General features: G+C 41.1%; 47 protein-coding genes (2 of these 47 cut by a window edge). 24 read left to right on the plus strand and 23 right to left on the minus strand.

All coding sequences use genetic code 11. The features are described from left to right. The 4 genes from AACW45_RS19140 to AACW45_RS19155 all read right to left on the minus strand — a co-directional run. Positions 1–2,737 carry the 5' portion of a two-partner secretion domain-containing protein gene (locus AACW45_RS19140; protein ID WP_190628535.1) on the minus strand. The gene continues 785 nt to the left of window position 1, outside the view, so only the first 2,737 of its 3,522 coding nucleotides appear in the window; it begins with the start codon at positions 2,735–2,737; its stop codon lies off the left edge, out of view. Between the two features lie 459 nt (positions 2,738–3,196). Beyond that, positions 3,197–3,442, minus strand: coding sequence for a hypothetical protein (locus AACW45_RS19145; RefSeq protein ID WP_190628537.1), 246 nt, complete (start codon positions 3,440–3,442; stop codon positions 3,197–3,199). 266 nt (positions 3,443–3,708) lie between these two features. Further along, the gene (locus tag AACW45_RS19150) at positions 3,709–3,906 is read right to left on the minus strand and encodes a hypothetical protein (protein WP_190628539.1); all 198 of its coding nucleotides are present in this window, start codon (positions 3,904–3,906) and stop codon (positions 3,709–3,711) included. 261 nt (positions 3,907–4,167) lie between these two features. After that, positions 4,168–4,323 (minus strand): hypothetical protein, encoded by a 156-nt coding sequence (locus AACW45_RS19155; RefSeq protein ID WP_190628541.1) that lies wholly within the window; start codon positions 4,321–4,323, stop codon positions 4,168–4,170. A 264-nt stretch (positions 4,324–4,587) separates the two neighbouring features. Here AACW45_RS19155 and AACW45_RS19160 point away from each other — a divergent pair, with 264 nt between their 5' ends. Continuing rightward, positions 4,588–5,481, plus strand: coding sequence for an alpha/beta fold hydrolase (locus AACW45_RS19160; protein WP_190628543.1), 894 nt, complete (start codon positions 4,588–4,590; stop codon positions 5,479–5,481). Between the two features lie 222 nt (positions 5,482–5,703). Here the strand turns inward: AACW45_RS19160 and AACW45_RS19165 are convergent, their stop codons facing one another. Then, entirely contained in the window at positions 5,704–5,859 is a 156-nt protein-coding gene (locus AACW45_RS19165; RefSeq protein WP_190628544.1) for a hypothetical protein, read from the minus strand. Between the two features lie 70 nt (positions 5,860–5,929). Between AACW45_RS19165 and AACW45_RS19170 the strand changes: the two genes are divergently transcribed. Beyond that, complete coding sequence (locus AACW45_RS19170; RefSeq protein ID WP_199330939.1) at positions 5,930–7,336, plus strand: RNA-guided endonuclease InsQ/TnpB family protein; 1,407 nt, start codon at positions 5,930–5,932, stop codon at positions 7,334–7,336. 231 nt (positions 7,337–7,567) lie between these two features. Here AACW45_RS19170 and AACW45_RS19175 read toward each other — a convergent pair whose 3' ends face one another. The 3 genes from AACW45_RS19175 to AACW45_RS19185 form a co-directional block, all read right to left on the minus strand. Next, complete coding sequence (locus AACW45_RS19175; RefSeq protein ID WP_190628546.1) at positions 7,568–8,185, minus strand: hypothetical protein; 618 nt, start codon at positions 8,183–8,185, stop codon at positions 7,568–7,570. After that, entirely contained in the window at positions 8,185–8,817 is a 633-nt protein-coding gene (locus tag AACW45_RS19180; protein WP_096646003.1) for a ParA family protein, read from the minus strand. The genes AACW45_RS19175 and AACW45_RS19180 overlap by 1 nt, the downstream gene beginning before the upstream one ends. 312 nt (positions 8,818–9,129) lie before the next feature. Next, on the minus strand, positions 9,130–10,473 hold the full coding sequence (locus AACW45_RS19185; RefSeq protein ID WP_190628548.1) for an NF038122 family metalloprotease: 1,344 nt from the start codon (positions 10,471–10,473) through the stop codon (positions 9,130–9,132). Between the two features lie 546 nt (positions 10,474–11,019). Here AACW45_RS19185 and AACW45_RS19190 point away from each other — a divergent pair. Further along, a complete protein-coding gene (locus AACW45_RS19190) occupies positions 11,020–12,399 on the plus strand; it encodes a cytochrome P450 (RefSeq protein ID WP_190628550.1) in 1,380 nt (459 codons plus the stop codon). A 331-nt stretch (positions 12,400–12,730) separates the two neighbouring features. Here the strand turns inward: AACW45_RS19190 and ccmS are convergent, their stop codons facing one another. Both ccmS and AACW45_RS19200 read right to left on the minus strand, forming a co-directional pair. Next, on the minus strand, positions 12,731–13,159 hold the full coding sequence (gene ccmS / locus AACW45_RS19195; protein WP_190628552.1) for a beta-carboxysome assembly chaperone CcmS: 429 nt from the start codon (positions 13,157–13,159) through the stop codon (positions 12,731–12,733). 72 nt (positions 13,160–13,231) lie between these two features. Further along, a complete protein-coding gene (locus AACW45_RS19200) occupies positions 13,232–15,040 on the minus strand; it encodes an ABC transporter transmembrane domain-containing protein (RefSeq protein ID WP_190628554.1) in 1,809 nt (602 codons plus the stop codon). A gap of 170 nt (positions 15,041–15,210) precedes the next feature. On the opposite strand from AACW45_RS19200, the gene AACW45_RS19205 reads away from it, so the two are divergent. The 7 genes from AACW45_RS19205 to purT all read left to right on the plus strand — a co-directional run bounded on the left by AACW45_RS19205 (position 15,211) and on the right by purT (position 21,274). Beyond that, a complete protein-coding gene (locus AACW45_RS19205; RefSeq protein ID WP_190628556.1) occupies positions 15,211–16,059 on the plus strand; it encodes a prohibitin family protein in 849 nt (282 codons plus the stop codon). 165 nt (positions 16,060–16,224) lie between these two features. After that, positions 16,225–16,641, plus strand: coding sequence for a DUF1824 family protein (locus AACW45_RS19210; protein WP_190538987.1), 417 nt, complete (start codon positions 16,225–16,227; stop codon positions 16,639–16,641). Between the two features lie 70 nt (positions 16,642–16,711). Then, a complete protein-coding gene (locus tag AACW45_RS19215) occupies positions 16,712–18,640 on the plus strand; it encodes an ABC-F family ATP-binding cassette domain-containing protein (RefSeq protein ID WP_190628558.1) in 1,929 nt (642 codons plus the stop codon). Positions 18,641–18,719: 79 nt separating this feature from the next. Continuing rightward, a complete protein-coding gene (locus AACW45_RS19220) occupies positions 18,720–19,061 on the plus strand; it encodes a type II toxin-antitoxin system RelE/ParE family toxin (protein ID WP_190628560.1) in 342 nt (113 codons plus the stop codon). Positions 19,062–19,065: 4 nt separating this feature from the next. Continuing rightward, positions 19,066–19,380, plus strand: coding sequence for a helix-turn-helix domain-containing protein (locus tag AACW45_RS19225; protein WP_190628562.1), 315 nt, complete (start codon positions 19,066–19,068; stop codon positions 19,378–19,380). A 199-nt stretch (positions 19,381–19,579) separates the two neighbouring features. Next, positions 19,580–20,077 carry a pentapeptide repeat-containing protein gene (locus tag AACW45_RS19230; protein ID WP_190628564.1) on the plus strand — a complete coding sequence of 166 codons (498 nt, stop codon included), beginning with the start codon at positions 19,580–19,582 and terminating at the stop codon, positions 20,075–20,077. 24 nt (positions 20,078–20,101) lie between these two features. Continuing rightward, positions 20,102–21,274: a formate-dependent phosphoribosylglycinamide formyltransferase gene (gene purT, locus AACW45_RS19235; RefSeq protein ID WP_190628566.1), complete on the plus strand. Its 1,173-nt coding sequence runs from the start codon at positions 20,102–20,104 to the stop codon at positions 21,272–21,274. A gap of 112 nt (positions 21,275–21,386) precedes the next feature. Here purT and AACW45_RS19240 read toward each other — a convergent pair whose 3' ends face one another. After that, complete coding sequence (locus tag AACW45_RS19240) at positions 21,387–21,758, minus strand: zinc ribbon domain-containing protein (RefSeq protein ID WP_190628568.1); 372 nt, start codon at positions 21,756–21,758, stop codon at positions 21,387–21,389. Between the two features lie 209 nt (positions 21,759–21,967). On the opposite strand from AACW45_RS19240, the gene AACW45_RS19245 reads away from it, so the two are divergent. Continuing rightward, the gene (locus AACW45_RS19245; RefSeq protein WP_190628570.1) at positions 21,968–22,291 is read left to right on the plus strand and encodes a hypothetical protein; all 324 of its coding nucleotides are present in this window, start codon (positions 21,968–21,970) and stop codon (positions 22,289–22,291) included. A 144-nt stretch (positions 22,292–22,435) separates the two neighbouring features. Here the strand turns inward: AACW45_RS19245 and AACW45_RS19250 are convergent, their stop codons facing one another. Together AACW45_RS19250 and AACW45_RS19255 are read right to left on the minus strand one after the other, a co-directional pair. Next, the gene (locus tag AACW45_RS19250) at positions 22,436–22,894 is read right to left on the minus strand and encodes a hypothetical protein (protein ID WP_190628573.1); all 459 of its coding nucleotides are present in this window, start codon (positions 22,892–22,894) and stop codon (positions 22,436–22,438) included. Positions 22,895–23,008: 114 nt separating this feature from the next. Next, positions 23,009–26,011 carry a valine--tRNA ligase gene (locus AACW45_RS19255; RefSeq protein WP_190628581.1) on the minus strand — a complete coding sequence of 1,001 codons (3,003 nt, stop codon included), beginning with the start codon at positions 26,009–26,011 and terminating at the stop codon, positions 23,009–23,011. A gap of 62 nt (positions 26,012–26,073) precedes the next feature. Here AACW45_RS19255 and AACW45_RS19260 point away from each other — a divergent pair, with 62 nt between their 5' ends. The 3 genes from AACW45_RS19260 to AACW45_RS19270 all read left to right on the plus strand — a co-directional run bounded on the left by AACW45_RS19260 (position 26,074) and on the right by AACW45_RS19270 (position 29,103). Continuing rightward, positions 26,074–26,514 carry a GxxExxY protein gene (locus tag AACW45_RS19260; protein WP_190628584.1) on the plus strand — a complete coding sequence of 147 codons (441 nt, stop codon included), beginning with the start codon at positions 26,074–26,076 and terminating at the stop codon, positions 26,512–26,514. 42 nt (positions 26,515–26,556) lie between these two features. Then, positions 26,557–27,819: an MFS transporter gene (locus AACW45_RS19265; protein ID WP_190628587.1), complete on the plus strand. Its 1,263-nt coding sequence runs from the start codon at positions 26,557–26,559 to the stop codon at positions 27,817–27,819. A 309-nt stretch (positions 27,820–28,128) separates the two neighbouring features. Further along, positions 28,129–29,103 (plus strand): N-acetylglucosamine kinase, encoded by a 975-nt coding sequence (locus AACW45_RS19270; RefSeq protein WP_190628589.1) that lies wholly within the window; start codon positions 28,129–28,131, stop codon positions 29,101–29,103. Between the two features lie 309 nt (positions 29,104–29,412). On the opposite strand, the gene AACW45_RS19275 is transcribed toward AACW45_RS19270, so the two are convergent. The 3 genes from AACW45_RS19275 to AACW45_RS19285 all read right to left on the minus strand — a co-directional run bounded on the left by AACW45_RS19275 (position 29,413) and on the right by AACW45_RS19285 (position 37,089). After that, positions 29,413–30,915, minus strand: coding sequence for a cellulase family glycosylhydrolase (locus AACW45_RS19275; protein ID WP_190628594.1), 1,503 nt, complete (start codon positions 30,913–30,915; stop codon positions 29,413–29,415). Between the two features lie 133 nt (positions 30,916–31,048). Next, positions 31,049–31,177: a hypothetical protein gene (locus AACW45_RS19280; protein WP_339381970.1), complete on the minus strand. Its 129-nt coding sequence runs from the start codon at positions 31,175–31,177 to the stop codon at positions 31,049–31,051. Between the two features lie 56 nt (positions 31,178–31,233). Then, a complete protein-coding gene (locus tag AACW45_RS19285; protein ID WP_190628597.1) occupies positions 31,234–37,089 on the minus strand; it encodes an RHS repeat-associated core domain-containing protein in 5,856 nt (1,951 codons plus the stop codon). 828 nt (positions 37,090–37,917) lie between these two features. On the opposite strand from AACW45_RS19285, the gene AACW45_RS38435 reads away from it, so the two are divergent. Further along, positions 37,918–39,435, plus strand: coding sequence for an ATP-binding protein (locus tag AACW45_RS38435; protein WP_373462030.1), 1,518 nt, complete (start codon positions 37,918–37,920; stop codon positions 39,433–39,435). 130 nt (positions 39,436–39,565) lie between these two features. Further along, the gene (gene srmL / locus AACW45_RS19295; protein ID WP_190628602.1) at positions 39,566–40,579 is read left to right on the plus strand and encodes a PheS-related mystery ligase SrmL; all 1,014 of its coding nucleotides are present in this window, start codon (positions 39,566–39,568) and stop codon (positions 40,577–40,579) included. Between the two features lie 242 nt (positions 40,580–40,821). On the opposite strand, the gene AACW45_RS19300 is transcribed toward srmL, so the two are convergent. Further along, positions 40,822–42,093 (minus strand): FGGY-family carbohydrate kinase, encoded by a 1,272-nt coding sequence (locus AACW45_RS19300; RefSeq protein WP_190628765.1) that lies wholly within the window; start codon positions 42,091–42,093, stop codon positions 40,822–40,824. A 188-nt stretch (positions 42,094–42,281) separates the two neighbouring features. Between AACW45_RS19300 and psaM the strand changes: the two genes are divergently transcribed. Then, positions 42,282–42,380 carry a photosystem I reaction center subunit XII gene (psaM, locus tag AACW45_RS19305; RefSeq protein ID WP_373462038.1) on the plus strand — a complete coding sequence of 33 codons (99 nt, stop codon included), beginning with the start codon at positions 42,282–42,284 and terminating at the stop codon, positions 42,378–42,380. Positions 42,381–42,749: 369 nt separating this feature from the next. Next, a complete protein-coding gene (locus AACW45_RS19310; protein WP_190628604.1) occupies positions 42,750–43,163 on the plus strand; it encodes a slr1601 family putative cell division protein in 414 nt (137 codons plus the stop codon). A gap of 162 nt (positions 43,164–43,325) precedes the next feature. Here the strand turns inward: AACW45_RS19310 and AACW45_RS19315 are convergent, their stop codons facing one another. Then, positions 43,326–44,027 carry a tetratricopeptide repeat protein gene (locus tag AACW45_RS19315; protein ID WP_190628607.1) on the minus strand — a complete coding sequence of 234 codons (702 nt, stop codon included), beginning with the start codon at positions 44,025–44,027 and terminating at the stop codon, positions 43,326–43,328. Positions 44,028–44,548: 521 nt separating this feature from the next. On the opposite strand from AACW45_RS19315, the gene AACW45_RS19320 reads away from it, so the two are divergent. Next, positions 44,549–45,013 carry a hypothetical protein gene (locus AACW45_RS19320; RefSeq protein WP_190628609.1) on the plus strand — a complete coding sequence of 155 codons (465 nt, stop codon included), beginning with the start codon at positions 44,549–44,551 and terminating at the stop codon, positions 45,011–45,013. A 452-nt stretch (positions 45,014–45,465) separates the two neighbouring features. Next, on the plus strand, positions 45,466–46,119 hold the full coding sequence (locus AACW45_RS19325) for a hypothetical protein (RefSeq protein WP_190628611.1): 654 nt from the start codon (positions 45,466–45,468) through the stop codon (positions 46,117–46,119). 72 nt (positions 46,120–46,191) lie between these two features. Here AACW45_RS19325 and AACW45_RS19330 read toward each other — a convergent pair whose 3' ends face one another. From AACW45_RS19330 to ebsA, 4 genes are all read right to left on the minus strand, one after another. Beyond that, entirely contained in the window at positions 46,192–46,683 is a 492-nt protein-coding gene (locus AACW45_RS19330) for a YajQ family cyclic di-GMP-binding protein (RefSeq protein WP_096645972.1), read from the minus strand. Positions 46,684–46,941: 258 nt separating this feature from the next. Continuing rightward, complete coding sequence (locus tag AACW45_RS19335) at positions 46,942–47,445, minus strand: DNA recombination-mediator protein A (protein WP_096645971.1); 504 nt, start codon at positions 47,443–47,445, stop codon at positions 46,942–46,944. Between the two features lie 232 nt (positions 47,446–47,677). Then, positions 47,678–48,772: a DRTGG domain-containing protein gene (locus AACW45_RS19340; protein ID WP_190628613.1), complete on the minus strand. Its 1,095-nt coding sequence runs from the start codon at positions 48,770–48,772 to the stop codon at positions 47,678–47,680. Positions 48,773–48,982: 210 nt separating this feature from the next. Continuing rightward, complete coding sequence (ebsA, locus tag AACW45_RS19345) at positions 48,983–49,357, minus strand: type IV pilus biogenesis protein EbsA (protein WP_190628616.1); 375 nt, start codon at positions 49,355–49,357, stop codon at positions 48,983–48,985. A gap of 352 nt (positions 49,358–49,709) precedes the next feature. On the opposite strand from ebsA, the gene AACW45_RS19350 reads away from it, so the two are divergent. Together AACW45_RS19350 and AACW45_RS19355 are read left to right on the plus strand one after the other, a co-directional pair. After that, entirely contained in the window at positions 49,710–49,892 is a 183-nt protein-coding gene (locus AACW45_RS19350) for a hypothetical protein (protein ID WP_190628618.1), read from the plus strand. A 163-nt stretch (positions 49,893–50,055) separates the two neighbouring features. Next, complete coding sequence (locus tag AACW45_RS19355) at positions 50,056–51,465, plus strand: glycosyltransferase (RefSeq protein WP_190628621.1); 1,410 nt, start codon at positions 50,056–50,058, stop codon at positions 51,463–51,465. A 148-nt stretch (positions 51,466–51,613) separates the two neighbouring features. On the opposite strand, the gene AACW45_RS19360 is transcribed toward AACW45_RS19355, so the two are convergent. Next, complete coding sequence (locus tag AACW45_RS19360; protein WP_190628623.1) at positions 51,614–53,563, minus strand: DNA polymerase III subunit gamma/tau; 1,950 nt, start codon at positions 53,561–53,563, stop codon at positions 51,614–51,616. Between the two features lie 599 nt (positions 53,564–54,162). On the opposite strand from AACW45_RS19360, the gene AACW45_RS19365 reads away from it, so the two are divergent. Both AACW45_RS19365 and AACW45_RS19370 read left to right on the plus strand, forming a co-directional pair. Then, positions 54,163–54,846: a hypothetical protein gene (locus tag AACW45_RS19365; RefSeq protein ID WP_190628766.1), complete on the plus strand. Its 684-nt coding sequence runs from the start codon at positions 54,163–54,165 to the stop codon at positions 54,844–54,846. Positions 54,847–55,071: 225 nt separating this feature from the next. Further along, a protein-coding gene (locus tag AACW45_RS19370) for a CHAT domain-containing protein (RefSeq protein ID WP_190628625.1) crosses the window boundary here: on the plus strand, positions 55,072–57,671 show its 5' portion. Its footprint extends 1,324 nt past the window's final position; only the first 2,600 of its 3,924 coding nucleotides appear in the window; it begins with the start codon at positions 55,072–55,074; the stop codon falls past the right edge of the window.

The raw sequence follows: 57,671 nt of genomic DNA on the forward strand, positions 1-57,671 counted from the left end.
CTTGATTTATTACCTTTAATAAATTACTTGTAACTTGAATATTGCCGCCATTACCTTGCGATCCGGCTTTAGCTTCGCTGAAAGCACCAGTAAATAAAGTATCAAGATAACCATCAAACAAAACAGAATTAGCAGCAATTTTAATTAATCCCGCATTGCCTGTACTTACTGTACTGGTATTCAAAGAAGCTCCAGTATTAAATGTCAGAGAATCAGCATTGATATTAATGCTACCGCCATCACCACTACCTTTAGTATCAGCAGATATTTGGCTACCATTGCGAGCAGTTAATGATGTTTGCACATTCAAAAAGATATTACCACCACCACCAGAAACTGTAGATGCGCTAATGCTGGCTAGATTTTCTGAGGAAGTATTATCAAGTAAAATCGCTCCTGCATCAATCTGAATATTGCCTGCTTTTCCTTGCCCTGGTGGTATATTTGTGTTGCGGCTATGGAAATTACTAGCACTGATAATACCTCCATTTTGAATAGTTAAATTATCAGTAGTAATATTTAAGTTTCCCCCATCACCATTGCCTTGGATTGCACTAGCAAATAAACCACTGCGTCCTGCTGCATTTACACCAATAACTTCTATATTATTGCCTGTTACTACTAAATTACCCGCCTTGCCAGAGCCAGCAGTACTAGTAGAAATTTGACCGCCATCTATCAGCCGCAATGTATCGGTATCTATTGTCAAATTTCCTCCCTTACCCGTGGCATTAGAGAGAACTGTGGTAAATAATAAACTCTGACCGCTAGTAGAACCACCAATGAGTTCTATATTATTTGCCTGAATATTTAAATCTCCAGCATTTCCAGAGCTAAAAGTACCCGTACCAATTTGCGCACCATTAATTAACCGTAAACTTTGAGTATCAATGCTTAAACTACCACCATTACCCGTTGCACCCGATTCCACATTCGCAAGTATCCCGCTAGGGAAACCTCCGGGTGAAGTACCGCTCATTTCTATTTGATTGGCTTGCAAATTGACAATTCCCGCATTTCCTGAACCAAAAGTTAATGCTGCTATTTGTGCGCCATCAGCAATACGTAAATTTTCGGTTTCAATCAACAATTTGCCACCATTACCTGCGGCTTTAGATTCTACATTTGCATATAATCCACTGGAACCAACACCAGCTGCACCCCGCAGTAGCTCTATATCTTTTGCCTTGACTGTTAAAATTCCTCCATCTTTGGCATTAAAGGTACTAACTGCTATCCTGGCACCATTAGCAACCTGTAAATTTTCCGTATTAATAGCGATATTCCCGCCGCTACCTTGGGCAATAGATTCGGCATTGGCAAAAATGCCGCTAGAAACCCCGCCTCGTGAAGTACCGGTTAATTGTACATTTGTGGCGTTTAATTCTATACTGCCAGCATTGCCCATACCAAAGGTGTTAGCAACTACCTGTGCGCCGTTAGTAACTAACAAGTTATCTGTTTGAATTACTAACTTACCACCATTACCAGTGGCTCCAGGAGCCACTGGTGTAAATAAACCGCTAGAACCAGATACACCTGAACCACCAGTCAATTCAATTTGTTGAGCGTTAACTGTTAGACTACCAGCCTTACCAGCACCAAAGGTACCACTAGAAATTTGAGCGCCACCAGCAACAAGCAAGCTTTTTGTATCAATTAATAAATTACCACCATTACCGGTTGCGCCAGGTGCGACATCGGTTGATAAATAAGTTACAAAGGGAAGACCCAATACAGAAGTACCACTGACTGCTACCGCTTCTGTTGCCTTAATTATCAGACTTCCTGGCAAACCATTACCTAAGGTATCTGCCAACATAGCAGAACCATCTTTGGCTTGGATGTTACGCCCCTGTACTTGGATAGTACCGCCATTACCGCTCACTTCTAAAGAAGCTGCTTGAGATAAGTTAATATCGCGAAAGCTATTGACATTTTCATAACTCAATTGCCAACCTGAGGTAATGGGGTTAAGGGTGACAAAACTGTCTGTACCTACACTTCCTAACTCAATTCGTCCCCCGTTTGCGGTGAGATTACCTCCTGTAACTTCAATATTCCCGCCTACCAAAGCCAAAGTTTTCTGTGGCTTTACCATAAGACCGGTGGGACGAGAATCTTTAATAACGGAAAAGTTATTTTTATTGAAACGGAGATTGTTTCCTGTGCCGTTGACATTGATTACGCCTGTATTATTGGGCCCGTATTGTAATCCTAGAGGAACGCTCACTGTTAATAAAGATGTGGTTTGCGGACTGCTAGCACTGAACTCACTACCATCAGCAAATCGGATATTATTGGCAGTGGAACCAATAAAAGAACCACCAATATCGAGAGCAGCATTAGCACCAAAAACAATCCCATTGGGATTAATGAGAAATAAATTAGCTGCGCCTTGGGCACGAATTAAACCATCAATTTCGGAGATAGAACTACCAGTAACACGGCTGATGATGTTTTGAATATCTGTAGGATTATTAAAAGCGGCTATTTGGTCTTTTAGCAGAGAAAACTGTTGAAAACTATGAAATAAGTTATTACCAGATCTAGTGCCACCATCAATAGTAAAAGTCCCAGCGTTAGGAGTGACAGTTGTATTATTTGGCAGGGTATTATCGGGAATAATTTGTGCTGAAGCGCTCAGTTTTGTATTTGCCAGCGACCAAAAAATAAGCGGTAAGCCCAGTAATATTTTCAGGTAGGAAATTTTGCCCTTTCTTTTCGTCACTGACATAGTTTTGCCATTCTCTTGCTAGAAGCTACTATCTTAGCTACTGAATAACTGAAATGTCTTCCCCGAACGCAAATATGAATAGTTGATTTATCAAAAATTTAATTGCTATTATCTTGCAATAAGCTCAGTAAAAGAAGCACTCCGATTTCTTCACGAAATTGGAGTGCGATAAAATGTGTTCAACTGATGTCGAACAAGGTATTTACTAGCTCTTTGTGTAACTACATTCTCAATCTCTACTAGCAGTACTATTACTATAATCTCAAGTAATGACTACTAATTTAGATTCCTGAATGCTTAATTCAATCAAATCTGACAGCTAATCTTTGTGCTGTTATGTTGATGCTTTTAACTATGATGGCTGGGGATTTTTTCGCTAATTTTGATTCTCCGTTAGCTCACTAATTTGAGTAGCTTATAATTCGGGAAATAGTATTTGGTCTATAAAATTTGGGAATATTATGGGTTACCATAAATTTCCGCATTAACAGTGCTAGTCACGTTAGAATCAGTGCAATTTTCACCCTGATAACCCTTCCAACCACCTCCTCCAGAGCCACCACCACCACCACCACTTCCATCACCCCAAGCACCTACTACTAATTCAGTTTCTCGATCGGTTAATTCAGTCAACTCTAATAGGGGGTTAATTTTAATATCTTGCTGAATTTTTTTGTGATTGTTTTTTGGAAATTTTATCTGCATATCTTGTAAAATTATTCAACGTCAATAGCTATTTTTTAACACAATTTCTGTGATGGCAAGAGTTGCTGAGATTTTTTGTGATAATTTTATGAAATTTTAACATTCATATATTCTTGTTTAATCTCTAACAAGTATTTTGTTTGCATTTGTTACTTATTCAAATCAAAGATTATCGTATGGGTATCAAGTGGAAGGAGCATAGATTAGGAAAGAAAATTACATTCTCTATACCCCAAAAGCTTGATATTTTACGTAGCAAGATTAGTTTATTTAAGATTCCAACCACCACCACCACTACCACCGCTACCACCACCACCGCTACCCCAAAACCTGGGTGGATGAGAAACACCACCTGTTACTATTTCTGCTTCAGAATTAGTAATGTCATTCACTAGTAATAGCTGGATATTATCTCTAGATTGTTGATGATTTTTAGGAGTTTTTTGGGTTAATTTTATCAGCATGTTTTGTTTTTGTAAGACTAAAAACTTAATAGTTATTGTTTACCACATTTTCTATTATGGCAATAGTCACGGAGATTATTTGTGGTAATTTTAATATTGCCAGTCATTTTGATAAAAATATATATTTTAACCGTACAATTACTTATTTTGCTAATTGTCGATAAGCATTATATTTTATAATGACCAAAATAGATTGATATTTATTAACAGTATTTTTTCGTAAGTATTAATATGAGCATGAGTTATCTATGAGTAACTGTATTAATTTAAGTAGGGCGGTGCGATTAAACATAACTGGCGATGGCTGTCATTCTTACAAAGTTCTGATTGCCGGAAGCCGGCGATCAGACTTTGCGCTTTGTCATTTGTGAGCCACTGCGTTGGACGGGTTCCCCGGCTTGAAGCAAGTGGCGTCATTGGTAAAGGTTTCAAGCCGGTTTACGTTTCGTAACATAGTTTTTTTCCACCGACTTACTTAAATTAGTAAATCTAATAAATATTTAAGAGGCATAATCAATTAATCTTCAGAGGATGTATGCAATATGTTATGCATTTCCCATGAATCAGGCTTTGATTTGAGGCGATGCTATTACCGAAGCGATGAGATAGTGATTATTCTAAGGTCACAGGTAATACAGGAGCGATCGCACTCTGGGGACACAACATGGTAAACTAAGGCTTATGTTTCCTAGTTTTCTACCTACAGCCGTTGGGCAACTCCAAGAACCAGCTGCGATCGCACTAGCGCAGAGTATCCAATCTCAAGCGATTGCTACTCCTTTAGCTACTCAACCAATCAATACTACCTATGTTCATCAAGGTAGCGGTGGTGTACCCATTCTCTTAATTCACGGCTTTGATAGTTCTGTTTTAGAATTCCGCCGATTACTACCGCTATTAGCCGCCAAAAATGAAACTTGGGCGGTGGATTTATTAGGCTTTGGTTTTACAGAAAGATTGGCTGATATTGAATATAGCCCTACTGCCATTAAAACCCATCTTTATTATTTTTGGAAAACTCTAATTAACCAACCTGTAATTTTGCTTGGCGCATCAATGGGGGGTGCTGCGGCGATTGATTTTACCCTGACTTATCCCGAAGCGGTGCAAAAACTTGTGTTAATGGATAGTGCAGGTTTACAGGGAGGTTCACCACTGAGTAAATTCATGCTTCCCCCTTTGGATTATTATGCCACAGAGTTTTTACGCAGTCCCAAAGTTCGCGATCGCGTTTCTCGCGCTGCTTATAAAGCCACACATCTAGCATCGAATGATAGTGTCGCTTGTGGCGCATTACATCTACAAATGCCAAGTTGGAGTCAAGCTTTAATTGCTTTTACTAAAAGCGGTGGTTATCGAGCTTTTAAAATACAAAAATTAGCAGAAATTAACCAACCTACATTAATTTTATGGGGTGACTCCGATAAAATTTTAGGTACTAAAGGCGCAAATAAATTTCACAGTGCCATACCTAATAGTAAGCTTTCATGGATTAAAGATTGCGGTCATATTCCCCACTTAGAACAGCCAGAACTCACTGCTGAATATATTTTAGAATTTTGCAGCCATCAATAATCAATTATTTAATCAGTTGAGAATGCCAAATTCAAAAACTTAAAATGTTGCAATATAATTTTATTGTGGGGTGGACATCTTGTCCGCCCAGGACGGGCGAGACGCCCATCCCACAAGAGTTTTACAAGAAACACAGGCTGAAAGCCCTTGAGTATGTGTATCGGAGCGTGGCGTAGATACACATACGTACTTTAGGCAAGGGATGAAAGCCGTTCAAGCCCTTTAGGGCTGAGTGCTGTTAGATTTTTGTGGTTCTGGAAGTGTATCAATCAAATCTTCAATGATTTGAGTAATGGTTTTATCTTTTTCTACAGCAAAGGCGCGTATTTTATCTAATCTACGTTGACTTATCCGAATATGTAATCCTTTTTTCACCATAGTAAATACACAATAGATACACATTCATGTTACTTTAAGTCTAGATAAATAAACAAGGAGGTGATTAAATTTGCTAACAAACTATGTATACAAACTCAGACCAAATATAACACAATCAACAAAAATGGGTAATTGGGTAGATATGCTCAGAAGTCACTATAATTGGTGTCTTAATGACAGATTAACCCAATACGCTCAACAATTCATCGTGGGTGAATATTGTGACATTAGAACGGCATCTGAGACTTGTCCGTTGACTTGTTTTGTTAGCAAAAATGGAGCAACAGGTGAACCCTGGAAAAAATCAGGAGATAACAAACGTCGCAGTGCTGGCATGATTCAGGATGCTGCATTACCAGAGTTAAAAAAAGCTAGGCCCTGGTATGCTAGTATCGATTCAACGGTATTGCAACAAAATGTAAAACGCTTAGATATTGCATACAAGAATTTCTTTGAGGGTAGAGGATTTCCGAAATTCAAAAATCGCTCTAACTTCACATCTTTTACTTACCAGATGGGTATTAAGGTGCAGAAAAATAAAATCTACCTACCCAAATTAGGATGGATGAGATTTCATAATTCTCGCTCAATACCCGATGGATTTACTATCAAAGCAGTCACAATCCGTAAGCGTCAGGATGGTTGGTATGCATCCATCAGAATAGAAGATAAAGCAGTACCAGACCACATTACTAGACCTATAACTGAAGTTAGCAAGATAATTGGTTGTGACTTAGGCATAACCAAGCTAGTGCATCTATCTGATGGCTACCAGATTGAGAATCCAAAATTTGCAACTAACAAGAAAACTAAGCGTAACCTGAAAATTAGACAAAGAAAAATAAATCGAAAAGTTCAAGGTAGCAATAATCGTCAAAAAGCCGCTAAAAAAGTAGGTAAAATTCACAAAAAAATTGCTGATAAACGTCAAGCCTATCAATGGTACGTAGCTAACAAAATTGTTTCTAGAAATGTTGATGCTATTGCCGTTGAAAATTTGAATGTTTCAGCAATGAAGAAAAGATGTCAACCAAAAATCGATGAGCAAACGGGAAGATTTTTAAATAACGGACAGTCAAGAAAGAAAGGTTTAAATCGAGCTATTTCTGATGCTAGCTGGAATGATTTGGTATTAAAAATCGAGTATCTTGCTGCGAAGCATGGAAAGGTTGTTATCAAAATCAATCCCAAACACACCAGCCAAAAATGTCAAAACTGTGGACATATTGACTCATTCAATCGTGATAGTGAAAAATTCATTTGTACGAATTGCGGATTTTTTGCACACGCTGACATTAACGCTGCTAAAAACATCAGAGATAGAGCTTTGAGCATAGTACTCAAGGACTTTGAGGAACTTGAGCCGAAAGGTTCTAAACGCCCGAAAAATCGTAAGGAGACGAGCCAGTGCCTTGCCGGGGTTCCCCCGGTTGAAGCAACTGGCGTATCAACACGCTCATCAGAGCAAACGTGTTGAGCCTGGGAACCCTAGTGATAGGGATATTAAGATAGAAATGTCTTAAGAATCCCCTCGCCTTTAGGCAGGGGAGTGTCAATAATACAGTATTTTAGCCTTACCACGCCAGTATAGTGCGTTGTATTGTGCTACAACGCACTATTCTAATACAAATTAGCTCACCTAAAAACAACGTAATTACGAATTACGTAGACGCGAAGCGGCTTCCCGAAGGGTATTACGAATTACGAATTAATCAAGCAACCACATTTGAGAAGAATTATCTTCTGGTTCGGCTGGTTGTGTAATAGCTAAATGTTCAGAAGTGCGGTAAGATTTTCTGTAATAGTCTTGACCATGGGTTTGTTTGACTGGTTTATAACTTTCCTTTGGTTGTTTTAAGGCATTAAGTTCTTCTGTAAGCTGAGAATTAGAGGCGCTAAGAGTTTCCTTTTCTTGCTTTAAAGTATTAATTTCTTCTATGAGCTTAGAATTAGACTCAGCTAAATGCAACGCGGCTTTTTTCGCTTCATCAAGCTCTTTAGAGAGGCGTTTTGCTGCTGTTTTTTGTTCCGATACAGATGATTGTAAATCTGCAACTTGTTTTTGCAGGGTAGTTTCCTGCTGCTGAGATTTTTCTAGAGATTCTTTTAACTCTTGGATAGTTGTTTCTAAATCAGCCTTGGTAGGAGTTGTGCGCCTAGCTGCTGTTCCTGTTTCTGGTGTTGGCGTAGGTGCTTCTTCGGCTGTAACATCTTCTTCTGTCACTGCTTGTGCAGTTACTTCAATCACTGATTCACCTTCAGGTGGTGTAAATTTTTGTGCTTCTTCTTGTAATAAATCGGAGACAGAGACACGTTTCTTAACCATTATTCCCTCCAATCGAGCTGTAATTCATTAGCTACACGGCGATAATCAGATTCTGCTTCCCGTGCGTTGTTTCCCCGCCATTGAGTAATTGGTACACCCTCAAGTGCAGCTCTTTCGTGAGCTTTATAAGTACGGATTAAGTTTTTACATACAGGAATTCCTAATCCCATGAGAGTTTTTTGCGCCTCAATGGCTTCCCCCAAACTCCGCGTATCAACTTTGGTTAGCAACACCTTATGGGGAACTCCCACAGGGATGACGGCTTTTCTAACAGTCTCAATCAAGACAGCGAGATCCATTGCTGCTGGGGGTGTAGGTAAAACCAGATAATCTGCGATCGCTACTACCGTCGCCAATGCTTCAGAGCGCAGCGCCGGAGGCGTATCCACTACTACTAAATCGTAACCTGTTAGCTTTGTTAAATTACTTAAAAGTTTTGGATTAGTTTCTTGAGCTAGATCAAACCCCATCCCATCCTGATTGCGCCCAAACCACCAGCTAGCAGATCCTTGAATATCTGCGTCAACCAGAATCACGTTTTGTTTGCGGGCAAAGTTTGCAGCTAGATTGACTGCGGTTGTCGTTTTACCGACACCTCCCTTGCCATTAAGTATAACGATAATTTTTGGCACTTCACATTCCCGACGCTGCTGTCATACCAGAATATAATGCTTTGTGCCTCAAAGACTCACTTTGCTCACACTTACTTACAATCGCCTAGGGAATGAGCAAGGGAAAGCAGGGAAAGAATAGCGATCGCTCCTCACCAATCAACAGACTTACACCGAAAAAATCTTACTTGTCAGAATTTTACTTATCTATCCAACTCAAGATTATACCAATTTTAAATAGTGTTTGCGGCACATCAGCACATTAATAATATTTTAGAGGACATAGCATTGCCATGCCTCTACCATCTGTCGCATTCTTTGTTCAAATCGGTATTAAATAGACTTGGAATAATTGCGAGGAAACTTTTTCAATTTCAATCCAGCAAAACCCAATAAACTCATTAATCCAAAAGTTACAGCAGGTTCAGGAACGGAAGTAACATCTGCTTGCTCAACGGAACTGATATCGGTAGGTATACTATCCCAAAGCATACCTTGTTGAAAAAATCCTTGTTGGGCTAGATAATTTGCTAAGTCTTGTGTTTGGTTTAAGCTAGTAGTGGTGGTAGTACCGCCCCAACGACTTTGATTCAACATATTGTTAATATCAGCATTACGATTAATACTGACTGCTGACTGTGCTTTAGTTATGGCTTGGGCTAGCATCTCACTATGGGATAAACTCACATTTTTTGTTTGCCAACCAATCACATCAAAAACTGTTTTATCTCGCACATCAATGTCACGATATGTACCCATACGTAAAGCAGGAGTCATCACGCCAATAGTGGTATCGTAATTCTTCCAATGGCTACCCTGAAATCCATCACCTTTTAAGTTATTTTTGTCGGTTCCAGTAGATAAATATCCGATGCTACTTGCACCACGATCAAGAGAAAAATATGTATCGTAACCATTACTAAGATCCGATACTTTGCTATTAGCACTGTAACTAGAATACCGGAACAAATCAAAGGGAGTAAATATTTTTTTGCGATTATTCATATCCCAGTAGTTGTTAGCATTAACACCATCTAAGCTACTGACAAAACCGAGAATATGACCAATTTCGTGGATAGCCACACTAGTCATGTCAAATTGTTGATTACCTACAGTGTTAATAACTTCACTAGCCGTCCAAGCATAGTTAGTGTTATCTAACTTATTCAACATAATTACGCCATCCAAAGCACTGTTATTTTTACTCATTAAACCTAATGCTTTGGCATTGGCTGTTGTTAAACTGAGCGTGCTATTAGAAATTGAACTAATATTTGTCGATAATGGATCTCGCACAACTGCATTCCAAGAGGTACCAGCAGATAAGTTATTTACAGCAGTATTATCGGAGGTTGAAGTCTTGTCATTATTCAGTGCATTCCGCAAGCTACTATAGCTGACATTATTCATAAAAGCTGGAAGAGCGCCACCTAGTACCCCACTAGGCAGTTGCGCAGAATTAGCAAAATCTATATGAATATTGATAGCAGCATCATCAGCTAAGTTTTGAGACCAGTAAATTCCAGCGAATTCAAAAGCCTTTTTTTGCTCTTGTGTCACATCATCATTATATGTGAAGTTAAATGTGACTGCTTGTGCAGGTAAAGTCAGGGAAATTAAGGCATTTGCAGCAATTACCAGAGACAGCATCTTAGATAAATGTGTATTTGCTGTCATATTTTTGAGATTATTTTTCACGGAAATGTTTGATTTTGTGCTAAGTTACTATGATGAGAAATAATATAGCTTCTACATTTATTATTTATATTTTATTTGAATAAGATACTGATAAAATCTTAGTCTTTTTATTGTTAAAATAGCTTCAAATATCACCATAAATAAATGAAATTACTTATAAAGAAATATTTATGCATAATATAGTATTTATATGAAAATACGGAGTTATGTTGAAAAAATAAACTAAGTCCATGGAATTATGACAGCAAACGCTCTTTAAACCCTAAGATTGAGAATAGACTGCAAATTCACTGCAAAAGTAGATTAGCCGCTAGGGTTGACTGTCAATTTACTAGGACTTACGCACCGAACACAAAAACCCTCACAAGGGTGGTCAAAAGTCAAAAGTCAATGGTCAAAATTCAGGTTTTTGGACTATGGACTATTGACCATTGACAAAAAGCATGAAAAATATCTGACACTGCGTAAGTCCTATTTACTAAAAACTTGTCACAATAAAATCCGACACTCACATTCTGTGTTGATATGACAATCACTAACAGCTTACCTGACGGGCCTAGAGTATCGCGGTTTCTGCGGCTGGTTAAATTTATTACTCAGCCAGTAAAATATGTAGAAGACTTTGCCAAAGTTTATGGCGATCGCTTTACTATTTGGGGTAGGAAAGATGTGCATATTATCTACTTCAGCGATCCGGAAGCCTTGGAACAGATTTTTACTGCCGATCCCAAGTATTTTAAGTCTGGGGAAGGCAACGGAGCTTTAAGGTTTTTACTAGGCGAGAACTCGTTAATTTTACTAGATGGCGATCGCCATCAGCGCCAACGTCAATTATTAACCCCGCCTTTTCATGGCGATAGAATGCGGGCTTACGGGCAAGATATTCGTACAATTACTGAGCAAGTAAGTAGCCAATGGCTAATTGATAAACCTTTCAATATCCGCAATTCAATGCAAGAAATCACCTTAAACGTGATTTTACGAGTAGTATTTGGCTTAGAAGAAGGAAAGCAATTTCAAGAACTTCAGCATTTACTCTCTGCTGTTTTAGATTTTCTCGGTTCTCCTTTATTATCTGGCGCTTTATTTTTCAGCTTCTTACGCAAAGATTTAGGTGCTTGGAGTCCTTGGGGTAAAGTATTGCGTTTATTAGCGCAAATCGATGAATTTATTTATGCTCTCATTGCGGAAAGACGCAATGATAATCAAGAAAATCGCCAAGATATCCTCAGTTTAATGATGGCTGCTCGTGATGCAGATGGGCAACCAATGTCTGATAGAGAATTACGTGATGAATTAATGACATTGTTAGTTACTGGACATGAAACTACAGCTTCTGTATTAACATGGGCTTTTTACTGGATTGACCGATTACCAGAAGTTCAAGAAAAGTTACTACGAGAACTAGATACTATTGATGTTAATGCAGATCCGAGTAGCATTGCTAAGTTACCCTATTTGACAGCCTTTTGTCAGGAAACGTTGCGGCTTTACCCTATTGTGATCAATGCTTCACCCAGAATTGTGAAATCCCCAATTGAAATTAAAGGTTATACAATTCCTGAAAAACATGTAATTATGCCTAGTATTTACTTAGCGCATCATCGCCCGGAAGTTTACCCCAATCCCAAACAATTCCAACCGGAACGCTTTTTAGAAAGACAATTTTCTCAATATGAATACTTACCTTTTGGTGGTGGTAATCGTCGCTGTATTGGTTTAACATTTGCCCAATATGAAATGAAAATTGTCTTAGCAACAATTCTGTCAAAATTTCAACTTTCGCTGGTGAATAAACGCCCTATAGAACCTGTACGGCGTGGTTTTACTATTGCTCCACCATCAGGAATGCGGATGATTGCAAAACTTCAAGTTAAGCTTGTAAATAAGCCAGTAGGGGTTTAATTCGTAATTCGTAATTCGTAATTCGTAATTCGTAATGAAAAATAAGGGTGCGTTAATCACTAATAACGCACCTTCAATGTTTTCATAATTACTTATTATTATTGAAATGAAAACTAGCGCCGAGAAAATCCTGCTTATTACTCAATACAGTTCATTTAGCGCCAAAAACTATAAACTGCGTAGGTTGGATTGAGGAACGTAGACGCGGAGCGGCTTCCCGCAGGGTAACCCAACATTTCCAGAGGTTTGTTGGGTTTTACTTCGTTTAACCCAACCTACAATTATCCTTAACTGAACCGTATTGACTTATTCCTCTGCGCATACTTTTGCGTTAAATGACAATCTCTTCCCGCATCCGTTGTTCCAACAATTCCAATAACCCATCAACATCCTTACCAACTTGCTCAAAACAAACAGGTGGTGAGGGTTCTGGCGCAAACTGAATTAACTTAATTTCCCCCTTACCAATACCAATCATAACCACTTCTACTTCTGGTTTATGATTCTCAACAATTCCTATAATTTCTTGCAGTCGATTCTCAACCCGACTATTTAATTTTTCTACCTCATCTTGAGGACAATATACAAAATGCGGCGTAGGTTGTAAATCAATCCCGATAGTACCTTGACTATTACCATTTTCTAACCACAATCCCCAAAACAGCGCCGCTAATTCTGGTTGATTTGCTTTCACAAATCTATCCAATTCTTTACGCCATTTACTATCGCCTGATTCCGCTTGGCTACTACCAAAAAACATATATAATTCGTTATTCGTAATTAATTAGCTTAGAGTCTGTTGACTGTTGACTATTGACTATTGACTATTGACTTACCGCAACCCACTTTGTACGCGCCAGAGACTAGCGTAAACGCTATCTTGCTGTAGCAGTTCGTCATGGGTTCCAGATTCTACTAGTTTTCCATGTTCCATGACATAAATGCAATTGGCATCGCGGATAGTAGAAAGACGATGAGCGATCGCAATTGTGGTTCTATTTACTGTAATCCGTTCGAGCGATCGCTGAATTGCGGCTTCTGTTTCATTATCTACCGCCGAGGTCGCCTCATCTAAAATCAAAATTGGGGGATTTTTTAACACTGCACGCGCGATCGCAATTCTCTGACGTTGTCCACCAGATAACTTTTGTCCTCTTTCCCCAACAATTGTCTCATAACCTTGAGGCAGGTGCATAATAAAGTCGTGAGCTTCTGCTACCTTCGCCGCCATAATAATTTCTTCTTCTGACGCTTCAAAGGTACCGTAAGCAATATTCTCGGCTACCGTGCCATGAAATAAAAATACATCTTGACTAACTAAACCAATACAACGGCGTAAATCTCGCAAGTTCAAATCTTGTAAGTCAATGCCATCTAGGGTAATGTTGCCAGTTTTGATTTCATACAGCCGTAACAAAAGTTTAACTAAAGTACTTTTACCCGAACCTGTAGAACCAACAATTGCGATCGTTTGTCCGGCGGGAATCTGCAAAGATAGATGTTTAATGACTGCTAATCTATCTTTGTAAGCAAAAGTCACATTTTTAAATTCCACCTCACCGCGCACCGTCTCCACAGGTAAAGCCATATTCCCCGGATGAATGGCGATTGGTGTATCTAGTAAATCCATGACGCGATTAGTAGAAGCCATTGCCCGTTGATATTGGTCAAAGGTTTCCCCTAATCTAGTTAAAGGCCATAGCAAGCGCTGAATTAAAAACACCAACACGCTGTAAGTACCTACAGACATAGTACCCGCCGCCGCCGCCATGCCACCATACAATAGTAAGGCTGTAAAACCTACCAAAATCAGCATCCGAATTAAAGGTACAAACGCCGCAGATAGTTGAATAGCTTTGGCGTTACTTTGCCTATAAGCATTACTGTCTTGTGCTACCCTAGAACTTTCATAATCTTCGGCGGTGAAACTTTTAATCGTCGTAATTCCGCTTAAATTATTCACCAATCGCCCATTCAGGTAACCCACCTTTTCCCGGATATTAGCGTAGCGTGGTGCTAGCAACTTTTGAAACGCAAATGAACCCCAGAGAATAAATGGCATCGGTGACATCGCCATCCAAGCTACACTAGGAGCCAAAACAAAAAAAGCACCACCAATAATTACAACTGTTGTGGCTACTTGGATAATGTCATTAGCTCCCACATCGAGAAACCGCTCTAGTTGGTTGATATCATCACTGAGGATTGACATCAAACCGCCAGTACTGCGTTCCTCAAAATAAGCCAATTCCAAATCTTGCAAATGTTTATATGCATCCAGACGTAGGTTATGCTGAATATTTTGTGCTAAATTGCGCCAAAGTCGAGCGTATGCGTATTCAAAAACCGATTCTAAGATCCAAATGATAACCGTCAGCAGGGAGATAATTAAAAATTGTCCAAAAACATCTTTTACTCCCCATTGAGCAATAATAGAATCCTGTTGCTTAACTACTACATCCACCGCCACCCCAATTAATGCCGGTGGTGCTAAATCAAAAAACTTATTGAGGATAGAACAAGCAATAGCCAGCCAAATTTGTTTACGATACTGATGCCCATAGTCTAATAGACGCTGGAGGGGATGCACAGAATGTCTACGCCTTCTTGATACCTGATGAGATTTAGATGCTGTAGCCACAATTACTCTCAGTCGCGTGCAATTGATATTACCACGATTTATACAAGGTGATGAGGGAGATTAGGCAAGGGGGACAATTGTACAGACGCGATGAATCGCGTCTCTTCTTGCTCAATGCCCAATGCCCAATGCCCAATGCCCCATGCCCAATATCATAAGGAGATAACAATTTGAGAAATCAGCAATTTGCGAATTGGCAAACTACAATTTTAGGAGTGGTGTTAGCCATACTGGTGAGTATCAGTCTAAATTCCTTTATCATTATTAACCCAGGGCAAGCAGGAGTAATTAGTATCTTGGGTAAAGCTAAAGATGGAGCCTTACTGGAGGGTATCCACCTAAAACCGCCGTTTATCTCGGCAATTGATGTATACGATTTAACAGTACAAAAATTTGAAGTCCCCGCCGAGAGTTCTACTAAGGATTTGCAAAATTTATCGGCACGATTTGCCATTAACTTTCGTCTAGATCCTACCCAAGTAGTAGAGGTAAGAAGAAAACAAGGTACCCTAGAAAATATTGTCTCCAAAATTATTGCACCCCAAACCCAAGAAGCATTTAAAATTGCAGCTGCAAAAAGAACCGTAGAAGAGGCAATTACCAAACGTAGCGAATTGAAGGAAGACTTTGACAACGCCTTAGGCGATCGCTTAGATAAATATGGGATAATCGTACTGGATACTAGTGTAGTTGACTTGACTTTTTCCCCAGAATTTGCCAGAGCAGTGGAAGAAAAACAAATAGCTGAACAAAGGGCACAACGAGCAGTGTACATAGCGCGAGAAGCAGAACAAGAAGCACAAGCAGAAATTAATCGGGCTAAAGGTAAAGCAGAGGCGCAAAGGCTGTTGGCAGAAACCCTTAAAGCCCAAGGTGGGCAATTAGTGCTACAAAAAGAAGCGATAGAAGCTTGGAAAACTGGCGGTGCTAGAATGCCAAATGTTTTAGTTATGGGTAACGATGCAAAAAGCAGTGTACCTTTTATTTTTAACCTGGGTAATAATCAAAATCAGCCTTAAGTTTGTCAGTAGAGACGCGATGAATCGCGTCTGTATTCACAAATAGCATGGAGCATCAAACCAAAATAAAAATGACAAGCCAAAAGCAGTACATCCTCTTAGGATAGTAAACAATCTCAACCGCAAATTCTCAATCGTCATCCAGAACTCCAACCAACTACATTCATGTCAACTCCTAATCATCCCAATCTCACAGTTGAAGACGCTAGAAAGGTTCTCAATAAATTTACTTGTCTCGATATTGCTCCCATCCTCAAGCCATCAGAAAAAGCTTCCGTGAGGCGAGCTTTAATTTTGATCGCCAAACTTTCCGATTACCAAATTTTGGGTATTTGTGCTGATACCGCCGAAGCAGGTAAGCTAGCGATGAAAACCTATACCCACGCTTTAGGTTATGAAGTCCCCAGCAACTTACCCGACATTGAAGGGCCAGTTTATATTAAATTAAATGGTAAGAATGGCTTGTGTTATATCGATTCCTATTCCGGACATCATCGCGGCGTCTTAGTTTCTTGCCAATCTCACAATCCCGGAGGAATTAACGAAATGTATGGACATTTACCTCTGGATTTGTTTCTCTAAAATTTGCGCTTCTAGGTAGGGTAGATACCTTACCTAGAACATCAATTTTCAAGACCAATTACTAACTTTTATGAGCGTTATTACCCTACAATCAGTTAAAAAAGACTTTGGCATCAAAGAAATTCTCAAAGATGCCAACTTTAGTTTAGATGCAACTGATAAAGTTGGTTTAATTGGTACTAATGGTTCTGGTAAATCAACTTTATTAAAAATGATTGCGGGACTAGAAACAGTTGATAGCGGACAAATTTTAGTTAACTCTGGTTCTAAAGTTATCTATCTCCCCCAGCAGCCAGATTTAGACGAAAATCGCACAGTATTAGAGCAGATTTTTGCTGATAGTGGCGAACACATGGCTTTAGTGCGGGAATATGAAGAACTTTCTGATAAATTAGCTCATTATCCCGAAGATAGTCAGTTAATGTCTCGGCTTTCGGCGGTAATGCAAAAAATGGATGCAACTGGCTCATGGGAATTAGAAACCAATGCCAAAATTATCCTCACAAAATTAGGAATTTCTGACTTTGATACTGTAATTGGCACATTATCAGGAGGCTATAGAAAGCGGATTGCTTTAGCTACAGCTTTGCTATCCGAACCTGATGTTTTACTCATGGATGAGCCAACAAATCATCTGGATGCGCTTTCTGTGGAGTGGTTACAAAGTTATTTAAATCGTTATCGTGGTGCTTTATTTTTAATTACTCACGATCGCTATTTTTTAGATCGTGTCACCAATCGAATTATTGAAATTGACCGAGGTGATATTTACACCTACTCAGGTAACTATTCATATTACCTGGAAAAGAAAGCTTTAGCTGAAGAATCTGCTGTTAGCAGTCAACGCAAACACCAAGGCGTATTAAGGCGAGAATTAGAATGGCTTAAACGCGGCCCTAAAGCGCGGAGTACCAAACAAAAAGCGCGAATTGAGCGCATTCACGCCATGCGCCAAACTGAGTTTAAACAAGCTCAGGGTAAAGTAGATATTTCCACAGCTAGTAGGCGCATTGGTAAAAAAGTTATTGAGATAAATAACATTTCCAAAGCCTATAATGGACGCACCTTAATTAAAGATTTTACCTACGAATTTAGTCCCGAAGACCGCATTGGTATTATTGGTGGTAATGGTGCCGGAAAATCTACATTAATGGATATGATAACTGGCAGAGTGCAGCCAGATTCAGGTAATGTAGATATTGGCTCAACAATTCATATCGGTTATTTTGACCAACATTCCGAAGAATTGCTCACAGCTTTAAACGAAAATCAGCGCGTGATTGACTACATCAAAGAAGAAGGCGAATTTGTGCAAATAGCCGATGGAACAAAAATTACAGCTTCGCAAATGTTGGAGCGATTTTTATTTCCTGGTAATCAACAATATGCGCCAATTCATAAATTATCTGGTGGTGAAAAACGGCGATTATTTTTGTTGCGCGTCCTCATGAGCGTACCGAATGTCTTAATTTTAGACGAACCGACTAACGATTTAGATGTGCAAACATTAGCCGTACTCGAAGATTATTTAGAAGACTTTTCTGGTTCTGTAATTGTAGTTTCCCACGATCGCTATTTTTTAGACAGAACTGTAGATACGATTTTCGCCTTTGAAGAAGGTGGAATTATGCGTCAATATCCTGGTAATTACTCAGTTTACCTTGATTATAAAAAAGCTGAAGAAGCCGCACAGCAAGAAGCTGCGAATAAGGAAAAGTCTAACAAGGTAGAGGCGGAAAAACCTGCATCTAAACCGCAAGATTCCGAACCGAAAAAGCGACGCAGAATGTCAAATTGGGAAAGGAAAGAATTTGAACAGTTAGAAGGTAAAATTGCTCAGTTAGAGGATGAGAAATCCGAAGCTGAGAAAGCTTTATTAAATGTGTCACCGGGTAATTATAGCCAAGTACAAAAATTATACGAGCAGGTGGAAGCACTCAAGCAAGCAATTGATACGGCGACTGAGCGGTGGCTAGAATTAGCTGAGATGGATTCTTAAGTTATGAAAATTTTCTGCTAACTTAAACAAGTTTGTTTGCTGCAATCATTAAATATATCAAATTTGATATATTTTATAAATGGACGCAAGCGACAAACCTTTAGTCTGGTTACATGGCGAGATTAAAACTCCTCCCTTTAGCCAAGAAGCACGCATAGAAGCAGGAGTATTACTCAGGCGCTTACAGCAAGGTGAAAATCTGGGATTGCCACATTCAAGACCAATGCCTAGTATTGGAACTCATTGTCACGAACTGCGGATTCGGGATACAGGTAAAAATTGGCGAATTATTTATCGCGTTGATGACGATGCAATTTTAATTATTGAGGTCTTTAATAAAACAACTAGAACTACACCCAATAGCGTAATCGATAACAGCAAAAAAAGACTGAGCCAGTACGAGCAGGATATACAGGATTAATATTATGGATGAAGCTAAAAGAAAACGTTTAGAAGAAAAAGGCTGGAAAGTTGGAAATGTTTCCGAATTTTTGGAACTAACACAAGAAGAAGCTGCACTTATTGAGATTAAACTTGCACTTAGCCGTAATTTGAAAGAGCGACGACAAAAATTAATGACTCAAACAGAATTAGCCCAGAAATTGCACTCAAGCCAGCCTCGTATTGCTAAAGCTGAAAATTGTGACTCTTCTGTTTCCATTGAACTTTTGATTCGCGCAATGTTAGCGACAGGTGCAACCCCTCAAGAAATTGGCAAAGTTATTGCACAGGTAGGATAGTTTTAATTTTAGATAGATCGGCATGTTTACAGGGATCTCGATTATCCTGCAGATCGAGAAATTTAAAAACTACTTTCTTTGTTGGAAAATTCTGCGATCGCTTTTTGTTTTCTGTTTCACGAGGTGAGAATCCCAGCACAAACAATCGGCAGTATACTCAATGTATAAACATTAGATAATATTGCTCAACAATGGCATAATGCTCAATATCCCAACTCAAGAGTTACGCGATCGCGCTATTTATTTTTTAGAACAAACTCCACAACAAAGACTGGAAATTCTCCAGCAATTAGGTATATCTCGGTATAATTTTTTAATTCAAATCAAGCTCAATGCAGCGAATATCACCTGTATTAGCAGATTTTTAAATAATCCCAGCAGTCTGAAATTTCCTAATTTAAGCGGCGCAGATTTATCTGGTTTAAACTTAGAATCAGTTAATTTTATTCGTGGTAATTTATTAGAGGCAAACTTACAAGGTTGCAGTTTAGTCAATGCAGACCTGTTATTTGCCAATTTTACCAGAGCCGATTTACGAAATGCAAATTTAAGCGGCGCAACCTTAAATGAGACGATTTGGTTGAGTGCGCTTGTAGATGAATGTCAGTTTGGTAATGGTACGGGTTTAACCCCTCAGCAACGTAAAGATTTACAAATACGTGGCGCTAGGTTTATAACTTCGGCCGATGATAATTAAACGTAAAATAAGCAAAGCAGATTGATGAATAATTCGATTAAATTACCTAAAAAAATAATGCTATTGGGTGCGGGAGAATTAGGCAAGGAGTTTGTCATTGCTGCTCAACGCTTGGGTAATTATGTAATTGCTGTTGACCGCTATCCCAATGCACCAGCGATGCAAGTTGCTGACTGCTCGGAAGTGATTTCTATGCTCAGTGGTGATGATTTAGAAGCGATAGTCACTAAGCATGAACCAGATTTAATTATACCAGAAATTGAAGCAATTAGAACCGAAAAACTTTTAGAATTTGAGCAGCGAGGAATTACAGTTATTCCCACGGCAGCAGCTACAAATTACACCATGAATCGGGATAGAATACGCGATTTAGCCAATCAAGAATTAGCCATTAGAACAGCTAGATATGGTTATGCTAACTCCTTAGAAGAATTGAGCATTGCTGCTGATTTAATTGGCTTTCCAAATGTGTTGAAACCAGTGATGTCATCTTCAGGAAAAGGTCAGTCGGTAATCCAGAATAAAGATGAAGTAGAACAGGCTTGGAATTATGCGATCGCTAATTCTCGTGGCGATACTCAAAAGGTAATTGTCGAAGAATTTATTGACTTTGAAATTGAGATTACCTTATTGACAATTAAACAGTGGAATGCACCGACTATTTTCTGTTCTCCTATTGGTCATCGTCAAGAAAGAGGTGATTATCAAGAATCTTGGCAACCAGCAGGTATATCTGAAGAGAAAATATTAAAAGCTCAAGAAATTGCCACCAAAGTTACCGATGCTTTGGGTGGTGCGGGAATTTTTGGTGTAGAGTTTTTCATTACTAAAGATGAAGTAATTTTTTCTGAACTTTCTCCCAGACCTCATGATACGGGAATGGTAACTTTAATTTCTCAAAATCTCAATGAATTTGAACTACATTTAAGAGCAGTTTTAGGCTTACCAATTCCCAATATCACACAATTTGGACCTTCAGCTAGTGCGGTGATTTTAGCTTCTGAAAAATCAGATTCAATCGCCTATATAGGTGTTGCAGATGCTTTATCAGAAACAGATGTAGATATCCGCTTATTTGGTAAACCCACATCCCATCCCTATCGCCGTATGGGAGTAGCTTTAGCGAAAGGTGCGGATGTCCAACAAGCAAGAGAAAAAGCCACCAGCGCCGCCAGTAAAATTAAATTAGTTAGCTGATATAGTCTCTAGTTAAAAGTAGAGGACAAGGGAGACAAGGGAGACAAGGGGGACAAGGAGGAAAAATAACTATTGACTATTGACTATTGACTATTGACTATTGACTAAATCCTTAAGATGTAGAAAGCGCAATCAATAAACAAATAAACAGTAACCCGATTAATAATAGTAACGCTTGATTGCGTTGAATCCAAATTTTCACAGTTACACCGAAACTTTGATTAGGAAGTTGCGGTTGTGACTGTAATTTACTCTCCGCAATATTTTGGTAAAGGGTGCAATCTTTTGCGTGGGGACGTTGGGGAAAATTGCAAGTATCATCAGCATGATAAGTACAACTATCACAAAGATACTCATTACCAACAGCACGGTGCAAGGGAATACCCGGATGACCATAAGCTTTGAGAGTTACGCGACAATAAGGACAAGTAACCGCCTGATTATCTACGAGTTGATGACAGCGAGGACAAGATACAGTAGCCACAACTTCAGCGTCAACTAAGTAAACATTCTGATTGTAGCGATTTATGAGATAAAGTTTAGTAAGAATTTTTGCGTAAATGTATAGTTTTTCTACTACTCAATAATATAAAAAGCTTGGTCTAGTCTCTGATTATTAATAAGATTATTTCTCCGGATGAGTCAATATAAAAACCGAAGAAGATTTTATAATGAGTTTATCTGTGAAAATTTATGGAAATGCCCCAGCGCGTATCAATTCGCTACAAAGATGCGTCTTATAATACTAGTGAAATTCGTTTGAAAACTTTTAGGTTAGCTTTTCAATTGTGGGAAGAAGAAACTAAACCCAGAAAAACAGAGTTGTATGAATTTATCACATCTTGTTTAAAACAAATCGATCGTCAAGACCGATTTATGATTTCTCTATTATTTATAGAATTAGCAGATATGATCCGCGATTCGGCTTTAGAAAGGGGAATGAAAGAAGTATTAATCAAAACCTCTTTTCGAGAATTTGCTTGTGCGTTAGCAGATTTTGAAGAGAAGTCAAAATAAAATGTAGGTTGTTTGATTTGGTGAATATACAGCAGTCAAAATAGCAAGAAAAAATAAAAGCTGACAATTAGTCAAACTGGTTTGAATTTTAAATTATCTGGGAACGACTGCAATAATTTAATAATTTTTTATCATGTTTAAAAATTAGCTATCGCTATCTTTGTAGGGACATTCCACAAAATCGCATGGCTCCTTTTTATCTCGTTTCAAACTTTCTTCTAAAGCTTGAATTTGTTCGCGACGGGCTTCTAATTCTAAAGAACGTCTGGCTAAATCTTGATTTTGTAAAGTCAAGGTTTGTCGCCAATGTTCTGCTCTTTCTGCTTCTTGTTGTAAAAAATCTGGGCTAACACCTGTAGATAGGTAGGCTTGGACTAAATGTAGTACCCAGTTGGTAGCATCTTCTAATTTTTCGATGTCTCCGGTAGCGGAAAGTTCTACTAACACCAGCAATCTTTCGCTCATGGTGTTACCTTTACCTAAAAGAATGACCGCATCTTCTGGGATAATTGACCAAATATGCTCGGCTTCCTCTCGCGCTAATAAGCGCAATTGGTACTGTTTTAAAAATTCGTTTTTGTGTACTTGGGCTAAATATCGCATGGCTGTCGCTACTTTTCTTTAACTGCTTTGCAGAAAGCTTCAATGTCTTCCAATCTTCAGGATTTTCAAGAAGTAATGGGTAACTATGTTTAATTTACCCATTACTGCTTGCATTTATACTAAACCACGCAGGCGATCGCGTAAAATTTCCGCTTGTTTTTGCGCCTCTGCTAAAGCATCTCGCGCAGTTTGAACTACATCTTTTGGTGCTTTATCAACAAAGTTAGGGTTGCTTAATCTGCTAGTGAGAGATTGCGCTTCGGCTTCAGCTTTGCTGAGGCTTTTTTCTAGCTTGGCGCGCACTGCTTCAATATCCACTACACCCTTGAGGGGAATGACAACTTGGATTGTACCGACAACACCAGCAATGGAATTATCTGCTGATTCAGGCTGCGGTGTTGCTTGTGGCGCTTGTTCTGTTGTGGGTGGGAATAACTTTGTCCACAACTGTTTTCTCGCTGACGCTGAAAGTAAATAGCGACTAGCAAACCAAGCTGTGTAACCCAAACCGACAATTTCAAAGAAGGTTCCAAAGATAGGAACTTCATCAATTGCATAACCAACAGTGTAAGCCAACCGAGTAAACACAATCGCCACAATAATTAAGCCTATGGTTTTTAAACCCCTAACAGATTCTTTAGGAGTAACTGTAGCTTGATTAGACTTATCCGCAATGGTTAAAGTCTCCACCTTAGCCAAATCTTTAATATAGGCTTGTCCCAAAGTCAAGATTTGACGTTCTGTTGGGTTTTCACTTTGGAAGTTTACCGTGACTTTCGCCCCTGGCTTAATTTCGGCTTCGGCGCGTAAATTGCGAATAGTGCGGATAGTATCAATCAAAAGCTCAAACTGAGTCTCAATTTCTGGCGCTATCTGCTGCGTATTCAGTTGGGGATAGGTTTGTAAAGATATAGTTTGAGGGGTAGTTGCTGGTTGTTGGGTGAGAGTTTGCCAAATTTCCTCGGTAATATGAGGCATAAAAGGATGAAGCAGTTTTAAAATTCCTTCTAAAACATGAGCGAGGATTTGTTGTGCTACTCGTCGCGATGCGGGATTTGCATCTTTTTGCAGGCGAGATTTCACTAGTTCAATATACCAGTCGCAAAAGTCACCCCAAATAAATTCATACAATCCTTTTGCTGCTTCACCTAAACCATAATTATCGATGTAATTACTGGTTTGTTTAATTACTTGATGGTAGCGTGAAAGAATCCAGCGATCGCATAATTCGGTGGCGATGGGTTCACCTAATTGCTGCGGTGTTTGTCCGTCCAGATTCATCATCACAAACCGCGCCGCATTCCACAACTTATTGGCAAAGTTGCGGGAAGCTTCCACCGATGGCGATTCATCTTTTTTCCGGTCATATTCCAAGCGGATATCTTGACCTGCACCGACGACTTCCTTAACTAAGGTATAACGTAGGGCATCAGTGCCATATTTATCTATTAATAATAGGGGGTCAATGCCATTACCTTTGGTCTTAGACATTTTTTGACCTTTTTCATCCAAGACTAAGCCGTGGATGTAAACGTCTTTAAATGGCATTTGTCCGGTAAAATGACCCGCCATCATCGTCATTCTGGCTACCCAGAAAAAGATAATGTCAAAACCTGTAACTAAGGTAGTCGTAGGGTAATAAGTTGCTAAATCTTGGGTTTGTTGCGGCCAGCCTAATGTGGAAAACGGCCACAGTCCTGAAGAAAACCAAGTATCTAATACATCTGGGTCTTGCTCAATCTGGACATTTTCACCAAATTGTGCTTTGGCTTTTTCCCATGCCTCCTCGGCGTTTTTGGCAACGACAAAGGGAGTATTATCAGCGATTTGTCCGTTTGTTTCACTAACAGCATACCAAGCAGGGATTTGGTGACCCCACCACAATTGACGAGAAATACACCAATCTTTGAGCTTGACTAACCAATCGCGATAAACCTTAGTCCAGCGTTGGGGGACAAAATCGGGAGAATTTTTCTGGTCGATGAATTCCAGCGCCCGGTCAGCTAAGGGGCGAATTTTCACAAACCACTGAGTAGATAGTAAAGGTTCGATGGGGACTTTTCCGCGATCGCTATAAGGAACAGTATGCTTATAATCTTCTACTTTGACTAAAAAGCCATCTGCCTCTAGGCGGGCAATCACATTCTTTCGCGCGACAAAGCGGTCTTGTCCTTGAAACTCACCCGCATTTGCGTTGAGAGTACCATCTTTATTTAGGATATTAATAAACGGCAAATTGTGACGCTTACCCATTTCAAAATCGTTCGGGTCATGGGCGGGAGTCACCTTAACGCAACCAGTACCGAAAGTCGGATCGACAAATTCATCGCCAATAATCGGGATTTCCCGTTGTGTAATTGGCAGAGTTACCGTCTTGCCAATTAAATGCTTGTATCTCTCATCACTGGGGTTAACAGCCACCCCAGTATCGCCCAACATTGTTTCTGGTCGAGTCGTCCCTACTTCCACATAACCAGACCCATCGCTGAGGGGATAGCGGAAGTGCCAGAGATTACCATTTACCTCTTGGTTTTCTACTTCCACATCCGACACCGCCGACTGAGAAGCAGGACACCAGTTAACCAAATATTCACCGCGATAAATTAAGCCTTCCTCATACAGACGAGTAAACGCTTCCACCACAGCTTGCGATAAACCCTCATCCAGGGTAAATCTTTCCCGCGACCAGTCCACCGACACACCCAAGCGGCGCAGTTGATTGACAATAAATCCGCCGGATTCCGCCTTCCACTGTTTAGCGCGTTCTAAAAATTGTTCGCGTCCCAACTCGTAGCGAGTTTTACCCTCAGTTTTGAGTTGCTTTTCCAGCATGGTATGTACAGCGATGCTGGCGTGGTCGGTTCCGGGTAGCCATAAAGTGTTGCGTCCCTGCATCCGGTGGTAACGCACCAGCACATCAATTAACGCGCTTTCAAAGGCGTGTCCCATGTGCAAACTACCGGTGACGTTTGGTGGGGGGATGACAACACAGTAAGATTCGCCGCCGCGATTGGGGTCGGCTTTGTAAATTTGGTTTTCTTCCCAGAATTTTTGCCATTTGGCTTCTGTGGAGAACGGTTCGTACAGACTTGGGAGATTAGGTATAGTTGCGGTCATGCGGGGAAAACTACGTTTGGAAGGACTCTAATAAATTTTGCCACAGGGTTGGAGAGGGATTTATGGAAACGAACCGCGAAGACGCGAAGTACGCTAAGGAAGATGAAAGAAGAATGAAGCAATTGAGTGAAGATCTGGAGAGGTTAGCTTATAGGGTAATTGGGGCTGCAATTGAAGTACATCAGATATTAGGGCCTGGATTTTTGGAAGAGGTGTATCATAAAGCTCTTAGAGAGGAATTTCTTTTACGCAGGATACCCCATAAGTCTGAGCATCCAGTCAAAGTAGTTTATAAAGGTCGTCCGGTAGGTGAGGGAAGATTAGATTTTTTGGTTGCAGATTCTCTAGTTGTTGAATTGAAAGCAGTTCAAAATTTAACCCCTATTCACGAAGCTCAAGTTCTCTCCTACCTAAAAATGACTAAACACCGTTTAGCCCTGCTCATTAACTTTAACGTCCCATTGCTCAAAGACGGCATCAAACGTATTATCCTCTCTTCTTAATCCTCCTTCGCGCTCTTCGCGACTTCGCGGTTCGTTAATTCCATGAAAACCCGTTCCCCCTGGACATACATTCCCACCCTCTACTTCGCTGAAGGTGTCCCCAACGTTCTCATCAGCAGCGTTTCCGTCATCTTCTACAAAAAACTCGGCATCGACAACGACCAAATCACCGCTTGGACAAGCTTTCTCTACCTCCCCTGGGTACTAAAAATGTTTTGGGGGCCAATTGTCGATATTTACGCCACCAAAAGAACATGGATACTTGTCACCCAATTTGCCATGTTTTGCTGCTTAACGTTAGTCGCCTTATCCTTACAACTACCCAATTTCTTTTTCATCTCCTTAGCAGCCTTAACAGTCGGCGCATTTATTTCCGCCACCTATGATATAGCTACAGATGGCTATTATATGTTGGCATTAAGTCCCGAACAACAAGCCTTTTTTGTAGGTATTCGCTCGCTGTTTTATCGTATTGCTGTATTATTTGGTAGCGGCTTGTTAGTCATTTTAGCTGGGCGCTTAGAAACCACACTTAATAATATTCCTTTAAGTTGGGCGATCGCGATCGGTTTTTCCGCCGTAATTTTTGCGATTCTGTTTATTTTTCACCGCTTCGTTTTACCTTGGCCGGAATCAGATATTCCCAGGCAATCACAAGCCCAAGCTGAAAAAATACCTTTTTTAGATATTATCCAAACCTATTTTCGCCAAGAAAAAATATTAGCAATTTTAGCATTTATTTTACTTTACCGATTCGGTGAAGCCATGCTTGTCAAAATAGCCTCGTTATTTCTCCTAGACAAATTAGAGAAAGGCGGGTTGGCTATTTCCACCGAACAAGTTGGACTAATTTACGGAACCTTTGGCGTACTCTCTTTAATTATTGGCGGCATTTTAGGCGGAATGTTAATTTCCCGCTACGGCTTAAAAAAATGTCTGTTACCGATGGCTTTAGCTTTGAATTTACCGGACATATTTTATGTATATCTCGCCTATAATAAACCATCACTCACATTAGTTTATCCCCTTGTTTCCTTAGAACAATTTGGTTATGGACTAGGTTTTACAGCCTTTAGCGTATATTTAATGTATATCTGCCAAGGTGAATATAAAACCTCTCATTACGCCATATCTACTGGACTAATGGCTTTAGGTTTGATGTTACCGGGGGCAATTAGCGGTACAATTCAACAAGCAGTGGGATATCCATTATTTTTTATTTTGGTCTGTTTGCTGACGATTCCCGGAATGATTACTATCTTTTTCATTCCCTTACAAGAACCAGTCAAACCTCCCACCAGTTAAAAGAAAAAAGCGAGGCAGATATGACTTACGCACACTCTATAACTTCTTGGCGTTCTTGGCGTCTTGGCGGTTCATAAATCAAGGTTTTTGATAATTTTTACGTAAGTACTGGCATATAACAAAAATATATCTTGATACAGCATATTTTAGGTAAATGAGGTACGCGCTTCGGGGCATGGCAGTGCCAGTGCCCCTACAATCAACTATAATTTGTACCTTACCAACTAGCAATCTGCTGTAACTTCTGCCCTCTGCCCTCTGCCCTCTGCCTTTCTTCAAGCAATAAAATAGCGAATTTTGAATTTATCCATGAATTACGTTTTAGGAATTGATGGCGGCGGTAGCAAAACCGTTTGTGTTTTGATGGATGAAAATCGCCAAGTTGTGAGTCGGGGTGAAGCTGGCGCGTCTAATTATCAAAGTATCGGTATTGCTACAGCTAAACAATCAATTGAATTTGCTATCATGGCGGCGACAGATAAAGCCGTAAATATTACTAAGCCGATAACAATTAGTGCAATTTGTTTAGGTTTAGCTGGTGTAGGACGTAAAGAAGATATTGAAGTTATAAAAAGTGTAGTTAAAGACTTACAAAATAGTCAATTACTGCCAATAAACTGGACATTACCTACAACTAATATTTTGATTTGTCATGATGCTTTAATTGCGTTAGTTGGCGGTACTGGTAATAGCGTGGGAATTGTCACCGCCGCAGGTACAGGTTCGATAATTTTTGGACGCAATCATCAGAGAATAACTAAGCGCGTTGGTGGTTGGGGATATATTTTAGGTGATGAAGGTAGCGCTTATCGAATTGCGATCGCGGGCGTGCAAGCTGCATTAAAAGCTTACGATGGTAGCGGAATGCCTACTAGTTTGATAGATATTTTTAAAGTTTATCTCGAATTATCCAATTTAGAAAATTTAGTAGAGTTAATCTATCGCCGAGGCTGGGGTGTGACGGAAATCGCCGCTTTAGCAGAAATTGTTGATTTAGCTGCTGCTTTAGGCGATCGCGTCGCTAATCAAATCATTGATGATGCTGTACAATATTTAGTTGTCGCTACCTCTACAGTTATTGACAAACTTTTTAGCGATCGCCCAGTTTTAGAAGTAGTGACTACGGGAAGTGTGTGGACTGGTAAAGCGAAAATGCACCAGAGGTTTACAGCTTCTCTAAATCAGAATTTTCCCGAAGTAAAAGTGATATTTCCCAAGCATGAACCTGCTTATGGTGCAGGTTTATTGGCGTTGCAGAAGTTACAGCATATTTCAGGTAAATGAGTTGCACGCTTTGGGGCGAACGGTTGTTAACCCTTACAATCATCTTTACCTCACCGAGTTGCAATCTGCTGTGAGTAGGTAACAATTTTTAACGAACCACCCCAGGCTCAGAAGTGATCGCTTCCATTTGCGCTCTTGTTTGGCCATACTCTGATGATTGTCCTGACAACCTACGACGGCGACAAAGACATCTATCGGAAACTGGGAGCAAGCGCAAATGGCTATGCCTTAAATAATACACAGTCATACAGGCTAATGGCAGTGATGCGGGGGATTCACAACGGACAACAGTATATCCCCCTACGGTGATTATTTAACGGTAAATGTAGCGCTATCGCTTAGTTGAGAACTACCATTACTGTAATTTGCTGTTACCCACCATTCTGCGCTAGCTTGTGCAAAACGTACTCCAGGACTGACTTTACAAGTAGTACTGCTAGCACAATTAGCTTGTGTTGGGGTAAAGTCACGGTTAATTTTACCAGGAACATTAGGACTGCTATACTCGTTAACCCAAAGTTTGTAACTTGTAGCTCCTGGTGTTGCTTGCCAAGAAAAGACAGGTGGATTTGTTGTAATTTGACCTTTTGGCGAGATAAGTACTGGTTTTGTTGTACTCATAAGTTGCTTAAAAGCCTGACCTGAAGGTTTAATTTTACCGTTGATATCAAAAAGACCAAATCGACCTTCTCGGTCATTACGAGCGTATCTATCAACTAGTTGATACCAGCAAGCAACTGGAACATAACTCCAGTTATTAATTAACTCAACAGCTTTTCGCAAATGTTCGGCTTGACCATTCAGACCTGAACCATTCCATCCAATTTCAAGGTCAGGATTACTCGCTTTCCATCCTTCAGTACTGCTAAAACCAAACTCAGTAAACCAAATAGGTTTATTATCATTTTGATTTAGCATGGCTTGTCGTATTCTTTCGACACCAACCTTAAAGCACCAAAGCTTTGCTGACTCTACTCCGGTAGGGCATTCATCTGGCCCATAACTTCTACTGTATTTAGAATCTGTCTGACCCACAGGATAAGTGCCAGTGTAAGGATGAATAGAGAGTGCATCAAAATAACCTTTGATACCAGCCTTATACATTTCATTTACATAATCAACATCCCCAGATCCAATAGCACCAGCTAATACTACAGCATTACGGTCAACACTTTTAATCTTGTTATAGGATGCTTTAACAAGGTTTGCATACTGTGATGCACCCTGAAGATTGATAAATGAATTGTGGAAGTCGTTAATTGCTAGGGGACGAGAGCCAAGTGGTTTCCAATTTCCTTTAAGATTGGGTTCGTTCCATATTTCCCAAGCGTAAACCCGACTGCGATAACGTTGCACAAGTTTAGCGATCGCATTCGCATAGTCAGTGTATTTAATTGGTGGGTATAACAAGTAATCAGTGTACTTGGAGTCTTGACATCGTTTATTCGGTGCAGATGAAGCCCAACAAGGTGATTGTCCCAATTCAATAATCAGCTTTAGTCCTGCTTTTTCGGCAGCAGACACTTCTGCATCTAGTTCATCCCAGAACCATTGTGGAGTTACTCCTTGTTGCCCTTCCATTAAGTGCCAACTTACAGGCAAACGAACTACCTTTGCTCCTACTTGCTGAATCAAACTAATTCGCTCTGGTAAATTATGTATAGCCTGCTTGGCAATATTAAACTCATGCACTCCATAGAGTTTGCTACTACTTTGTTGAGCATTAGTAGGTTGGAACAATGTTATCTGCGACACAAAAAATATCAGTTGTGCAACAATAACTAGGATTAAAGTTGATATGAATTTTCGCATGAGAATTCCTTTCTATTTTTCTGGAACTAATAGATATTTAAAATTGATTATATCCACCCAAAAATACTGATTTTTTTGGTAAAAAACGATTTTATTCAGGATTTTTTTATTCCTCTAATCAAGGAAATACGGATTAGGAATGCGATCGCTGTGGTTTGTAAATTGATTTAGCCATCAGGCTGGGAAAAGAGAATCTGAAACGCCTCACAGCGCTTGCTTCTATCCAGTGGTTACCACTTTGGATGAAGATTTGTGTTTTCATACTGTCACCAGACTCTGACAAATTTTTAGTCTGGTGACACGTTTCATTTGCGCACCTTAAGCTTGTAACAAGATATCTGTTGTAGACAGAGTTGTAACTCCTGATAAAGTTGCGAAGTATCCACCGGAACCTAAACCTGATGTTGCACCATCGGCGTTATAGAATAAATCGCCATTAAATCGGTTAAAGACCATACGGGCAATGCTGGCACCAGCTACCGTTGCGCCGTTAGTAGATTCGTTAATTACCGCGAACTCGCTAGCATTGAGATTAGAACCAGCAGAGGTAGTGAGTGCGGTAAAGGTGGTTTTGTCAAGGACAATTTTGTCTGTACCTGTAAGAAAATCGGTAATGCGATCGCTTCCCATTGCGCTGGTGGTAAAAGCTGTTCCGATATCGAAAACAAATTTGTCAATACCAGTACCTCCGGTTAGAGTATCGTTTCCTGCGCCTCCAGCAAGCCAGTCATTACCAGCATCACCAAATAGCTGGTCATTACCAGCATCGCCGTAAAGACCACCGTATTTCACACCAGCAACCAGTCGCTCATCATTATCATCACCTGTACCACCGCGCAAAATATCATTACCATCGCCACCCTCAAGGCGATCGCGGTCTACACCACCATCAAGGGTGTCATTTCCGGCTTCTCCGTACAATGCATCCGTACCAGTGCCACCAATTACCGAATCATTTCCTGCGCCAAGACGTACCTCACTACCGTAATTCCAGCTACCGCCACTTCCTACGGTGGCGCTGAGATTAACCACATCGTTAGCGCTACCTGTTTTCAGGAAAAGTTGCTCAATTTCACGGAAAGTTGTGCCGCCAGTCACGGTTCCACTAGCGGTACTTGTGTAGTTGATAGTGACAGCAGTTGTTCGGGTTGATAGGTCAAGGTTAAGGACATCGTTACCCAAACCACCAATTACTGAGTCAACACCTGTACCTGGGTCTAGGTAGTCATTGCCATCGCCACCATCTAAGGTGTCATTACCAGCACCACCATAAAGACCACCGTATTCAACACCAGCAACCAGCCGTTCCCGATTATCATCACCAGCACCACCGCGCAAAATATCATTATCATCACCACCCTCAAGGCGATCGCGGTCTGCACCACCATCAAGGGTGTCATTTCCGGCTTCTCCGTACAATGCATCCGTACCAGTGCCACCAATTACCGAATCATTTCCTGCGCCAAGACGTACCTCACTACCGTAATTCCAGCTACCGCCACTTCCTACGGTGGCGCTGAGATTAACCACATCGTTAGCGCTACCTGTTTTCAGGAAAAGTTGCTCAATTTCACGGAAAGTTGTGCCGCCTGTAACAGTTCCAGCAGTTGTATTGGTGTAATTAACTGCGATCGCTGTTGTCACAGTTGAAAGGTTGAGGTTGAGGACATCGTTACCCAAACCACCAATTACTGAGTCAACACCTGTACCAGGGTCTAGGTAGTCATTGCCATCGCCACCATCTAAGGTGTCATTACCCGCACCACCGTAGAGTCCACCATAAACAACACCAGCAGCCAGCCGTTCCCCGTTATCATCGCCTGCACCACCACGCAAAATATCATTGCCATCACCACCTTCCAGGCGATCGCGGTCTGCACCACCATCGAGGGTGTCATTTCCTGCTTCTCCGTAAAATGCATCTGTACCAGTGCCGCCAATTACCGAATCATTGCCAGCACCCAGTCGGACTTCGCTACCATAATTCCAATAACCTCCATCGCCAACAGTGGCGCTGAGATTAACTACATCGTTACCGCTACCTGTATTGGTTAGCGAAATAGACTCGAAATTGGTAATCGAGTTGGTAAAACCAGGAGTGGTAATTCCAGATGGGGTGACGGTGATATTAACGTCGGTGGTTTGAGCCGAAAGATTTAGCAACAGCTTATCTGTACCTGCACCACCATCAGCTGTAAAACCTACACTTCTAAGGGTGACAGTATCATTACCATCGCCAGCATTAATTATGCTGTTAGTACCACCAACATCAATAGTATCGGCGTTGCGAGTTGCTGTAATGTTAAAGCGATCAATGCCTGTAAAGCTAATCGAATCCAGCCAACCTCCAGTAGTTGCAGTTCTTCCTGCACTGCCAGAAAAACCGTTACCATTACTACCAGCAATGGTAAATTGCATTTGATTGCCAACATCATTAACGGAATAATTAAGAATCAGGGTATCAACACCAGAACCCCCATTTACTTGGTCGTTAAGACCCAACCCAGCATTAATAATGTCATTTCCTGCACCACCGTTAAATATGTCATTACTGCGGAAGATACTGCCATTGATGGTAGTGGCTTGGGTGATAGTGTCGTTACCGCTACCTGCTGTGAGTTTGAGAAATTCAATGTTTGTTGCCGAAGCGATACCTGGTAAAGTGCCACCGTTAAGGGGGTTAGTGATGGTGAGGTTTGCTGTTTGCCCGGATAAATCCAGTTCTAGGGTATCTTGACCGTTACCACCATCAACGGTATCCGTACCAAATCCCGCTTTGATAGTGTCATTACCATCACCACCATCGATACGGTCATTGCCAATACCCCCATCCAAAATATCATTTCCGGCTCCACCAGAAATTGTGTCATTGCCAGCAGCGCCATTAATTTGGTCGTTTCCAGTGGTGCCATTGATAGTGTCATTACCAGATGTGCCAAAGGTGACATTAGCAAACGCTTGGAGAAAATCCGCTTGGCGAAAAGTGTTGAGGAATCCAGAAAATCCCGCATTTGCCAAAACTTGAGCGATGCGAGCGTCAAAATCTTCTTGAGAAAGATTAAATCTACCCTCGAAAGCATCTAAGGCGGTAACTGCGAAGTTCCAATATAAAATTGCTTGACCCGAATTTGTAGGTGCATTGGTTCTTAACCCATTTAGAATCGTGTCAAGGCTGGTGATAGTTTCTAGTGTGTCGCCATTGTGGCTAAAGGTTGAATTAGGGAACAAATTACGCATTTGTCCCTGTACAAGCAAACGCCCTGTGAGTTCCCGGAATAGGTCGTTCCAGACTCCGTTAATCACGTTTGAGGCTTGGGGGCCGGGATTAGCACCCCAGCCAGCTTGCTGGAAATTTTCGCCAACAAACTTTTCTAAGAAAGCGAGTTTGCGCCCATCTATGTAAAAACCTCGGCTATTCGTGGCAATATTTTCCACACCAGCCCAACGGTAAAGCAGTGCTTCTACTTGAGAAATAAATTGATTGTGGAATTGTTGAAAATCTTGAGTACTTAAAGACACAATATTCCGCATCATTCCCAATAAAATTGGGTCGATGCTCATGGCAATATACAAATCAGCTAAATTACCATTACCTCGGAGCGATGGGAGAAATAGAGTTTCCGCTTTAAGTTGATATTTTTTCTCGTAGATTGTATTTACCTGGTTGAGAGCAAACCAAACATCAACTATTTCGCGGGTAACGCCATCTGTTCGGGTGTAGTTACTAATGCTACTAATGCGATTGCCTTGGTTGGTATCATTTGCGGTTTGATAGTTGAGGTTGATACTTCTGATTCCCCAATCAGCCAAGCTTCGCAATTCACCAACGTCGCTAAAACCATCCTGGTCTTTGTCTCGCCAAATTAACAGATTCGCAAATTGGGTATCTGTGGAATCGATGACATTATCGTTATTGCTATCGAGTTGTTTGAGAATGATAAATCCGTCAGTTGTGGCGTTTCCAAACAGTTCGGTGATGTCGTTGATGCGCTTGTCGCCATTTCTATCAAGCGCTAAAAGCCCATCATCTGCTTTTACCCAACCTGTTTGTTCAGCAAATCCATCTGCATCGAGGTCAAAGAAAGCACCAGATTCTTGCAGTGAAGTTAATTCGATACCATCACCGTCTAAATCTAGGACTAGTGGGGAAATAGTTCTTTCAGCACCTCCCATACGGTCACCAGTGTCTTTTCCTGGATCGCCGTGGCGACGATCTCGTCTTTCATCATTACGTTTACGCTTTTCCTCATCAAACTTTTTCTGAAAATCGTCACCGTCTCGATCAGGCTGATCTTTTTCTTTGGGAGGTAAACGAGGAGGAATTGGTATGGGGGGCTGAACGGGCTTTGTCTGATTCCGTATTTGATTCCGAATGATGTTACGAATAATGATAGCAAATTTCCCATTAATATCCACTTCATTAACAGGATTATTGGAGGTATAGGCATAGAGATTAACTCCGCCAGACTGACCACTTGGATCTAAACTAGTGAATCGACCTGTTAAAGGTGAATAATATCGAGCGCGGATAAAATCCAGCCCATTCGCTTCATCCATCACCCCCCATTGCCCAACAAACTCAAAAGGATTAGCAACACCCTCTGTTGTCAGCAAATTTTCCCCAAACGGACGATAAGCATAACGGTTCACATAACTACCAGCAGCATTAGTTAGTCCTGCTGTTGAACCCAACAAATCCGAATCATAATAAGCCGCATTACTTCCAGCAAAGCGACCAACTAAACCAATCCCATGAACGTAGTTAGTTGCTGCACTACCGTTATATTCCCCAACAACATCACCCAACCCAAAGGGGTCAATTAAATATTCTGTCCGTTGACCATTTTGAACTGACGCAACACGATTCCCAAAAGCATCATACTCATAACTAAATGTCCCTTCTGGAGTCACCGCACCAATCAACTTATTCTCGTCGTTATATGTATAAGTCCAAGTGCGAGTTCCATCAACAACCTTAGTTAAATTCCCATCTGCATCGTATGTATAAGTCGCACCACCAACAGTAGTGTATTGATTCTGGTTGTTAGTCGTGTAATTAGTTGTCACCCCATTCACAATAGTCTGGATGCGATTACCTGCTGCATCGTAGACATACTGTAAATCTTGATTGGCAATACTCGTATTAGTCGAAGTAAATCGTGCCCTTGCTAGCTGCCCCGTCGTATCGTAGGTATAAGCCCAAGTACCATCCCTTGTAGTCACACCTGTTTGCCGTCCCAAACTGTCGTAGGTGTAAGCAAATGAAGAATTTATCGAATTATTCGATGCATAGTTAATAATGCTCGTTACTTGCCCTGCATTATCGTAGGCATAGGTTGTATAAGTGCCATTACCATTAGTTTCCCGTGACAAGCGCCCAACAGTATCATAGTTGTAGGAAATAATCGTTGCACCACTGGCATTGGTTAATTTTGAGAGGCGACCATCAGCGTCATAAATATAGTTGCTAGTAAATCCGCTTTGGTCTTTCATTTGAGTGCGCCTACCTTGGGTATCGTAGGCAAATTCTAGAAAGCGGCTATTTGGGTAGGTAATTTTAGTTAAACGGTTGTTAGCATCATAGATAAGACTCGTTGTTTTGCTATTAACATCAATGACTGATGCTAAATTACCTTTTGCATCGTAAGTATATTGCTCAAACTTGCCATCATCAAAGGTTTTACGGGTGATTTGCCCTGTGCTGTTATAGGTGTATTTAAAAACATCACCGCTACGTTCTTTGGCTTCAATCAGATTGCCATTTATATCATAGGTAAAAGTTTCTGACTTGTTATCGGTGTAAGTAATTCCCGTCAATTCCCCATAGGTATTATAGGCATACTGGAGAGCATTACCCTTTTGGTCTGTGACTTTAGTTGGAGAATCGGAGTTTGCACCATAGGTAAAGCTAACACTTTGATTCAAAGGGTCGGTTTGACTCAGCAAGCGTCCTTGGGAATCATAGGAATATTTGTAAATTGTGTTACCTGGGGCAGTAATTTGGCTGAGATAGCCGTTGGTGTCGTAGGTAAAATTTGTAGCTCTGTTTAAAGGGTCTTGGATACTTTGAATTTGTCCGGTGCTGGTAAAATTCATCCTGGTTTTAGCACCAGTTGCATCGATGACATCAATTACACCAGGAGAAATATATTCATAGCGAACGGTTGTACTCATGTCAATTCCTTATTTAAATCAGTAAATAAACAAATGAGTAGGCAAAATAGCCCCACTTCGTGGAGTCTTCCTAAAATTAATCCGCTCAAGTATGCAAAATTTATACAACGAAATTTACAAGAAGCCGGCAGACTTCTTGGTTAAAATTTTGACTATTTACTTAAGTTACTATACAACGGCTTATGTAAAATCACTCATTCCAAGTACAGCTTTACACAATCTTTACATTAAAAATAAGTAATTTTAAGAAACTCGCCTTTCAATTAATTACTGTTATTCTCAACACAATTCTTCCTGGTGTTTCCTATCGTCTAAGTAGCTGTCATGAACTGTGTACACCAGGACACATAAAAAAGGGGCTGGTAACTAGTATTTTTTACTCGATACAATGCACTTTTTCAAGTTAGCCAATCACAGAAAAAACCCACAAACCTGGCATGAAAATCTGTCTTTCCATGTCCAATGCCCCATGCCCATTTTCAAGTTAGAGAACACAGAGAGCATATATGTTCGTCTTAAGGGTATTTGGGGAAATATTAATTATAAGTATTGTACCAAAATTGAGCGCACAATTTATACAAAAATCAAGGCTGACAACTTGAGCTTAACCTAAAAATTTATGTGTGAATAATTCTTTGGGACTACTTATCAATCATCTTGAGCAGTAAATTTAGAACCCCCATGACGGCATCAGTAATATTCCTGAAAAAAAAGTTTCCCACTTTTGTACAATGGTTCTCAATAGCTAAGTGGCAGTATATTTACTACGCTCTGGCAGCTTTTGACCTATTAACTGTATCCAGTAGCCTATACCTTAACCACAGAATTATGGACATCTATACTCAATCCATTGTGGTAAATCATGAGTGGGCTGTGCGATTGGAAAGATATTCTGAATTAGGTCAACTTTTAGCAGATGTTAATGCACCTGGAAATGATGTTTTTGATTCTCAAAATGTGGAGATGGAATCAAAAAGATTAGCAACTGCTCAAGATAACTTTGAGCAGAAATTTAACAGCATTAAACAAGAGCTACAAACTCAAGTAGATCCAGCGCAGGTAGAAAAGTTGCTCAAAGACTTGGATTCAGTACAAGCAGCAACCACGGAAATGATAGCTGAAGCCAAACTCATTTTTGACTATTTTCGCCAGAATCAGCCGGAAATGGCTGGTAAACGCATGGCGACGATGGATCGTCAATATCATAAAGTCAATAAAGCACTGGCGACTTTTCGCCGTAATGTCAGCCAGATTCAGCAGCAGCTTTTGCAGAAAGAAAAGGTTGCTGCTAATGTATTTCGATATTATGAGTTTGCGATCGCATCTGCAATGCTACTGATGGTTGCTAGCGTAACGTTTTATGGACATCAGCTAGCACAAAAGATGAAATCTGATGCGCAAGAAAAGGAAAAGTCTATCGCAGAATTACAGCAAGCAGAAGCTCGTTTGCGCGAACAAACCCAAGAGTTACAACTTACCTTAGATAATCTCCAAAAAGCTCAGTTACAATTGGTGCAAAGTGAAAAAATGTCCAGTTTGGGAGAATTGGTAGCTGGCGTTGCTCACGAAATTAATAATCCAGTTAATTTTATTTACGGAAACTTGACTTATTTACAAGATTATTCTAATAGTCTTTTAGCTTTTATCCGACTTTACCAGAAGTTTTATCCTAAGGCTCCAGTAGAAATCCAAGCGGAAGCGGAAGAAATGGATTTGGAGTTTTTGCAGCAGGATTTGGTAAAAATTCTGAATTCGATGAAAATAGGAACCGATCGCATTCGTGAGATTGTGTTATCGCTGCGTAATTTCTCGCGCATGGATGAATCCGATTTTAAAACGGTGGATATTCATGAAGGTATCGATAGCACGCTGCTAATTTTACAACATCGCCTGAAAGCGCGATCGCCTTATCCAGCTATTGAAATCATTAAGGACTATGGTAATTTACCTGAAGTTGAGTGCTATGCTGGACAACTCAATCAAGTGTTTATGAATATTTTATCCAATGCTATCGATGCAATGGAAGAACAAAATAGTCAGCGAACTGTTGCAGAGATTAAAGCCCAACCCAGCCAGATTACCATTCGCACATCAGTTATTGATAGTCAGTGGGTAGAAATTGCGATCGCTGATAACGGCGTTGGGATTCCCGAAAATATTCAGCAACGCATTTTCGATCCTTTCTTTACAACCAAGCCTGTAGGAAAAGGTACAGGTATGGGTATGTCTATCAGTTATCAAATTATTACCGAAAAACATCGTGGTAAGCTCACTTGTTTTTCTACCCTGGGAGAAGGAACCGAGTTTGTTATTCAGATTCCCATTCACCAACAACTGCAAAAATAATCTCTATTTTTTCTGTTCCCTATTATTTTTTCTGACAATAATTTCCTAGATAGCATTTTATGTTACAATTGTATTACAAACTAATTTACGAGAGGCAAAAAATGAACCACCTGGACTTCTCAAGCCGGATTTGACGAACCCGGCTAATGGAATTCACGCCATTAATCTTATCGTCTACCAAATAGCCGAAGTTCTGCAAGCATCCGGTTATCCCGAACCCACAATTTGGCGTTCTTCTCCCATCACCACGATCGCCAATAACTACGATAAGCTGTATATTCCACAAGAAAGTTTATCCCGTTCCCCCAAATACACCCGTTACCTCAGCGACGGTAGGCTACTGAGAACTCACACCACTGTTATCATGCCAGAGTTACTTCCTCACTTACAGGGGGAACAACTCATTATGCATCCTGGTATTTGTTACCGTCGGGATGTGGTAGATAAACGTCATGTTGGCGAACCTCATCAAATGGATGTATGGTTAATTAGCCAACAGCAAAAATTAGCTAGAGAAGCTTTAATTCAGCTAATTACTGTTATTATCAACGCCATTCTTCCAAATGTTTCCTATCGCTTAAATGAAACATCACACCCATATACCTGCAATGGTTTAGAAATTGAAGTATTAGTTAATGGTAACTGGATTGAAATAGGAGAATGCGGAGAAATTCATCCGAATTTACTCAAACCTGGTTATACAGGTTTAGCATCTGGTTGGGGATTAGATCGTTTAGTGATGTTAGTAAAAGGGATAGATGACATTCGCTTGCTACGAAGCACCCATCCCCAAATAGCTGCCCAGATGACGAACCTGGAAACCTATATTCAGGTATCTAATAAACCAAGTATCAGCCGAGATATGTCTATTGTCACCGGGATAGATACTGATTTAGAAGATATTTGTGAACAGATACTACAAGTGTTAGGAAATGAAGCAGAAATATTAGAATCTGTGGAAATATTAAGCGAAACTTGTTACCAGCAACTTCCACAAACAGCAAGAAAACGTTTAGGTATCCAACCTCATCAAAAAAATTTGCTGGTGCGAATGACACTGAGGAGTCTTTACGCATCTATTACTAACCAAACTGCAAATAATCTTCGAGATTTGGTTTATCAACAAATTCATCAAGGCGACTAATTTATCCATCGTCTTAATGCGAGCAATCAATTCTGTTTTTCCTCTGCGCTCTCTGCGTCCTCTGCGGTTAATAAAATGATCTAACCACAGAGGCGCAGAGAACACAGAGAGAAGAGAATACGCACAAATTACTAAAAATTTTAATTTATTGAACCGCCAAGACGCCAAGTACGCCAAGAGTTCGTATAGTGTGCGTAAGTCTTAGAGAAAAGAAAACAGATATATAGCAATCTGTTTAGGAGTTATAAACACCTATCTCCCTTGTCCCCCTTCCCTTCCCCCATCGCCAAAAGCGCTGTTCCATAGGCTGCTTCTGTCTGTGTTGATGAAACTACAGGGACTTGCAAATACCTTCCGCGAATCGCAGTCCAAGTATTATTTGCTGCACCACCACCAGCCGTATAAACGCGCTGTAACTTATCTGCGCCCATTTGCTGTAACAATTCATACCCTCTTGTTTCGATGCGGGCAATACTTTCTAATAACCCATGTAAAAATTCTCTGGGATTATTTGGGCGTGGTTCTAAGCGTGGGGGTAAATGGGGATCGTTAATCGGAAAGCGATCGCCTGGTTTTAACAAGGGATAATAATCTAATTCGCTGGCTGTATTGGCATCAATCTCCTGACTCAAGCTTTCTAACTCAGCATTCGTAAAAAATTCCCGCAAAACTGCACCGCCAGTATTAGAAGCGCCGCCAGTTAGCCACAAATCGCCTAGACGATGGCTGTAAATTCCATATCGCGCATCTTCAACGCGAGTGCGACTCAAGAGTTTTAATACCAATGTCGAACCCAAGGAAGTTACCGCTTCCCCTGGCGATTTTGCGCCACTGGCGAGAAAAGCCGCAATACTATCTGTCGTTCCCGCACAAACTAAACAATCTTGACGTAAACCAAATTTAGCAGCAATTTCTGGGCGTAATTCAGCAATAGGTGTACCTGGGGGTAAAACTTCCGGTAACTCAATCGGGATTTGCAAATTTTCTAGCCATTGTGGGTATTTTAACTCTTCTACGTCGTAACCCAGCTTTAAGGCGTTATGGTAATCGCTAATACCTAAGCGTCCATGCAGCAGAAATGCGAGCCAATCCGCTTGATGCAGGAAATATCTGGCTTGGCTGAATGTTGGCAATTGTGACATCCACATAAGTTTGCCGAGGCTAGAAGTAGCGCTGACTACCGTATGATTTTCCGGCGCGAAGCTTTTCAACTGTTCTAACATCACCGATCCCCGTGGATCGTTATACAGCAAGGGCGCGTCTACAGGTTTACCAGTCGCGTCTGTTAATAAAACAGTGGAGGAAGTTCCATTAATCGCGATCGCTTTAATTTCTCGCCGCAGTGGTTCGGGAATCGCCCCTAAAAGCCCCCATAGAGCTTTTTGCCATACATTTAGCCAATCAGGGTAATTTTCCCAAGGAAACCGCATTTCTGCCTGGATAACCGCTTCAGCGTCAATGACAATCGCCCTAGCGCCAGATGTCCCAAAATCGATCCCTAGAAAAAAATCCATAGATTGATATATTTTCTTTAAAAAGAATAACGAATCACTACTGAGCGATCGCGGCTTTTGTTGCATCTTGTAACAAGATGTTCCCCAAACCTCGCAAAACAGTGAAAAGTAGTAAACGAACTAATTTAAAATGCATTGAGTTTAGGAGGTTTCCAACCATGCCTATATCCAACAGTCTCTTGTTTGCTGTGACATCTCTCTCAGATACTCAAGTGTACATCGCTTTGGTCGTAGCCTTGATTCCAGGCGTTTTGGCTTGGCGTTTAGCTACAGAACTTTACAAATAAGCCAGAGTGTGACACAGTTGTTGGGCTAAGAAGCCTGGCATGAGTGAGTAACCTAAAACGACACTTTTAGCTTAAGGCGAGTAAGTGTTTGACTAAGGATACTTACGTATGCCAGGTTTCTTTTTTTGCAAAGATACACCTGTAGCAATTTGCAAAAAATGAAGTAATATGGCAGCTAAATCAAGCCGTAATTATAATAAGTAGGCTTTTATTACCAATTTGCACCAAGAATGCGAAAGATACGCAGTGGTAAACCCTTGCGTTCTCTAGCTTTCATAATTCTAAATTTTGAATTTTGAATTTTGAATTTTGAATTTTAAATTGGTATCACGCTGTTCTGCTTGAATTTATGAGGTCTTTTTTACCATCATGAACGCTATTCAACCATCAAGTCTGCCGGTACAACCGATCCAGAAACGCCGGGTTACACCTCGCCCCAAGCGTCATTTGCGCCAGCGATCGCATCAAGTCATGGCTATAGAAGCGACAGCCAAGATAGCAGTTAATTTGGCGATATCCGCAGCAGCCGTTTCCGCCCTCATGCAACTTTTGCCCTATCACTGGTTACAGCAAGATAAATTGCGAGAAATGCGGACTGAACTCAAGCAGATGGAAGGGCGTGTCAATGCTTTACAAGCAAAATTTAATCGCAACTTCGATCCCTCCCAGGCGAAATCTATTATGCAACAACAAAGCTACCGAGTTGACCCGTCTCAGCGTCAAATCGTCTTGATAAATCCAGATGCAACAGAAGCTACTAGTCAATCTGAGTCATCACCTTAAAGTACAAGTCAAAAGTCAACAGTCAACAGTCAACAGTCAACAGGATGATATTTCAGTTATAGTTATTGTCGCCAAGCTACACTAATTAACATTTATTCGCAATTAGTTATACAGGGTCGCTATACTCTACTCATAATTTAGATTTACCAGTCCAAAGCCGGACTAACTTAAAGAATCAGGATGTTCAGGAGATAGCAGTTCGTTTAACCAATTTTCTAATTGTCTGCGTAAGCGCCAACCAGGAGCATCTTTTCTTTCAGGGAGTTGAGTTAAAGCACGACGATAATCAGCGATCGCACAATTCCAATCGCCCCAAAGATGATAAGTTCTGCCTCTCTCAGCCCAGATATGACCTTCTAGCTGCCCAAAAAGCAGGGCGACATCAAAATTCTCAATTGCTTCCTCATATTGCCCTAATTCGCGCCAGGTGATGCCTCTATTGATGCGCGCCCGGACATGGCTAGGATTTAAATCAATCGCCCGATCGTAATCAGCGATCGCTGCGGCTAATTTGCCACAAGCAGCGTAGTAGTTGGCGCGGTTATTATAAGCACTAGCCAAAGCCGGATTAATTTGTAGTGCTGTGTTGTAGTCACAAAAAGCCTTTTGGGTTTCGCCACTTTGAAAGTAAATCAGCCCTCGGTTGTTATAATCAATCGCGTTTTGCGGGTGACGGCGGATCAGTTGGCTTAAAAGTGCGATCGCTTGACTATAATCACCTTTCTGCGCCAATCTCAAAGCACATGAGCGTAAATCGCTATCTTCTAGATCTAAATCATCTCTAAAATTTTTAGTTGTATTTGATACAATATCGCATAAGTTGTTTTGCTTATCTCCAAAAGCTAGATAGGAGTTATTACTCATACTGTCCTGCCGTATATACTTGGTTTTTGAAATCAAAATATAGTTATTATTGTGCTGGTAGTTAGTCGGATATGTCAGTTCTTAGGGTGTCTATAATTACTTAATAATTACAACCACAACCATAGAAAAACTTTATCTCATACAAACAATTAACGATCCAATCTCATCATAGATACCTCATCCCCAGGTTAAATTCCAGAAAAAGCAAATATCAATCTCCCAGAGTAGTCAAGTAGTGAGAGCGACAACTTGGTAGAATGCCAACAAGCCGTTGATGAGATATAACGCAGCGCACCCAGGAACAAGGCAATGCTCAGAATGGGTAACCCTGTTTTCCTGTTGGAGCAATTATTCTCAAGCAAATGACGAAAACCGTCAAGAAAAACAACAATTCAGGTGCGAATATCCTAGCTTGAGATATGAGGTTGATCCCCGTTGCCTTGTCTCCTTATAGATTCGCATCTAACGGTTCCAGCTGCTAGTTCCTTAATCTGACTTTTAAGTTTTGAGAAAATTTTCTTATGACAGTTGCAATTTCTTACCCTGAGTCTCCCGATTTAACTGCTGACGATTACATTGTGCTTGGCTTGGCTACATGCTTTGTGAAGGAAGATGGCGAAATTCATCAAGTCGAAGTCATTGAACCCATACCCTCAGCAGCTTTAGAAGCAATTATGAAAGGAATTCCCACTTCATATAAATTTGCTTTAGCCACAAATTTAGGCTCTATCCTGAATGGGGATCAACTCTCAACACCAACAAACTTTCCCGAATCGGCTCAATTTGCAGATGAGTTTGTCACCCGACTATTTGCCGCAGCACGTACCTATAAGCGCCGTGAAGTAACAAAATCTCTCATTGCCTTGGGTACAACCTACACAGAGTTAAATTACTCTACTGAACGCAAGCGCGTGTTAAATGCTGCTAGGGTCGTGACTAAAGATGATAACGTTAAACAACATTCCCACACTCATAAAGTTCTGTAACATTTAATCAATTTTATTATATCCCCGACTTCTTCAAAAAGTCGGGGATCTTGCAGGTTTTAAAAGTCCTTTCGTTGGTAGCAAAAAGTTTTAGATCCCCCTAAATCCACGCCACTTGCTACAACGGGGGGAACCCCCGCAACGCAGTGGCTCCCCTTAAAAAGCAGGGCTGTTTCGTTCCCTAAAATGGATAAAATTGCAAGATACAAAGAGACAAAAATTGAGAACAAGCGCACAATGTTAGCCAAAAATTTTTGCGCCTTCTACCCAAAATACGTGATTTTTCTTTGCGTCTTTGCGCCTACCCTGCGGGAAGCCGCTCCGCGTCTATGCGTGAGATTATCCTCTTGACAAATTTCCAACACCAGCGAATGAAACAGCCCTGCCCTTAAAAATGGGGACTTTGATTGTATTTCCCCCCTTAAAAAGGGGGGTAGGGGGGATCGATTAGTATGAAGATACAGCCAAAAACTTTTCAAACAACCTCTAAAGGCTATTCTTGGATATTTCTTATGGAGAAGTATAAGTTAAAAGTAGGTGCAGGATTATTAAATTCTAAACATCAATATATTCAAAAGCTAGAACCGATAAAATATTATATTGAATTAATTATTAAAGATTATATTCAACCCAAAAACTATCAACTTCTGGAAATTCATGGCGCAACCCTCAAATATAGCCAGGGATTGCAAGATAAGTATTACAGCAACAATATTATTGCTATAGGTGATGCCGTTTCTACAGTTAACTTTTTAGCTGGAGAAGGCATTAGACATGGTATGTTAAGCGCTGAAGTAGCTGTTAAATATATTGCCAAATATTTAGATAATCAATCCTCAGATTTTCAATATTATCAAAAAGAAATGTACAAAATATTTTACAAAAAATGGCTAATTTCTGAAAAGCTAGGACTCAAGAAATATTTATTAGATAGCGACACAATAGTAGATAGGTCAATTAGCTATTTAAAGTTTTTGAATATTCATGAAATCATGGATTTACTATTTAACTATAAATTTGAGAAATTCTCGAAAATATTTGTAGTGAGATTAGCAGTAAAAAACCTGGAATTTTTACGTAACAGCTTTATTTTTAAAAAATCCTAATTTACTATAGCTCCCCGACTTCTTTAAGAAGTCGGGGAGCTATAAAAAGTTAAAGCATAAAATCAAGATGATTCAACGATAATTTGTAAACTGCAAAGCTACAGGTAAATCTTCTTGTTTCAAGCGTTGAATTACAGCTTGCAATTCATCTTTAGATTTAGCAGTTACTCGCACAGCATCACCTTGAATCGAAGCTTGAACTTTTTTAAATTCATCTCGAATCAATTTAGAAATTTGTTTGGCGGTATCTTGACTGATACCTTTTTTAAGTTTGATTTCTTGGCGCACGCGGTTACCACTAGCGGATTCAACTTTGCCAAAATCAAAAATTTTCTGAGAAAGATTTCGTTTAGCAGCTTTTTCTCGCAGAATACCGTGTACAGAATCTAAAGTAAACTCACTGTCAGTATTAACGTCAATACTTTCCTCACCTAACTCAACAGTAGTCGCAGTATCTTTGAGGTCGTAACGGCCTTTGATTTCTCGTACAACTTGATCGACAGCATTGACCATTTCTTGTCGGTCAAAGTCACTCACAATGTCAAAGGAATAATTAGAAGCCATAGCGCAGCGTTGAATTTTTATTGTTGGATCTGAAATAGGGATGGGGGATGAGTAAATCGGTAATTACTAGCCTATCCTCTATTCCTCCTTTGCGATCGCCTAAAAAAGCGCAGCAAAATAGGCGGATGTCATTACGTCATCAACCAAATCCATAAAATACCATTAATTGTCGTTTATGGGCAATTAGCGGAACCTATCACCCATAAACAATCTGTAGTTTTGCTTTAGTAACTAAACTCATGCCGACCCAGCCTCACGCTAGTCAAAGTAGAAAAGCGTCACCACTTTTCTTTGTTCTTCTGCATCTTTACAAGTTTGCAGCAGAGTGCGACTGTCGTGAAACGCAAAGCAAATAAGTTGCTGACAACGAGAAACAATCTCTTTGTTGCAAATGTAACTCGCTTCAGCAAGGGACAGATTATCGTTACTCGGATTTTCTACCAGGTGCATTACCAGTTCTAGCTGCTGACGCGATTCATTGGGCTGGCGTTCTAAGCTTTGGGGTAGAATCACCGTCAACAAATTAGGATCAGCCCGCATCGCGCCTTTAATAGCGGCAGAATTGGTACCTGTAGCTCCAGAAGTGATGACCCGGTTGCCTGATAAAACTAAGGCATAGGTCATCATTTCAATAAGATTTTGGTGCGTAATGGGAACGTGACGGGAACCCAGCAAGGCAATTCGTTTAGAACCTGTTTGCTGGATTGTCGCCAGTTCTTGCGCTAATGTATCGAGGTTAATAAGGTCTATTGACTGACTCAAAGATGGACATCATGAGATGAAACGACCAAGATATTTTACCAAAGAGCGTGTAAGTGCGAAGCTTACTTCAGTTAGATATTGTTAATGGGCATTGGGCATTGGGCATTGGGCATTGGGCATTGGGCATTGGGCATTGGGCATTGGGCATGGGGCATTGGTTAGAGACGCGATTAATCGCGTCTGTACAATCGTCTTCCTTGTCCTCCTTGTCCCCCTTCCCCCCTCAGGCTGGCTAAGGTAAGGCGGCGGCTGGGCTTAAGCCGAGTTTAGATAACAGGCGTTCTAGGTCAAAATGCTCGCTCATTAACTGACGAATGTACTCTACCTTGATTGGTTCGTGGACGCGCACTTGTCCGAAGGTGCGATCGACAATTTCTACTGTGGTGAGGGTATCTAAATCAACAGATAAAATGGGAATTTCTAGTTCCTCAGCACGATTGAGGATAAACGCAGGCGGTGGTAGTTGTCCTGTTAAAATCAGGCATTGGGTAGAAGTTTCTAGGGCTGCTTGCTGAATTTCGACGCGATCGCCTCCGGTGACTACTGCCATATTTCGGCGTTTGCGGAAGTACTTAACAGCAGAATTTACATTCATCGCCCCAATGGCTAAACTTTCCACCATTAAATCTAAGCGATCGCTACGACAGAGAACTTCGGCTTTTAGCTGCTTCACTAGTTCGCCAACGCTGACGCTGCGGAGTAAGTCGCTTTTTGGTAGCATTGCTAACACAGGAATGCCCTGCTGCTCTAAGAACGGCCGCAATATATTTCTGGCAGATTCTAATTTGTCGTTAGGAATATCATTAATGACAACGCCGAGCAAGCGATCGCCTATACGTTGCTTGGCAGATAATAGAGGTTCAACTGAAAGCAAAGATTTGTAGCGTGCTACTAACAATACACTTGCGTCTAATACTTCAGCTACTTGTGGCAAAGATAAGTTAAATAACTTACCTTCTTCTAAATCTCCAGGCCCTTCTAGCAACACCAAATCTCCCCTAGATACGGGCAAATATTGCTGGATTAAGGACTGTTGATAATCAGTTTTATCTTCGCCAAGCAAGCGTTTTTGCACAGTTACTTCATCCAAAGCCAACATTGTCGGTGTCACCCGATTTTCGCTCAAGTTAAGGCTATGGGCAATGAACTGGACATCTTCCTCAAAAACGTTACCCACAGATACATGAAAAGTGGTACCTAAAGGTTTGCCGTAGGAGATATCCAGTCCTGTTTGCTTTAACTGATGAGACAAACCCAAAACTGTAGCCGATTTACCGCTATAAGTCTCAGTCGATCCGATCAGCAAATATTTCGCGGATTTTGGCACACATGCACTCCTAAATTCAAAAGGAAGTAGAACCCAGCTTGGTGTTTTCTAATTTTAGGTCGAACAAGGGCGATCGCTGTTGTCAGCAACTTCATTTATTAGGAGTGATTGTCCAAATTTCCAGTACAAACAATGGCTTGGAATTAAGCCTACTGTTAGCTAATTGACCATTAACATCTACAATTGGGCAATTGTCAGCCTGAGGTAGATTTAATCATCTACACGCAGCAGTTTGCGATAGAAAGCTTGAGAAAAATCTGTCAGGCGATTGCGTTTATAGTTGTCCATCAATTCAATTAAAAAACTGACGAACTCAGAACTGGCGAGAATGATCTCGTAGCTGAGATCGGCGTCGCCATCAAACTGCATTCGGCAACGGGTCAGGTCTGAAGGTAGACTAGCAACATTCCATGTGGCGACAAAGGGAATATTATCACTGGCCTCAATTTTGCGATGTCCTTCTAAAACGCCTTTTTGATAAAGACTGATGGCATAGGGTAAGAAGTTACGCTTAGTACCTTGAATATAGGGTAAATAAACACTTGCTTGTTGGGCGCTGGCTGGTTGGAGTTGCTCAATAGACATTGTTAAATATGCCTCAAGTTATATAAAGGTCTGGGATTGTAGGGGTAGGGAACTCCTCACCACTACTTTTATCAAGGGATTAAGTAGGTTTCAATACTAAGTATTCCCAAAAAATTTTAGTTTACACATTTTCTTTTCGCTAACTGGAAATTGGGCATGGGGCATTGGGCATGGGGCATGGAAAGACATATTTTTATGGCGAGGTTTATGGGTTTTTCCCGTGATTGGCTGTCTTGAAGTTAGGGAAGGGGGACAAGGGAAGGGAGACAAGGGGGACACACTTCGGCTGCGCTCAGTGACCGGAGGAAAAATGACTATTGACAACTGACAACTGACAAATGACAAATGACCAATGACCAATAAAGTTACTGTTAAGAAATATGTGAATGTCGGGTACAATGGGGCTGCATTAGCTTTTAGGGAAGCTGAGAGCAATAACAATCAAAAATCTCTTCTATCTAGGGATAGAGGCTGTTATTGTGAATTCTCTCAACAACTAGCTGTTGCTACTTGGCGATCGCTCTACCTAAACTAGAGTTGCTACTAAAGAGCAATTCTCCTGACTCGATAGCGAGTTAGCAAAGGTAAGAAATTACTGCCAATCTTAGGGCTAGCTCAAGGTTGTACAGTTTAGTGTTACCTGATTCTCAGCTTCTTTACAGGCGTAGAACAATAGTGGTTTTTGAATCAAGTAACCTATGCCAGCGAATTTCTGGCCCGAAGAAGATTCTAGTAATGAGCTTGCTCCGCTCAATTCTCTGTTGTCTGACCTTTCAGCCACTGAGGAGCTAGTAGTAGAGACAGAACCTTTGTTTCTACCATTCCGGTTTCAAGGACGCAGACGCAAAGCAGCTCTAGTTTTAACTCTAGTCTGGAGCATCACCATCGCTCTGCATTTAGTTTCCTGGGGTTTTTCATTCGTACTGGGATTAACCACTATTCTGGGTATTCACGCTTTGGAGGTGGTATTTGCCAGACCCCGCCGTCATCCTCAACGAATAGAGGGAGAATTACCTTCTGTATCTGTTTTAGTGTCAGCGAAGAATGAAGAAGCAGTAATTGGCAGATTAGTCAAGAATCTTTGTAGTCTGGATTATCCAGAACACAAGTACGAACTCTGGATAATTGACGATAACAGCAGTGACAGCACGCCGCAATTACTTGCAGAATTAGCTAAGGAATACAAACAATTAAAGATCCTCCGCCGTTCCGCCCAAGCTACAGGCGGTAAGTCAGGGGCATTAAATCAAGTTTTGCCACTGACGAAGGGTGATATTATCGCCGTGTTTGATGCTGATGCCCAAGTTGCACCGGACTTGTTGCAGGAGGTAGTACCTTTATTCCAAAGAGAAAAGGTAGGGGCGGTGCAGGTGCGAAAAGCGATCGCCAATGCCAAGGAAAATTTTTGGACGAAAGGGCAAATGGCGGAGATGGCCCTGGATACCTATTTTCAGCAACAGCGAACTGCTTTAGGTGGGATTGGCGAATTGCGAGGAAATGGTCAATTTGTCCGGCGTGCAGCTTTAACTAGTTGCGGTGGCTGGAACGAAGAAACCATTACTGATGATTTAGATTTAACCTTGCGCTTACATCTAGACGACTGGGATATTGAATGTGTCTTTTCCCCAGCCGTACAAGAAGAAGGTGTCACCAATGCGATCGCTCTTTGGCATCAACGCAACCGTTGGGCAGAAGGTGGATATCAGCGCTATTTAGATTACTGGGATTTACTCTTAAGAAATCGCTTAGGAGTGCGTAAAACCTGGGATTTATTCAGCTTCATGCTGATTATGTACATTTTACCTACTGCCACAATTCCAGATTTATTAATGGCGATCGCTCGTCATCGTCTACCCATGTTAGGCCCCATCACAACTTTGTCTGTTAGCCTCTCTATGTTGGGGATGTTGACCGGTTTAAGACGGATTCATCAAGGGCAAAAATTCCAGTTTTCCACATATTTAGCGTTACTGCTGCAAACCATACGCGGCACTATATATATGTTGCACTGGTTGGTAGTTATGAGCAGTACTACAGCGCGGATGTCCTTCCGTCCAAAACGCCTAAAATGGGTGAAAACTGTGCATACAGGGGCGCATAAAGCGTAATAGGGCATGGGGCATTGGGCATGGGGCATGGGAAACAATTTTAGATTTTAGATTTTGGATTTTAGATTGAATTCCAATCCAAAATCGTAAATCCAAAATCCAAAATTTCTTGTCCTCCTTGTCCCCCTTCCCTTATCCTCCTTCCCTTCTATTCATCATCTAAATCTGATTCCTCAAGCACATCAGATTCAGCCACAGTATCGGCAAAACCCATACCATCATCGGATAAGCGGATGACTTGTCCTTGAAAAAATTCTGCTAATCTTTGGGCAGCGATCGCAACTTCATCTGTTTCCCAATCATTAATCACTGTTGGCGCTACTGTTGGCGCTGGTTGCGGTGGCACAGTTTTGACGCCGTTATTATTTTTAGCTACTGGCTCAGTTTTTGCTGGTGCTGGTGTCGATGGTGGCTGTACTGGTGCTGGTATGGGCGGTGGCGTTTGTCTCTCGTAACTTGATGGCGTTGGCTGCTTCACAATCGGTGCGCCATTGTTACTTGCAACTTCGCGCTTGACTGGCGTAGCAGTTCCCGGCGTACCCACTTCGATACTGACTGTTACTTCCTTTTGGTAGGTTTGCTGGAAAGCTGCTGTAATTATTTGCAAGTCTGACTGTACTTTTTTATGCCATGCGGCTTTCACGCCTACACGGGCGTAAACGCCGTCAAATTCAATCAGATGGCACATTTGCCTCAGCAATTCTCTTCTTGGTATCTGAGCAATATTATTGAGTACCTGCTGCCACATTTGCGTAAAATCCGCAGATGCCGTATCGACAATTTCCTGTACGGATGATACTGGCGTGACAGATTCTACAGGCGGGTTCGCTGGCTGTGGTTCTGCTGCTGGTTGAGAATGAGCAATCCTTTCTGTAGTGGGTGATACAGTTGTCTTGATAGCAGAGATGTTGTTTGCTGGTAGGGAGACGGGAACAACTGGGGGAGATGAGGGTAAGACTGCTGGTGTATTGATTCTTGGTGCTTGGTAAGTGGCTTGTACGGGAATATGAGCGCTAGGTAATAAGCCTAGTAATGTCACCTCTAACCACAAACGCGGCTGGGTAGTGTTTTTAATTTGAAATTCGGCTTCCCGTAAATGTTTCTGTCCTGCCAAAATAATGCTGATATCTAGCTTTTGGGCTAATGCAATCAATCCTTGCCAAGTTTGCTGAGTACAAGCAATTAAATCTTGGCGGTTGGGTGCAGTTTTCGCAATTAGTAAATCGCGATAAGAAGCGGCGAGATTTTGCAAAATCGTCAGGGGTTCTCGCCCACGATTGAGGATATTGCGGGTACAGTCGAGAACTGCTTCTGCATGATCTTGAGCGATCGCATCTAGCAAAACTAATAAGTCTCGTTCGCTTACAGAACCGACTAAATCCCAAACTTTTTCTGGGGTGATTTCACCGGCTAATAGTCCTAATTGATCGAGTAGGCTTTCGGCGTCCCGTAATCCTCCCTGGGCAAGTTGCGCCACTAAGGTGACGGCTTCTAGGTTAATGTTAATGTTTTCTTTGCTGGCGATCGCACTTAAGTGCTTAATCATCGCCTCTAAATCTATGCGTCTAAAATCAAACCTTTGACAGCGAGAAATAATAGTTGGCAATACTCGCTGGGGATCGGTTGTCGCCAAGACAAAAACTACGTGTTTAGGTGGTTCTTCTAGTGTCTTAAGTAACGCATTGAATGCCTGGGTACTGAGCATATGGCATTCGTCGATGGCGTAAACTTTGTAACGACACTGTACAGGGGCAAACTGGGCTTTTTCAATAATTTCCCGAATATTATCAACGCCAGTATTGCTGGCGGCGTCGATTTCAATCACATCTAAGGAATAGCCTTTAGTAATTCCCTGACAAACATCGCACAAACCACAGGGTTCTGCTGTTGGTTGCGGACTTTGAAGACAATTGAGCGATTTGGCGAGAATCCGGGCGCTAGAAGTTTTACCTGTGCCTCTAGGGCCAGTAAATAAATAAGCTGGAGCGATTTTCGCTGTGCGAATCGCGTTAGTGAGGGTAGTAGCGATCGCCTCTTGTCCCACTAGTTCAGCAAAACTCTTTGGGCGATACTTGTGGTGCAGGGGTTCGTAAGACATAAAATTGCAGCACCCAGTCGAGTTTGGGCTTCTAAAATCAGGATATTTTGCGGTTTAAACGTGAGCTAGGGTGGTGAGGACAGCACAAAACTAGGGTTAACCAAATCCTACTCTCAAGGAATATTCTTGCTTCTTCCCACGAGAGGCTGCTTTGGGAACCCAAATAATTGTTTCCAAATCGGTGAACTACTGTTTAACAGTTAGTACAGTATTTTTATATTGGTAATTGTGACTCAGTTGTACGATTTTCAATTTGCTGCTTTCTTATAGCACTATTTCTGCCACATTTGTACATAACCCCAGGGGGCTTTAACTGTGGTCATAAATCAATTATATCAGACAAGGGCAAGCTTTAAAAGTTCCAGGGTTGTATATTATACACTATTTTCTTTAAGTAGATGAATCAGCCTGAGTTTTTTTCTAGTGCTGTATATGTGGCGACATATCTGGTAAACTACCCAGATCCCAAATCTACTAGAGAGCATTCCTCAAGTTTGGGATTGTAGCCTAAGCAAGAGGAAGTTTTTCCGGAAAATTAAAGCTATAGTAAATTGCGATCGCTACAATCTTAGGGTAAATCATACTCAATGGTGCGGCAGATGCTTAAGCGGCTAATTCAGTGGCTGAAAAATTTTTTTCAGAGCTTGTTTGGTGGGAAATCCAGCCGCTCTTCAGTTAGGAGAGATGTGCCCAAGGAACCACCACCACAACTAAGCGATACGGATCTCGAATTTCTATTCAACGAACTTTTAGAAGGAGTACATCAAGCAAAGGGTCAAGCATGGGCTATCAAGTGGTTACATAATATTGAACATCGCATTTCTACTCAACGCTGGGTTGAGTGGTTGCGCCAATTACAACAAAAATTACTCGCTGCTCCTACACCCAATAATGAATTAGCTTCGCGGTTAGTACAACTGGGCGATTTAGGCGTGGGTGAAGTGGGTGATGTCGCCTACGAAATTGGGATGGAACTGTTAACCCGTAATCAAGGTGAGCCAATTTGGGAATACGCTGGGGTAGATACTGTCAGTACTGCATCAGTTCCCGAAAGTGACCCGGTATCCAATATCCCAGATCCAGGCGATAATTCTGCTGAGGGAGATTACCAAACAGTCACCTTAGAACAATTATTTATGATGATGCAGCAGGATGAAACCTTAGCCGAGCAAATAGCCGAACAGCTGGGACTGGAAACCAAAGATCCACAAGTGATTATTCAAGCATTGATTAATCAGTATCATGCTGCTAATCAAGAGGCAACAGAATACAGCGAATCTTGACTTTGTAACTCAAAAGCAAAACAATATTGCCACTGCCAAGAATTCGCTGATATGCTCACCTCAGTTGAGGTAATAAATTACCTAACTGATTTACAATAACCGATCCGTAGATTACGCATTGCCCAACTTTTTTTCAAGTTAATAGTAGCTTTTTACGTAATTGACGATCTTTTTAACACAACGATGGCTACAATCTAGGTTAAACAAAATCCAAGAGTGTGACAGATGCTCAGGCGTCTATTTCAGTGGCTTAAAAAGTTATTTCAGCAGCATCCTTTTAGCAGTCAGAAAGCTGGCTCTATAAATGCTGTCAGAGGTTACGGGTTGGCAAATAATGCACCACCCGAACTGACTAATGCGGATTTAGAACTGTTATTTACACAGTTGCTAGAAGGCGTGCAACAAGCAAGAGGTAGACAGTGGGCGCTGAAGTACCTGGAACGCATGGAACATCGCATTCCTGATGAGCGCTGGATAGATTGGCTATTGAGCTTTGGTGAAAGATTATTAAATTCACCTGCACCTAACCATCAGTTAGCAGCACGACTGATTCAGCTGGGTGAATTGGGAATTGGGAGAATCGGTGACCTTGCTTATGACATTGGTCTGAGCCTCTTAAAGCGCAACTCAGCTACAGAGTATGAAGAGATTGAAGAGCCAGATCGACATCAGCATAGAGCAATGGACAGCAGTAGACCAGAAAATAACCACTTAAACTCTCCAGGTCAAGAATTAATCCGGAACTTGGGCGATCGCTTGTGGGATTATGACGACGATGAGACGGAAATCCTCCCCATCCCGGAAATGAATACCGTTGAGGAAACCTGGACAGGTAACTTTGGAGAAGTTGTCTGGGAATATCAAGCAGAAGATACCGTAGAAATCCCCAGACACCCAACTCTGCTCGATCCGGGTGATGATGATGAAATCGCTAACTTATTCGATTTGTTCTCTGAGCCAGATGCACCAGAGAATGAACCTACCACGCCAATTACTAACCTGAATCCGGCGAAACCAGAATCAAGACAGACTCCGCAACCAGAAGTAACCAAACAAAATCCCCCAAGACAAGAATCAAGACAGACTCCGCCTCCAGAAGTAACCAAACAAAATCCCCCAAGACAAGAATCAAGACAGACTCCGCCTCCAGAAGTAGCCAAACAAAATCCACCTACACCAGAACCTAGCCATACCCAAGCTAGGGACAACAACAGCTTAACGCCACCGCCAGAAACCCCCAGCCAGCCACCATCAGAAACCGGGACATGGGATACATCCTTAAACAAATTAGAACCCAGCGTCGCCCAAGCCTTTGATGAGTTGTTAGTGAGATTGGATCAAAGTACTTCTTTAGTCCAAGAACTAGCTTCAGAACTAGCAATTCAACGGCAAAATTCCCAAATCATTCCCCAGCCGAAAATCGACCGCGCCCAAGCTTGGTTTTACCAAGGTCTTCAGCAAGCCAGAACGGGAGATTTAGCCGGGGCGATCGCATCTTATAACGCCGCTATTGAAATTAAACCCGATGCTTACGAATATTGGTTTAATCGGGCTTTGACATTGTTTCATTTAGAAAACTTTACCGAAGCGATCGCCTCCTACGACTGCGCCATTGAACTCAAGCCCGATTTTCACAAAGCTTGGTATAATCGCGGGGGGATTCTCGGTGAATTAGGAGACTTTGCAGCAGCTGTCACTTCCTTTGAGCAAGTCATCGCCCTGAAGCCAGATTTCCCCGAAGCTTGGTCTAGTCGGGGTTTAGCACTAATGAAATTAGGGCAATTATGGGAAGCGATCGCTAGTTACGACCAAGCCCTAGTATTACAACCACTAGATCCAGAAAATTGGTATTACCGGGGTATCGCCTTGGGTGTGAGCGAACAATATCAAGAAGCGATCGCCTCCTATGATAAAGCCTTAGAAATTGAACCGAATTATTATGAAGTCTGGATTGACCGGGGCGTAGTCCTGTTTAATTTAGGACAATGGTCAGAAGCGATCGCTTCTTGGGATAAAGCACTGTCAATTCATGCTGATTTTTATCTAGCTTGGTATAACCGAGGCGTAGCTTTAGATAATTTAGGCCGCCGTGAAGAAGCCATCGATTCCTATCGCAAAGCGATCGCCATTAAACCAGACTTCCATGTAGCTTGGTATAACCAGGCCGTAGCCTTATTTTATTTAGAAAAATATACCGAAGCGATCGCTTCCTATGACAGCGCTTTACAAATTAAAGCTGACTATTGGGAAGCTTGGATTGGACGCGGAACAGCCGCCGGTCATATTAATAATCCTGATGCGTTGTCTGGTTTATTTACTAACATCACCGCCAAAAATTCTGCTTTAAAACAAAGTGGTTATGAAGGTAAATTAGCTAGCTACGAAGCCGGCTTGAAATATGTTCGTCCCGATACTCATCCCGAAGGTTGGGGAAGATTGCATTTAGCAATGGCTAATAGTCATTACGATCAGGGTAAGAAACATTCCCCCACCCGCAGTCATTGGCAAAAAGCCGTAGCTGAATATAATCAAGCCCTATTAACCCTCACCAGCGAAGACTTTCCCCAATTACATTTAGAAGTCTTACAATACCTCACCAAAACTTTAGTTGGTTTAGGACAAACAGCACAAGCCCAAGAATTTCTGCAATATGGTAGCGAGTTATTACAACAGTTAGTCAGCGATCCCACCCGTCCCGATGACAGTAAAAAACAGCTAGCTTTAAAATTTGCCGGCTTGAGACAATTAATCGTTGATTTAGCTGTAGATTACGGCGACTTAATCGAAGCCTGGGAAATTGCCGAACAAGGCAAAAACGCTTGTTT

It is taken from the genome of Calothrix sp. FACHB-168 (assembly GCF_963889195.1).
Taxonomy (GTDB): Bacteria; Cyanobacteriota; Cyanobacteriia; order Cyanobacteriales; family Nostocaceae; genus Aulosira; species Aulosira anomala_A.

Bases quoted from the DNA above. Each gene is read 5' to 3' on its own strand.
- AACW45_RS19300 (WP_190628765.1), bottom strand. From the start codon at position 42,093: ATGGATTTTTTTCTAGGGATCGATTTTGGGACATCTGGCGCTAGGGCG.
- ebsA (WP_190628616.1), bottom strand. From the start codon at position 49,357: ATGTCTATTGAGCAACTCCAACCAGCCAGCGCCCAACAAGCAAGTGTT.
- AACW45_RS19280 (WP_339381970.1), bottom strand. From the start codon at position 31,177: ATGAAAACACAAATCTTCATCCAAAGTGGTAACCACTGGATAGAAGCA.
- AACW45_RS19215 (WP_190628558.1), top strand. From the start codon at position 16,712: ATGAGCGTTATTACCCTACAATCAGTTAAAAAAGACTTTGGCATCAAA.
- AACW45_RS19260 (WP_190628584.1), top strand. From the start codon at position 26,074: ATGGAAACGAACCGCGAAGACGCGAAGTACGCTAAGGAAGATGAAAGA.
- AACW45_RS38435 (WP_373462030.1), top strand. From the start codon at position 37,918: ATGGACATCTATACTCAATCCATTGTGGTAAATCATGAGTGGGCTGTG.
- AACW45_RS19230 (WP_190628564.1), top strand. From the start codon at position 19,580: ATGCTCAATATCCCAACTCAAGAGTTACGCGATCGCGCTATTTATTTT.
- AACW45_RS19360 (WP_190628623.1), bottom strand. From the start codon at position 53,563: ATGTCTTACGAACCCCTGCACCACAAGTATCGCCCAAAGAGTTTTGCT.
- AACW45_RS19350 (WP_190628618.1), top strand. From the start codon at position 49,710: ATGACCAATAAAGTTACTGTTAAGAAATATGTGAATGTCGGGTACAAT.
- AACW45_RS19310 (WP_190628604.1), top strand. From the start codon at position 42,750: ATGAACGCTATTCAACCATCAAGTCTGCCGGTACAACCGATCCAGAAA.
- AACW45_RS19185 (WP_190628548.1), bottom strand. From the start codon at position 10,473: ATGACAGCAAATACACATTTATCTAAGATGCTGTCTCTGGTAATTGCT.
- ccmS (WP_190628552.1), bottom strand. From the start codon at position 13,159: ATGTTTTTTGGTAGTAGCCAAGCGGAATCAGGCGATAGTAAATGGCGT.
- AACW45_RS19285 (WP_190628597.1), bottom strand. From the start codon at position 37,089: ATGAGTACAACCGTTCGCTATGAATATATTTCTCCTGGTGTAATTGAT.
- AACW45_RS19145 (WP_190628537.1), bottom strand. From the start codon at position 3,442: ATGCAGATAAAATTTCCAAAAAACAATCACAAAAAAATTCAGCAAGAT.
- AACW45_RS19365 (WP_190628766.1), top strand. From the start codon at position 54,163: ATGCTTAAGCGGCTAATTCAGTGGCTGAAAAATTTTTTTCAGAGCTTG.
- AACW45_RS19325 (WP_190628611.1), top strand. From the start codon at position 45,466: ATGAAGATACAGCCAAAAACTTTTCAAACAACCTCTAAAGGCTATTCT.
- AACW45_RS19160 (WP_190628543.1), top strand. From the start codon at position 4,588: ATGTTTCCTAGTTTTCTACCTACAGCCGTTGGGCAACTCCAAGAACCA.
- AACW45_RS19275 (WP_190628594.1), bottom strand. From the start codon at position 30,915: ATGCGAAAATTCATATCAACTTTAATCCTAGTTATTGTTGCACAACTG.
- AACW45_RS19255 (WP_190628581.1), bottom strand. From the start codon at position 26,011: ATGACCGCAACTATACCTAATCTCCCAAGTCTGTACGAACCGTTCTCC.
- AACW45_RS19265 (WP_190628587.1), top strand. From the start codon at position 26,557: ATGAAAACCCGTTCCCCCTGGACATACATTCCCACCCTCTACTTCGCT.
- AACW45_RS19175 (WP_190628546.1), bottom strand. From the start codon at position 8,185: ATGGTTAAGAAACGTGTCTCTGTCTCCGATTTATTACAAGAAGAAGCA.
- AACW45_RS19225 (WP_190628562.1), top strand. From the start codon at position 19,066: ATGGATGAAGCTAAAAGAAAACGTTTAGAAGAAAAAGGCTGGAAAGTT.
- AACW45_RS19315 (WP_190628607.1), bottom strand. From the start codon at position 44,027: ATGAGTAATAACTCCTATCTAGCTTTTGGAGATAAGCAAAACAACTTA.
- AACW45_RS19210 (WP_190538987.1), top strand. From the start codon at position 16,225: ATGTCAACTCCTAATCATCCCAATCTCACAGTTGAAGACGCTAGAAAG.
- AACW45_RS19270 (WP_190628589.1), top strand. From the start codon at position 28,129: ATGAATTACGTTTTAGGAATTGATGGCGGCGGTAGCAAAACCGTTTGT.
- AACW45_RS19250 (WP_190628573.1), bottom strand. From the start codon at position 22,894: ATGCGATATTTAGCCCAAGTACACAAAAACGAATTTTTAAAACAGTAC.
- AACW45_RS19330 (WP_096645972.1), bottom strand. From the start codon at position 46,683: ATGGCTTCTAATTATTCCTTTGACATTGTGAGTGACTTTGACCGACAA.
- AACW45_RS19155 (WP_190628541.1), bottom strand. From the start codon at position 4,323: ATGACGCCACTTGCTTCAAGCCGGGGAACCCGTCCAACGCAGTGGCTC.
- AACW45_RS19165 (WP_190628544.1), bottom strand. From the start codon at position 5,859: ATGGTGAAAAAAGGATTACATATTCGGATAAGTCAACGTAGATTAGAT.
- AACW45_RS19245 (WP_190628570.1), top strand. From the start codon at position 21,968: ATGGAAATGCCCCAGCGCGTATCAATTCGCTACAAAGATGCGTCTTAT.
- AACW45_RS19320 (WP_190628609.1), top strand. From the start codon at position 44,549: ATGACAGTTGCAATTTCTTACCCTGAGTCTCCCGATTTAACTGCTGAC.
- AACW45_RS19355 (WP_190628621.1), top strand. From the start codon at position 50,056: ATGCCAGCGAATTTCTGGCCCGAAGAAGATTCTAGTAATGAGCTTGCT.
- AACW45_RS19190 (WP_190628550.1), top strand. From the start codon at position 11,020: ATGACAATCACTAACAGCTTACCTGACGGGCCTAGAGTATCGCGGTTT.
- AACW45_RS19220 (WP_190628560.1), top strand. From the start codon at position 18,720: ATGGACGCAAGCGACAAACCTTTAGTCTGGTTACATGGCGAGATTAAA.
- AACW45_RS19150 (WP_190628539.1), bottom strand. From the start codon at position 3,906: ATGCTGATAAAATTAACCCAAAAAACTCCTAAAAATCATCAACAATCT.
- purT (WP_190628566.1), top strand. From the start codon at position 20,102: ATGAATAATTCGATTAAATTACCTAAAAAAATAATGCTATTGGGTGCG.